The 57671-nt window shown below is 69.8% G+C and carries 53 protein-coding genes (1 of these 53 cut by a window edge); 31 read left to right on the top strand and 22 right to left on the bottom strand.

The genetic code is table 11. From position 1 onward, the window contains the following. The 4 genes from T333_RS25900 to T333_RS25885 all read left to right on the top strand — a co-directional run. Positions 1–317, top strand: the final stretch of a protein-coding gene (locus T333_RS25900) for an Mrp/NBP35 family ATP-binding protein (RefSeq protein WP_357257085.1). 817 nt of this gene lie to the left of the window's left edge; the window shows 317 of its 1134 coding nt (coding positions 818–1134); its start codon lies off the left edge, out of view; it ends in the stop codon at positions 315–317. 133 nt (positions 318–450) lie between these two features. Continuing rightward, positions 451–1260, top strand: a complete 810-nt coding sequence (locus T333_RS25895) for a class I SAM-dependent methyltransferase (protein WP_496426114.1) — start codon at positions 451–453, stop codon at positions 1258–1260. A 42-nt stretch (positions 1261–1302) separates the two neighbouring features. Further along, a complete protein-coding gene (locus tag T333_RS25890) occupies positions 1303–2184 on the top strand; it encodes an SDR family oxidoreductase (protein WP_496426113.1) in 882 nt (293 codons plus the stop codon). A gap of 312 nt (positions 2185–2496) precedes the next feature. Then, positions 2497–2871, top strand: a complete 375-nt coding sequence (locus T333_RS25885) for a helix-turn-helix transcriptional regulator (RefSeq protein ID WP_496426112.1) — start codon at positions 2497–2499, stop codon at positions 2869–2871. Position 2872: 1 nt separating this feature from the next. On the opposite strand, the gene lexA is transcribed toward T333_RS25885, so the two are convergent. Further along, positions 2873–3604, bottom strand: a complete 732-nt coding sequence (lexA, locus tag T333_RS25880) for a transcriptional repressor LexA (protein WP_354999545.1) — start codon at positions 3602–3604, stop codon at positions 2873–2875. Positions 3605–3812: 208 nt separating this feature from the next. On the opposite strand from lexA, the gene T333_RS25875 reads away from it, so the two are divergent. From T333_RS25875 to nrdR, 3 genes are all read left to right on the top strand, one after another. Beyond that, positions 3813–4259: a hypothetical protein gene (locus T333_RS25875; protein WP_357257075.1), complete on the top strand. Its 447-nt coding sequence runs from the start codon at positions 3813–3815 to the stop codon at positions 4257–4259. A 253-nt stretch (positions 4260–4512) separates the two neighbouring features. After that, positions 4513–5760: a hypothetical protein gene (locus T333_RS25870; protein WP_496426111.1), complete on the top strand. Its 1248-nt coding sequence runs from the start codon at positions 4513–4515 to the stop codon at positions 5758–5760. Positions 5761–5880: 120 nt separating this feature from the next. Further along, a complete protein-coding gene (nrdR, locus tag T333_RS25865) occupies positions 5881–6351 on the top strand; it encodes a transcriptional regulator NrdR (RefSeq protein ID WP_067779472.1) in 471 nt (156 codons plus the stop codon). An 82-nt stretch (positions 6352–6433) separates the two neighbouring features. Here the strand turns inward: nrdR and hrpA are convergent, their stop codons facing one another. After that, complete coding sequence (gene hrpA, locus T333_RS25860) at positions 6434–10507, bottom strand: ATP-dependent RNA helicase HrpA (protein WP_496426110.1); 4074 nt, start codon at positions 10505–10507, stop codon at positions 6434–6436. Between the two features lie 139 nt (positions 10508–10646). On the opposite strand from hrpA, the gene T333_RS25855 reads away from it, so the two are divergent. Together T333_RS25855 and T333_RS25850 are read left to right on the top strand one after the other, a co-directional pair. Then, entirely contained in the window at positions 10647–10811 is a 165-nt protein-coding gene (locus tag T333_RS25855; protein ID WP_354999549.1) for a hypothetical protein, read from the top strand. A gap of 282 nt (positions 10812–11093) precedes the next feature. Continuing rightward, positions 11094–12317, top strand: a complete 1224-nt coding sequence (locus tag T333_RS25850; protein WP_357257066.1) for an aminotransferase family protein — start codon at positions 11094–11096, stop codon at positions 12315–12317. 9 nt (positions 12318–12326) lie between these two features. Here the strand turns inward: T333_RS25850 and T333_RS25845 are convergent, their stop codons facing one another. Beyond that, complete coding sequence (locus T333_RS25845) at positions 12327–12815, bottom strand: GNAT family N-acetyltransferase (protein ID WP_357257062.1); 489 nt, start codon at positions 12813–12815, stop codon at positions 12327–12329. Between the two features lie 104 nt (positions 12816–12919). Between T333_RS25845 and T333_RS25840 the strand changes: the two genes are divergently transcribed. Next, positions 12920–14557, top strand: coding sequence for an acyl-CoA synthetase (locus T333_RS25840; RefSeq protein WP_496426109.1), 1638 nt, complete (start codon positions 12920–12922; stop codon positions 14555–14557). A gap of 29 nt (positions 14558–14586) precedes the next feature. On the opposite strand, the gene T333_RS25835 is transcribed toward T333_RS25840, so the two are convergent. Next, on the bottom strand, positions 14587–15297 hold the full coding sequence (locus T333_RS25835; protein WP_354999553.1) for an SDR family NAD(P)-dependent oxidoreductase: 711 nt from the start codon (positions 15295–15297) through the stop codon (positions 14587–14589). 219 nt (positions 15298–15516) lie between these two features. Here T333_RS25835 and T333_RS25830 point away from each other — a divergent pair, with 219 nt between their 5' ends. From T333_RS25830 to T333_RS25815, 4 genes are all read left to right on the top strand, one after another. Beyond that, positions 15517–16569 carry an AraC family transcriptional regulator gene (locus T333_RS25830; protein ID WP_496426108.1) on the top strand — a complete coding sequence of 351 codons (1053 nt, stop codon included), beginning with the start codon at positions 15517–15519 and terminating at the stop codon, positions 16567–16569. Positions 16570–16646: 77 nt separating this feature from the next. Next, entirely contained in the window at positions 16647–17705 is a 1059-nt protein-coding gene (locus tag T333_RS25825; protein WP_496426107.1) for an AAA family ATPase, read from the top strand. A 2-nt stretch (positions 17706–17707) separates the two neighbouring features. Then, entirely contained in the window at positions 17708–19537 is a 1830-nt protein-coding gene (locus T333_RS25820) for a vWA domain-containing protein (protein ID WP_496426106.1), read from the top strand. 127 nt (positions 19538–19664) lie between these two features. Then, positions 19665–20345 carry a DUF5134 domain-containing protein gene (locus T333_RS25815; RefSeq protein ID WP_496426105.1) on the top strand — a complete coding sequence of 227 codons (681 nt, stop codon included), beginning with the start codon at positions 19665–19667 and terminating at the stop codon, positions 20343–20345. A gap of 9 nt (positions 20346–20354) precedes the next feature. Here T333_RS25815 and T333_RS25810 read toward each other — a convergent pair whose 3' ends face one another. The 3 genes from T333_RS25810 to T333_RS25800 form a co-directional block, all read right to left on the bottom strand. After that, a complete protein-coding gene (locus T333_RS25810; protein WP_496426136.1) occupies positions 20355–21029 on the bottom strand; it encodes a PhzF family phenazine biosynthesis protein in 675 nt (224 codons plus the stop codon). Between the two features lie 165 nt (positions 21030–21194). Beyond that, on the bottom strand, positions 21195–21734 hold the full coding sequence (ahpD, locus tag T333_RS25805; protein ID WP_253808802.1) for an alkylhydroperoxidase, AhpD family: 540 nt from the start codon (positions 21732–21734) through the stop codon (positions 21195–21197). A gap of 108 nt (positions 21735–21842) precedes the next feature. Next, positions 21843–22430 (bottom strand): peroxiredoxin, encoded by a 588-nt coding sequence (locus tag T333_RS25800; protein WP_354999558.1) that lies wholly within the window; start codon positions 22428–22430, stop codon positions 21843–21845. Between the two features lie 108 nt (positions 22431–22538). Between T333_RS25800 and T333_RS25795 the strand changes: the two genes are divergently transcribed. The 7 genes from T333_RS25795 (at position 22539) to T333_RS25765 (ending at position 28197) form a co-directional block, all read left to right on the top strand. Then, positions 22539–23447 carry a hydrogen peroxide-inducible genes activator gene (locus T333_RS25795; protein WP_354999559.1) on the top strand — a complete coding sequence of 303 codons (909 nt, stop codon included), beginning with the start codon at positions 22539–22541 and terminating at the stop codon, positions 23445–23447. Positions 23448–23520: 73 nt separating this feature from the next. Next, complete coding sequence (locus T333_RS25790; RefSeq protein ID WP_496426104.1) at positions 23521–24300, top strand: MBL fold metallo-hydrolase; 780 nt, start codon at positions 23521–23523, stop codon at positions 24298–24300. Between the two features lie 114 nt (positions 24301–24414). After that, positions 24415–24948 (top strand): gamma-glutamylcyclotransferase family protein, encoded by a 534-nt coding sequence (locus T333_RS25785; RefSeq protein WP_496426103.1) that lies wholly within the window; start codon positions 24415–24417, stop codon positions 24946–24948. Positions 24949–24972: 24 nt separating this feature from the next. Beyond that, positions 24973–25563 (top strand): LmrA/YxaF family transcription factor, encoded by a 591-nt coding sequence (locus T333_RS25780; RefSeq protein WP_357256395.1) that lies wholly within the window; start codon positions 24973–24975, stop codon positions 25561–25563. A 79-nt stretch (positions 25564–25642) separates the two neighbouring features. Continuing rightward, positions 25643–26380: an SDR family NAD(P)-dependent oxidoreductase gene (locus T333_RS25775; RefSeq protein WP_357256396.1), complete on the top strand. Its 738-nt coding sequence runs from the start codon at positions 25643–25645 to the stop codon at positions 26378–26380. Continuing rightward, positions 26380–26583 (top strand): tautomerase family protein, encoded by a 204-nt coding sequence (locus tag T333_RS25770; protein WP_496426102.1) that lies wholly within the window; start codon positions 26380–26382, stop codon positions 26581–26583. Before T333_RS25775 ends, T333_RS25770 begins: the two co-directional genes overlap by 1 nt. 219 nt (positions 26584–26802) lie before the next feature. Continuing rightward, entirely contained in the window at positions 26803–28197 is a 1395-nt protein-coding gene (locus T333_RS25765; RefSeq protein WP_496426101.1) for a cation:proton antiporter, read from the top strand. Between the two features lie 299 nt (positions 28198–28496). Here the strand turns inward: T333_RS25765 and speD are convergent, their stop codons facing one another. The 4 genes from speD to T333_RS25745 form a co-directional block, all read right to left on the bottom strand. Beyond that, entirely contained in the window at positions 28497–29705 is a 1209-nt protein-coding gene (speD, locus tag T333_RS25760; protein ID WP_496426135.1) for an adenosylmethionine decarboxylase, read from the bottom strand. Positions 29706–29713: 8 nt separating this feature from the next. Continuing rightward, positions 29714–30829, bottom strand: a complete 1116-nt coding sequence (locus T333_RS25755; protein WP_496426100.1) for a type III PLP-dependent enzyme — start codon at positions 30827–30829, stop codon at positions 29714–29716. Positions 30830–30926: 97 nt separating this feature from the next. Continuing rightward, positions 30927–33425, bottom strand: a complete 2499-nt coding sequence (locus T333_RS25750) for a DEAD/DEAH box helicase (protein WP_357256401.1) — start codon at positions 33423–33425, stop codon at positions 30927–30929. Positions 33426–33491: 66 nt separating this feature from the next. Further along, positions 33492–34424 (bottom strand): PAC2 family protein, encoded by a 933-nt coding sequence (locus T333_RS25745; RefSeq protein WP_067779533.1) that lies wholly within the window; start codon positions 34422–34424, stop codon positions 33492–33494. Between the two features lie 299 nt (positions 34425–34723). On the opposite strand from T333_RS25745, the gene T333_RS25740 reads away from it, so the two are divergent. Together T333_RS25740 and T333_RS25735 are read left to right on the top strand one after the other, a co-directional pair. Further along, positions 34724–35431 (top strand): sensor domain-containing protein, encoded by a 708-nt coding sequence (locus T333_RS25740; RefSeq protein WP_496426099.1) that lies wholly within the window; start codon positions 34724–34726, stop codon positions 35429–35431. A 164-nt stretch (positions 35432–35595) separates the two neighbouring features. Then, a complete protein-coding gene (locus T333_RS25735; protein WP_496426098.1) occupies positions 35596–36963 on the top strand; it encodes a DUF4192 domain-containing protein in 1368 nt (455 codons plus the stop codon). 68 nt (positions 36964–37031) lie between these two features. Here T333_RS25735 and galE read toward each other — a convergent pair whose 3' ends face one another. After that, positions 37032–38012, bottom strand: coding sequence for a UDP-glucose 4-epimerase GalE (galE, locus tag T333_RS25730; protein ID WP_496426097.1), 981 nt, complete (start codon positions 38010–38012; stop codon positions 37032–37034). Between the two features lie 3 nt (positions 38013–38015). After that, positions 38016–38705, bottom strand: a complete 690-nt coding sequence (locus tag T333_RS25725; RefSeq protein WP_354999571.1) for an iron-dependent transcriptional repressor DtxR — start codon at positions 38703–38705, stop codon at positions 38016–38018. A 185-nt stretch (positions 38706–38890) separates the two neighbouring features. On the opposite strand from T333_RS25725, the gene T333_RS25720 reads away from it, so the two are divergent. From T333_RS25720 to T333_RS25710, 3 genes are all read left to right on the top strand, one after another. Continuing rightward, a complete protein-coding gene (locus T333_RS25720; protein WP_496426096.1) occupies positions 38891–40156 on the top strand; it encodes an acetoin utilization protein AcuC in 1266 nt (421 codons plus the stop codon). Beyond that, positions 40149–42836, top strand: coding sequence for a bifunctional acetate--CoA ligase family protein/GNAT family N-acetyltransferase (locus tag T333_RS25715; RefSeq protein ID WP_496426095.1), 2688 nt, complete (start codon positions 40149–40151; stop codon positions 42834–42836). The genes T333_RS25720 and T333_RS25715 overlap by 8 nt, the downstream gene beginning before the upstream one ends. Before the next feature lie 86 nt (positions 42837–42922). After that, positions 42923–43231: a DUF4333 domain-containing protein gene (locus T333_RS25710; RefSeq protein ID WP_354999574.1), complete on the top strand. Its 309-nt coding sequence runs from the start codon at positions 42923–42925 to the stop codon at positions 43229–43231. Between the two features lie 135 nt (positions 43232–43366). Here T333_RS25710 and T333_RS25705 read toward each other — a convergent pair whose 3' ends face one another. The 3 genes from T333_RS25705 to T333_RS25695 form a co-directional block, all read right to left on the bottom strand. Next, a complete protein-coding gene (locus T333_RS25705; protein WP_354999575.1) occupies positions 43367–44335 on the bottom strand; it encodes a sigma-70 family RNA polymerase sigma factor in 969 nt (322 codons plus the stop codon). Between the two features lie 196 nt (positions 44336–44531). Then, a complete protein-coding gene (locus T333_RS25700) occupies positions 44532–46049 on the bottom strand; it encodes a DUF7782 domain-containing protein (RefSeq protein ID WP_496426094.1) in 1518 nt (505 codons plus the stop codon). A 61-nt stretch (positions 46050–46110) separates the two neighbouring features. Then, entirely contained in the window at positions 46111–46851 is a 741-nt protein-coding gene (locus tag T333_RS25695; RefSeq protein ID WP_496426093.1) for a VOC family protein, read from the bottom strand. 242 nt (positions 46852–47093) lie between these two features. On the opposite strand from T333_RS25695, the gene T333_RS25690 reads away from it, so the two are divergent. Then, positions 47094–48389 (top strand): MFS transporter, encoded by a 1296-nt coding sequence (locus tag T333_RS25690; protein WP_496426092.1) that lies wholly within the window; start codon positions 47094–47096, stop codon positions 48387–48389. A gap of 6 nt (positions 48390–48395) precedes the next feature. Here the strand turns inward: T333_RS25690 and T333_RS25685 are convergent, their stop codons facing one another. Then, positions 48396–48809: a DUF3099 domain-containing protein gene (locus tag T333_RS25685; RefSeq protein ID WP_357256409.1), complete on the bottom strand. Its 414-nt coding sequence runs from the start codon at positions 48807–48809 to the stop codon at positions 48396–48398. A 107-nt stretch (positions 48810–48916) separates the two neighbouring features. On the opposite strand from T333_RS25685, the gene T333_RS25680 reads away from it, so the two are divergent. Further along, positions 48917–49153 carry a DUF3039 domain-containing protein gene (locus tag T333_RS25680; protein ID WP_354999580.1) on the top strand — a complete coding sequence of 79 codons (237 nt, stop codon included), beginning with the start codon at positions 48917–48919 and terminating at the stop codon, positions 49151–49153. Positions 49154–49177: 24 nt separating this feature from the next. Here the strand turns inward: T333_RS25680 and T333_RS25675 are convergent, their stop codons facing one another. After that, positions 49178–50143 carry a YihY/virulence factor BrkB family protein gene (locus tag T333_RS25675; RefSeq protein WP_496426134.1) on the bottom strand — a complete coding sequence of 322 codons (966 nt, stop codon included), beginning with the start codon at positions 50141–50143 and terminating at the stop codon, positions 49178–49180. A gap of 295 nt (positions 50144–50438) precedes the next feature. Here T333_RS25675 and T333_RS25670 point away from each other — a divergent pair, with 295 nt between their 5' ends. Continuing rightward, positions 50439–52205: a DEAD/DEAH box helicase gene (locus T333_RS25670; protein WP_496426091.1), complete on the top strand. Its 1767-nt coding sequence runs from the start codon at positions 50439–50441 to the stop codon at positions 52203–52205. 100 nt (positions 52206–52305) lie between these two features. On the opposite strand, the gene T333_RS25665 is transcribed toward T333_RS25670, so the two are convergent. Further along, a complete protein-coding gene (locus tag T333_RS25665) occupies positions 52306–52908 on the bottom strand; it encodes a TetR/AcrR family transcriptional regulator (RefSeq protein ID WP_357256412.1) in 603 nt (200 codons plus the stop codon). Between the two features lie 105 nt (positions 52909–53013). On the opposite strand from T333_RS25665, the gene T333_RS25660 reads away from it, so the two are divergent. Continuing rightward, positions 53014–53754 carry an SDR family NAD(P)-dependent oxidoreductase gene (locus tag T333_RS25660; RefSeq protein ID WP_357256413.1) on the top strand — a complete coding sequence of 247 codons (741 nt, stop codon included), beginning with the start codon at positions 53014–53016 and terminating at the stop codon, positions 53752–53754. A 70-nt stretch (positions 53755–53824) separates the two neighbouring features. Here the strand turns inward: T333_RS25660 and T333_RS25655 are convergent, their stop codons facing one another. Both T333_RS25655 and T333_RS25650 read right to left on the bottom strand, forming a co-directional pair. Further along, positions 53825–54373: a hypothetical protein gene (locus T333_RS25655; RefSeq protein WP_496426090.1), complete on the bottom strand. Its 549-nt coding sequence runs from the start codon at positions 54371–54373 to the stop codon at positions 53825–53827. Then, on the bottom strand, positions 54373–56223 hold the full coding sequence (locus T333_RS25650; RefSeq protein WP_496426133.1) for a DEAD/DEAH box helicase: 1851 nt from the start codon (positions 56221–56223) through the stop codon (positions 54373–54375). The genes T333_RS25655 and T333_RS25650 overlap by 1 nt, the downstream gene beginning before the upstream one ends. 166 nt (positions 56224–56389) lie before the next feature. Here T333_RS25650 and T333_RS25645 point away from each other — a divergent pair, with 166 nt between their 5' ends. Continuing rightward, positions 56390–57076 (top strand): TetR/AcrR family transcriptional regulator, encoded by a 687-nt coding sequence (locus T333_RS25645; protein ID WP_496426132.1) that lies wholly within the window; start codon positions 56390–56392, stop codon positions 57074–57076. 193 nt (positions 57077–57269) lie between these two features. Here T333_RS25645 and T333_RS25640 read toward each other — a convergent pair whose 3' ends face one another. Beyond that, a complete protein-coding gene (locus T333_RS25640) occupies positions 57270–57464 on the bottom strand; it encodes a DUF7455 domain-containing protein (RefSeq protein ID WP_029903635.1) in 195 nt (64 codons plus the stop codon). Between the last annotated feature and the right edge of the window lie 207 nt (positions 57465–57671).

Raw genomic sequence — 57671 nt, 5'->3', positions numbered from 1 at the left:
CGGGGCAGCGGGTGGTCGGTGTCGTGGAGAACATGTCCTGGTACGACGATCCCGCGGGTGGTCGTCAGGCACTGTTCGGTGCGGGCGGTGGCCGCGCGGTCAGCGATCGGTTGACCGCCCTGCTCGGCTCCGCGTGTCCGCTGCTGGGGCGGATCCCGTTCCATCCCGACGTGGGCGCGGCGGGGGATCTGGGTGCACCGATCGTTGTCGCGGAGCCCAACTCCACGGCCGCGAGCGCGCTCCGCGCTGTGGCACAGCGGCTTGCCGTACGCCCCCGCGGCTTGGCGGGGCGCTCGCTGGCGGTCGACGTGAAATGACCTCGTAGTCGGAAGTCGTTGCGGCGACGGCTGCGCTGAATTAGGTTGTCCTTAGTTGTTGTTGAACATCGATTTCACTAATGCGGCCGGGGTGCGCGGGTGACTCCGACCGACCGAGTGGGAGGACGAACCCATGGGCGCCGATGTCGAACTCGACGGGATCCCGCTGACCATGCTCTGGACCCTGCACAACCGGGCCAGCGAGTCCAAACGGCCCGACGCGATCCTGCGCGACCCCGACTGCGAGCGGATCTACGACGCGATCGCCTTCGACTACGAGCGGACCTTCGGCAAGCCGGACGGCACGCACGCGGTGCGGTCGAAGAAGTTCGACGCGGTGCTGCGGCCCTGGCTCGCGGCGCATCCCGGCGGCACGGTGGTGGAACTCGCGGCCGGACTCGAGACCGAATTCCAGCGCTGCGACGACGGGCAGGTGCGGTGGCTGTGCGTGGACGTGCCGGACGCGATCGCGGTGCGCGAACGATTCCTGCCGCCGAGCGAGCGGTGCAGGCATCTGCCCGTGAGCGCGCTGGACACCGCCTGGCTGGATCAGGTGGACTCGTCGCGCGGCGTATTCGTCACGGCGCAAGGGCTTTTCATGTACTTCGAGCCGGAGCAGGTGCGACAGCTGTGCTCCGCGATCCTGGACCGGTTCCCTGGCGTGGAGTTGATGTTCGACACCATCCCGCCCTGGTTCTCCCACAAGACGGTGCGCGGCTTCCACAAGACCCCCCACTACGAGGCGCCGCCGATGCCGTGGGGCGTCCGGCGCAGCGACATCGCGGACCTGGTGCGCTCGTGGAGTCCGAAGGTCACCGAGGTGACGGTCTCGTCTTACAGCCCGTCGCACGGACCGCTGCCCGCCACGCTGCCGCTGTTCGAGCGACTGCCGGTCTTGCGCGACATCCCGCCCGCGATCGCGCACGTGCGCACCGCTGCCTGAACGCGTTCCGAAGCGCGCCCGAGGGGTTTAGGCTTTAGAGCCATGACCGCCTTCACCGGCAAGGTCGTACTCATCACCGGCGGCGCCCGCGGCATCGGTGCGGAAGTCGCCCGGCGGCTGCACGCGCGCGGCGCGCACCTGATACTCGTCGACGTCGATCCGCCCCCGCTGCGGGAACTCGCGGCGGAACTGGGTGGCGAGGAGCGTGTCGTGGCGGTCTCCGCCGACGTGCGCGACTTCGCCGCGATGGAGGCCGCGGTCGCGCGGGGAATCGAGCGGTTCGGCGGCATCGACATCGTGATGGCAAACGCGGGCATCGCCAGCTACGGATCGGTTCTTGCCGTGGATCCCGCCGCTTTCCGGCGGGTGATCGAGGTCAACCTCGTCGGTTGCTTCCACACCGTCCGGGCCGCCTTGCCATCGGTCGTCGAGCGGCGTGGATACGTGCTGATCGTGTCCTCCCTCGCGGCCTATCTCGCGATGCCGGGGATGGCGCCCTACGACGCCGCCAAGGCCGGGGTCGAGCACTTCGCGAACGCGTTGCGGCTCGAGGTCGCCCACCTCGGCGTCGATGTCGGGTCCGCGCACATGTCGTGGATCGATACCCCGCTCGTGCGGGAGAGCTTCGCCGATCTGCCCGCGGTCGCGCGCGGGCTCGCCGCGCTGCCGAGCCCGATCCGCAAGACGACCTCGGTGCGGGAGTGCGGCGCCAGGTTCGAGCGGGGTATCGCGCGGCGCGCCAGGCGGATCAACGTTCCCGTGTGGGTCGGCCTGCTGCGCTGGCTGCGGCCGCTGCTGCAGATGCGGCTCGTCGAGCGCTCGAGCGGCAAGACCACCCCGGACTGGCTGCCCGAGGTCGACGCCGAGGTGGCCGAACTCGGTCGTTCGTTCAGTGCCCGGACCCAGGCGCTCGGAGGGGATTAGGCGTACTCCGCATTCGCTCCGGTCATGCGCGTCTTGCGTACCTCCGCATTCGCTCGGGCCATGCGCGGTCTGGTGACGAACCGCCGTCCGACGGGGCTGTCCGAGGTCGCCTCGGCCTGTCGAGGAGGCCACCGCTGCCGCGCGGCGCCCGCAGCGGCGCGTTGCGGGGGATAGACGTTCTCCCAGAAGGGAATTCGCTCATTCCGCCGCCGAAGTGACCGGGAATTGGTAGTTTTCGCGGAACCGCGCGGGTGCGTTAGGCAAGGTCGATGGGGGTTCGCGGAGATGTCCGGCTCGGAACTATCGGGAAGCGTGTCCGTCGGACACCGTGATCGACTGCCGGGCAAGAGGATTCGCGCGGACGTCGCGGGCGCGGTGCGCGACGAGCTGGTCCGGGACCCGGCCGCCATCCCGGACCTGCCGCAGGTCGCGGCGGCGCTGTTCCTCAGTTGCCGCACGCTCTCCCGGCGGCTCAACGCGGAGGGGACGTCGTTTCGCGCGCTGGTGGACGAGGTGCGCCGGGCGCGGTCCGAACAGTTGCTCGGCCACACGCGTCTGACCACCGAACAGGTCGCCAGCAGACTCGGCTACGCCGAATCGGCCTCGTTCATCCGCGCCTTCCGGCGCTGGAACGGATGCCCGCCGCAGGAATTCCGTTCCCGCGGCAGACATTCCGTTCGACCCTGACCTAGATCTTGCGGATGACCGTCACGACCTTGCCGAGGATGCGGGCGTCGTTACCCGGGATCGGCTCGAACAGCGGGTTGTGCGGCATCAGCCAGACGTCCTTGCCGCTGCGCTTGAAGGTCTTCACCGTGGCCTCGCCCTCGATCATCGCGGCCACGATGTCGCCGTTGTCGGCGACGTTCTGCTGGCGAACGACCACCCAGTCGCCGTCGCAGATGGCGGCGTCGACCATCGACTGGCCGACGACCTTCAGCAGGAACAGCGAACCGTCGCCGACCAATTCGCGCGGCAGCGGGAACACGTCCTCCACGGCCTGCTCGGCGAGAATCGGCCCACCGGCGGCGATCCGGCCCAGCACCGGGACGAAGGTCGGAGTCGGACGGCTCGGATCGATCGCGGCGGCCTCGGCGTCCTCGATCGCGGCGCCGGGCAGGCTGGTCACCGCGCGCACCGCCTCGTCGAGTCCGCGGACGTCGACCGCGCGGGGGCGGTTGGGGTCGCGGCGTAAATAGCCCTTACGTTCCAGGGCCCGAAGTTGGTGGGCGACCGACGAGGTGGAGGTCAGTCCGACCGCGTCGCCGATCTCGCGGATGCTCGGCGGGTAGCCGCGCTCGCTCACCGAGGTCCGGATGACCTCCAGCACCTTGCGCTGACGCACGGTGAGATCTGCCCCGGTCGGCGACGGGTCGCCGCCGACTCCGCTCTCGTCGCCCGTGTCGTCTGTGTGGCTCACCGCAACCGCCCTTCCTGTCGTTGATGTCGCTTTTCGAATTTAGTCCGGTCACGCCCAGGTTTCAAACATCTGTTCGACGCATGTCGGGCGTTTCGTGCTGACTTCGGCGCCGCCGCGTGGTAGAAATCGAACATCAGTTCTTCGAACATGTGATCGAAAGCGACTCCCTTCGAGCCATCCCGCCTGTATCCACACGGAGGTTTGTCCGATGAACACAGCGATCCGCGAAATCCGCGCCACCGAATCCGCTCCGGCCTCCGAGGGTCCGATCGATGACCTGGGCTTCGACTCCGTGCCGCGGGTGCGGCGCGCGCGCCGCGGCGGACTGCGCGCGCTGGACGGGCCGGGTCGCGCGGTGGCGGATCGCCGCCCGCGCGCGAGCAGGCCGGGCGGGGCTGTGGAACTGTATCGGCGTGGTTCCGTGCGCACGCTCGCGGCCCGGCGGCCTCGCGGCGCGCATCCGGCGCCGAGTGTCGAGCAGGCGCAACTCGGATTCGCGGTGCTCGCCGTCGCGGCCCTGCTCAGCGCGCTGGTAGTCGTGGCTTTCCTCGCGTTGGCCCATTGGCGAGCGGGCACTTTCGAAGAACCCGCGCCGTCGCCTTCGATTCCCGCGGAAATCGGACAGCAGTCGCACTACGGCAACTTCACGCGCTGATTCGGCGAATCCGCTGCCATCGAGTTCGTCGCGCACGGGCGGTCGCCGGTGTCGCGTCGGCGCCGACGGTGCCGTCGGGATCGTCCGGCGGGGGATGGGCTCCGAATCCATTTCCCTTGCGGCGTATGGGACATCCAGGGAGTCGGCCAAGGGCGTGGCCGAAAATCTCGATCCAGAACTAGAACGCGTTGCTACTGTGCTGAAAACGTGACCCAGGCAACACCTGCCTCGAACGATTTCGGGACCACTTGCAATGACGCAGCGACACACCGCGGGCCGGGCGCTTCGGGCTTTCGCCGGGCTGTTCTTCTGTCTTCTGTTGGGATTCGGCGCGATTCCCGCCGCCCACGCGAACACTGCCTACCACGGCTATCTGGATCTTCCGTCGGTCAACGGCGACGGTGAGTACGGCGGCGGACTGAATCCCGCACTGCCGCTGGACGAACCGACGTTGCGCGCGGCGCTGGACCAGGCGCGCGCCGACGGCATCGCGCCGGAACGCTATGCGACACTGCTGCATCAGTACTGGCTCGTGGTGGCGACCGGCAACGCCGCTATCGATCTGGCCGGGTGGGATCCCAGCCGGGGTGTGCGGGCCAACGAGCGCATGTTCAATCAGGTGTATGTCAACTACCTGCGGCTGACCACGTCGCACCCGGAGTTCTACTGGGCGGGTCTCGCCGGGATCGCGGGTGGCTCGTTCGCTTCCGGTTTCTTCGACATGAGCGATGTCGGCATCGTCCTCGATGTGCCCGGCATTCATCAACTCGGCAACGCGGTCGCCGATCTGCTGCGCGGGACCCCCGAGGAACTGGTCGGCGAACTGCCCGCCGACATCCGGCTGCTCGCCACCGAAGGCGCGCGGCTGTCCGCCGAGGACGTCGCGTGGTACCAGACCCGGCTGATGATCATGCAGAAGCACATCTTCACCGACCTGGTTCCGATGCACGAAGCCTTCGTCGCGCTCGGCATGCCGGGGATCGACGAGATGTTCGCCGCCGGGATCATCGACGCGGACATCCGCGCCGCCTGGCACTCGATCACGATGGGCACCCGCGACGGCTACATCGACGCGCTGATTCGCATGACCGACCGGGAACAGAACCGTGTCATCGCCGACCAGTGGGACGTCACCTCCGCGGGCCGTGACGGCATCGGTCGCGTGCTCACCTACGTCAGCACGATCGCGGGCAAACCCGCGGTGCCCGGCGTGCGGGCGCCCGGGGTCTTCGCACCGGCCACCGTGCGCGCCGATCTCGGCGGCCGGTCGATGGCGCTGCGCACCGCGCTGCCAGCCTTCAACTGGGCCGACCGGGAGGACCGCTGGACCTACATCATGGGCGACCTGGTGCCGCGCCACATCGACATGGAGTCCGACGCCGTGCTCGCCGCGACCGTGCTCGGCGAGTCGTTCTGGCACAAACTCGCCCGCGGGCGGCTCGTGCCGCGTCTGCCCGAACTGCTCGCCGATCTGACCGCCCGGTGGCAACTAGTCGAGTGATGCGGCCCGCCGGACGGAACTCCCGGTAACGACCCGGGTATTCTCGAAGAGCTATGGAGGTATACCGCGTGTCAACCGGGGTATACCTTGTGCCGGGTACATCGACGAAGGATCTCTCGGATGCATTGCCCGTACTGCCGACACCCTGACTCGCGGGTGGTCGACTCGCGCGAGGCCGAGGAAGGCGCGGCCATCCGCCGTCGACGTTCCTGCCCGAACTGTGGGCGGCGTTTCACCACGGTCGAGACCGCCATCCTGTCCGTGGTCAAGCGCAGCGGCGTCACCGAACCGTTCAGCCGGGAGAAGGTCATCCGTGGCGTGCGGCGCGCCTGCCAAGGCCGCGAGGTCGACGACGACGCACTGAACCTGCTGGCCCAGCAGGTCGAGGACGCCGTACGCGCGACCGGTTCGCCCGAGGTGCCCAGCCACGAGGTCGGTCTCGCGATCCTCGGCCCGCTGCGCGATCTCGACGAGGTCGCCTATCTACGCTTCGCCTCGGTCTACCGGTCCTTCACCTCCGCCGAGGACTTCGAACGCGAGATACGGGAGATGCGCGAGGCGCGCGCCGCGGCGGGCGTCGCCGCAGACTGATCCGCTCCGACTCCGAGCCCGCCGGAACGCAATCCGGCGGGCTCGCGGTCGCTTGGTCCGGCAATCGTCCGCGCGGGTCCGGCTAACGGCGGATCGCCGCGATCGCCTTCTCGATCCTCTTCGCCGACACCGGATACGGCGTGCCGAGCTTCTGGGCGAACAGGCTGACCCGGAATTCCTCGATCATCCACCAGATCTCGGTGACATCGGGCGCCTGCTTGCGTCCGTCGGGCAGTGCGGCGACCAAGCGGTCGTACGCGGCGAGGACACGGTCGATCTCGGCCATGCCCTGCCGGTCGCGCACGGCGGAACCGGGCAGCGATTCCAACCGCACCAGCGCGGCGCGCAGGTAGCGGGGTAGGTCCCGCAGGCGCGCGCTGCCCCATTCGGAGACGAAGCCGGGGAAGACCAGATCGTCGAGCTGGTGGCGGACGTCGTCGGCTATGTCGCGCTCGGCGACGCCACCCAGCGCCGAGGTCACCCCGTGCGCCTCGGCCAGCACCGGCACCACCGCGCGGACGATGCGGGCCACCTCGGTCGCGAGCTTGGGGCGGATCGCGCCGACGAGGGCCTCGAATCGGTCCGGGCTGCGCACCGGGCCGCCCGCGCCCGCGATCAGTTCGTCGGCGGCCGCCGCGCGGCAGTCCTCGACGAGCGCCTCCAGCGAGCCGTACGGATTCTGGCTCAGCGCAAGACGATCCGTGGGCGAGAGTCCGGCGGTGACGGTGCGCACCGAGGTCGGTATCGCGTGCAGGACCAGGGCGCGGGTGCCGGCCCGCATCGCGGTGGCCTGTTCGGCGGGCGAGCTGAGGACTCGCACCGCCACGCCCTCGCCTTCGGGCACCAGTGCCGGGTATCCGGTTACGGTCTGCCCGGCGACCTTCCGCCGCACCGTCGGCTCGACGGTGCCGAGGGACTCCGAGGTCCACACGGTGGCCGCGGCGCGCTCGGCGCCCGCGGTCGCACGCGCCACGGAGGCCGAGACCTGTTCGGCGAGTCGCGTCTTCAGCGCGGCCAGGCTCTTGCCCTTGGCCAGCACCCCGCCGCGGGTGTCGACCGCGGCGAAGGTCATGCGCAGGTGGTCGGGCAGCGCGGCGGGATCGAGGTCGTTCGGCGTGATCGTCACCGAGCCGAGCCGGGACAGCTCCCTGGCCAGACCGGTGCGCAGCGGTTCGGCGCGCGGGGTGAGCGCGGCGAGTGCGGCGGCGGCGAAGTCCGGCGCGGGTACCACGCTGCGCCGCAACGACTTCGGCAGCGTCTTGATCAGCGCCGCGGCCAGTTCCTCGCGCATGCCAGGCACCAGCCAGTCGAAGCCGACGGCGCGCACGTGCGCCAACTGCTCGACCGGGATGCGCACGGTGACACCGTCGTCCTCCTGGCCCGGCTCGAACTGGTAGGTCAGCGGAAAGCTCAGCTCGCCCTGGCGCCACGCGTCCGGGAAGTCCGTCGGATCCAGCGCCGCCGCGTTCTCGTTGACCACCGTCGACTTCGAGAAGTCCAGCAGCGCCGGGTCTTCCCGCTTCGCGGTCCGCCACCAGCTGTCGAAATGCCGCGCGGAGACGACGTCGGCGGGGACGCGCTGGTCGTAGAACCCGAACAGCACCTCGTCGTCGACCAGGATGTCGCGGCGGCGGGCCCGGTGCTCGAGGTCGGCCACGTCGTCCAGCAGCTCCCGATTGCGGTGGAAGAACTCGTGTTTGGTCTGCCACTCGCCCTGCACCAGCGCGTGCCGCAGGAACAGCTCGCGGGACACCTCGGGGTCGATGCGGCCGTAGTCCACCGGTCGGCTCGTCACCAGCGGCACCCCGTACAGCGTGACCCGCTCGTAGGCCCGCGCGGAACCGCGCTTGGACGACCAGTGCGGCTCGGAGTAGGTGCGCTTGACCAGATCGCCCGCCAGCCGCTCGGCCCACTCGGGTTCCACCCTGGCCGCCATGCGGCCGAACAGCCGCGACGTCTCGACGAGCTCGGCGGCCATCACCCAGCGCGGCGGCTTCTTCGCCAGCGACGAGCCGGGGAAGATCATGAACTTGGCGCCCCGCGCGCCGAGGAATTCCCGGCTCTCCGCCTCGCGCACGCCGATGTGCGAGAGCATGCCCGCCAGCAGCGATTGATGGATCGCGGTGGAATCCCAAGGGAGGCCGTCGTTCTCGGCTGCGACAACCGGAACGTCCGCTGCCTTGACCGTCCCTCGGCCGCCGCGCCGCCTGCCGGGCCGGTTCGATGCGGCGGCGTCGTCACCGTGATCGGCGGATTCCGTTGTCGCGCGGGCGGATCGAGAGCCGCGGCCGTCGGCCGACCAGCCCAGCCCCTTGGTGATCGTGCGTAGCTGCCCGTGTAGGTCCTGCCACTCCCTGATCCGCAGGTAGTGCAGGAACTCCTCCCGGCACATCCGCCGGAACTGATTGGACGACAGCGATTTTCGCTGCTCGGTGAGGTAGTCCCAGAGCCGCAGGTAGGCGAGGAAGTCGGAGCCCTCGACGACGAAACGCGCGTGCTTGGTGTCGGCGGCCTGCTGGAACTCGGCGGGCCGCTCGCGGACGTCCTGGATCGACAGCGCCGCGACGATGATCAGCACCTCGGCCAGGCAGCCGTTGCCGTTGGCCTGCACCAGCATCCGCGCCATGCGCGGATCGACCGGCAGCTGCGCCATCTCGCGACCGACGGGGGTCAGCGCCAACGCGGCATCCGGGCCCGCCGCGCCGCGGGCCAGCGCGCCCAGTTCCTCCAGCAGCGCGATGCCGTCGCGGATCGCGCGTTTGTCCGGCGCCTCCACGAACGGGAAGTTCTCGATGTCGCCGAGCCCGAGCGCGGTCATCTGGAGGATGACGGCGGCCAGGTTGGTGCGCAAAATCTCCGGTTCGGTGAACGCGGGCCGGGATTCGAAATCGTCCTCGGAGTACAGCCGGATGGCGATGCCGTCCGCGACGCGGCCGCAGCGCCCGGACCGCTGCCGCGCCGAGGCCTGCGAGACCGGTTCGATCGGCAGCCGCTGCACCTTGGTGCGCATCGAATAGCGGGAAATACGCGCGGTGCCGGGGTCGATCACATAGCGGATGCCGGGCACGGTCAGCGAGGTCTCCGCGACGTTGGTGGCCAGCACCACGCGACGGCCGGTGTGCGGCGCGAAGACGCGGTGCTGCTCGGCGGTGGACAGCCGCGCGTACAGCGGAAGGATCTCGGTGCGCGGCAGCTTCAGGTCGCGCAGCGCGTCGGCGGTGTCGCGGATCTCGCGTTCGCCGGAGAGGAAGACCAGCACGTCGCCGTCGCCCTCGGCGAACAGCTCGCGCACCGCGTCGCCGATCGCGTCGACGGGGTCGCGGTCCACCACGCGGGTGTCCTCGTCGTCCTCGTCGGCGGAGGGTAGTTCGAGGCTCAGCGGCCGGTACCGGAGCTCGACGGGGTAGGAGCGGCCCGACACCTCGACAATCGGTGCGGGCGTGCCCTTCTCGTCGGCGAAATGCTTGGCGAACAGCTCCGGATCGATGGTCGCCGAGGTGATGATCACCTTCAGGTCGGGGCGGCGCGGCAGCAACTGCTTCAGGTAGCCGAGCAGGAAATCGATGTTGAGGCTGCGCTCGTGCGCCTCGTCGATGATGATCGTGTCGTAGCGGCGCAGCAAGCGGTCGCGCTGGATCTCGGCGAGCAGGATGCCGTCGGTCATCAGCTTGACCAGGGTGCGCTCGGAGGCCTGATCGGTGAACCGCACCGTGTAGCCGATGACGTCGCCCAGCTCGGTGTCCAGCTCCTCGGCGATGCGTTCGGCCACGGTGCGCGCGGCCAGCCTGCGCGGCTGGGTGTGCCCGATCGCGCCGCGGATGCCGCGTCCCAGCTCCAGGCAGATCTTCGGGATCTGCGTCGTCTTGCCGGAGCCGGTCTCGCCCGCGACGATCACCACCTGGTTGGCGGCGATCGCCTCGGCGATGTCGGCGCGACGGGCGGTGACGGGCAGCTGCTCGGGGTAGCGGATCCGCGGCACCGCGGCTCGGCGCGCTTCGACGCGCAGCTCGGCGGCGGTGATGTCGGCGGCGATCTCCTCGAGGTCCGTGCCGCGCGCCCGGTCCAGCCGACGTCGCAGCCGGTACTCGTCGCGGAGGGAGAGATTCGCCAGGCGGGTGCGGAGCTCGCGGGTTCCGGTATCAGCTGTCCTGGTCATTGCGTCGTCCAGCCTACCGGGCCGGGCCTCACCGCCCGCCGCTGCCGGGCTGCCGCGGGCGCCCACACCGATAGCCGAACGTGTGCCGAGGGTGCCGAATCGGCGGGTCGCGCGTGCCGAGGTATGCGAGGATCGGCCCATGGACGCGGGCTCGGACGCGGCGTCGGCGGTGCGCGGACGCGGTGTTGCCTTCGGTGTACTCGGTGTGGTGGCCGCACCAGGTGGGCGCGCCGAGCGATGGCGTCGGCCCGGCCCCGGCGGCTGGGCTCCGGTGGCGGCGGTCGCGGTGGCGTGGTGCGGGTGAGCCGCGTCGCGGTCGGTCCGATCTCGGCTTCGCTGAGGTAAGGGTGGTGACATGAGCGAACGTAATGAGCGAATCGTGTGCCAGCGCGCCTCGCGCGTGCCGGAGTCGAGCGTCAGCGAGGCGAAGGCATGAGCGAACGAAGTGAGCGAATCATGTGCCAGCGCGCCTCGCGCGTGCCGCAGCCGAGCGCCAGCGAGGCGAAGGCATGAGCGAACGAAGTGAGCGAATCATGTCCCAGCGCGCCTCGCGCATGCCGCAGCCGAGCGCCAGCGAGGCGAAGGCATGAGCGCGTTGTGGCATGGATTCGCCGATATGGGCGCCGTCGAACGGGACGGCGCGTTCGTGATCGCGCGCGGCGAGGGCGCCTACGTCTACGACCAGTCGGGCGCTCGATATCTCGACGCCACCGCCGGACTGTGGTTCGCCAACATCGGGCACGGCCGCGGCGAGATCGCCGACGCGGTCGCCGCCCAGCTGCGCGAGATCGCGCACTACTCGAATTTCGGCGACATCGCCGAAGCGCCCACCCGGGAACTCGCCGAGCGGCTCGCGGCGATCGCGCCGGTGCCGGGCAGCAAGATCTTCTTCACCTCGGGCGGATCGGACGCGATCGACACCGCCGCCAAACTGGCCAGGCGCTACTGGCACCAGGTGGGCAGGCCGGAGAAGACGATCGTGGTCGGCAGGGAGCGCGCGTATCACGGAATGCACGTCGCCGGAACGGCGTTGGCGGGACTGCCGCTCAACCGCGAGGGATACGGCGAGCTCATGCCCGACGCGCGCACCGTCGCGTGGGACGACGCCAAGGCGCTGCTCGCGCTGATCGAGGAGGTGGGCGCCGAACACATCGCCGCCTTCTTCTGCGAGCCGATCATCGGCGCGGGCGGGGTGTATCTGCCGCCGGAGGGGTACCTGAACGAGGTGCGGCGCATCTGCGACGACTACGAGATCCTGTTCGTCGCCGACGAGGTCGTCACCGGATTCGGGCGCATCGGCGGAAGCTGGTTCGCCTCGAGCCGCTTCGACCTGCGGCCCGACATCATGACCACCGCCAAGGGGCTCACCAGCGGCTATCTGCCGATGGGCGCGGTGTTCGTCGCGCCGGAACCGGCCGAGCCGTTCTTCGGCGGCGGCGTGTGGTGGCGGCACGGGTACACCTACGGCGGGCACGCCGCCGCGGCGGTCGCGGCGCTGGTCAACCTCGACATCATCGAACGCGAGAACCTGCTCGCCGAGGCGGCCCGGCTGGAACGGACCTTGCACGAGAAGCTCGCGCCGTTGGCCGCGCATCCGCGGGTGGCGGAGGTGCGCAGCGGGCTCGGTGCGGTGGCGGCGGTGCAGCTGGCGGATCCGGCCGAAGCGCCCGCGTTCGTCAAAGAGCTACGCGCCCAGGGTGTTTCGAGTCGTGCTGCGGGACAGGGGGCGATGCAGGTCTCGCCGCCGTTCGTGACGACCGACGCTCAGGTCGACGAGCTGACCGCCGCGTTCACCCGGGCGCTGGGCTGATCCCCCGGCTCACAGTGCCAGCGTCATGAACACGCTGTGCGGATCTTCGGTGTAGTCGGCGAAGGGCGGACCGATCTCGAAACCGTGGCGCGCGTAGAGGCGTTGGGCGGGAAGATAATACGGTGCCGCGCCGGTCTCCAGGCTGAGTCGGCGGTAGCCGCGGGCGCGTGCCTCGTCGACGATGTGCGCGAGCAGGGTGGCGGCGACGCCGCGACCGGTGTGCTCGGCCGAGGTGCGCATGGACTTGATCTCACCGTGGGTCGCGTCGAGCTGTTTCAGCGCTCCACAGCCCAGGAGTTCCGCCTCCTCGCGCACGCTCCAGAAGGTGATGTCGGGATGGCGCAGCTCGGACAGGTCGAGCGCGTGCATGCTGTCGTCGGGGGAGTTGGCTCGCATCTCGGCCAAGTGGGTGGCTAGCAGGGCGATGATGTCGGAGCCGGTGAGGTCGTCGACGGCGATGCGCGCGGCGGTGCGCTGTTCCTCGGCGTGGCTCGACATACCGACCATTATGGTCGCGAAGCGAACCCTCGACGGAACTGTGTGAGACACCTTACTGTGAGGACACTCGTCCTCGTTCCGCGCGCTTCAGCTCAGGTGGATCCATGAACCGTGTCAACAGCGTCGGCTCCGTCGTGGTCGGCGCGGCCCGCCGCGTCGCCGACGAGACCTACTACGCGAGCCTCGCGGTGCGCGCGGGCCTGGCCACCCCGCAACGGCCGGATCGGCTGGCGCGCATCGGTTTCGCGGTGCTGCGGTCGGGGATGCTCGGGGGACTGGTGACGGTGGCCGCACTGCGCTACCGGCACCGGGCCGCGATCATCGATGAACTGGGCACGGTGAGCTTTCGCGAGCTCGACGAACGCACCACCGCGCTGGCCAACGCCTGGCGGGCGCGCGGTCTACGCGACGGCGAAGGCGTGGCCGTGCTCGCGCGCAACCACCGCGGCTTCCACTACGCGGTGTTCGCCGCGGCCAAGTGCGGCGCCAAGATCATCCTGCTGAACACCGATTTCGCCGGGCCGCAGCTGCGCGAGGTCCTGGCGCGCGAAGGCGCCGATCTGCTGGTCTACGACGACGAATACGCGGGCATCCTGGGCGATCTGCGCACACCGCGCGGCCGCTACCGCGCCTGGACCGACGCGCCCGCGGTCGACACGCTGGAGAACCTGATCGCGGGCGGCTCCAGAAAACCACCGCGCCGACCGAGCACCGCCGCCCGGATCATCCTGCTGACCAGCGGCACCACCGGAACCCCCAAAGGGGCGCCGCGCCGGGAGCCGACCTCGCTGGCGCCGCTGGGCGCCATCCTCGGCCGGGTGCCGTTCCGCGCCCGAGAGATCACCGAATGCCCGGCGCCGCTGTTCCACACCCTCGGCTTCGCGCACGCCATCATGGCCGTCGGTTTCGGCTCGACTTTGGTGATCCGGCGGCGCTTCGATCCGCAGGCGGTACTCGACAGCCTGCACCGCAATCGCGCCACCGCGTTGATCACCGTGCCCGTGATGCTGCAGAGGCTGGTCGATCTCGGGGCGGAAGCCCGTGCGGGACTCGACTTCTCGCGGCTGCGGATCGTCTTCGTCGCGGGCTCGCAGTTGGGCGCCGAGCTGTGTGTGCGGGTCACCGAGGCGTTCGGTCCCGTGGTCTACAACGTCTACGGCTCTACCGAGGTGGCGTACGCGACCATCGCCACGCCCGCCGACCTGGCGGTCGAGCCCGGCTGCGTCGGCACCCCGGTGCCCAGCACCACCGTCAAGATCTTCGACGAGAACGACGCCGAGCTGCCGCAAGGCCGCACCGGACGCATCTTCGTCGGCAACAACTACCAGTTCGAGGGTTACACCGGCGGGGGAGACAAAGACCGCATCGGCTCCCTGATGTCCACCGGCGACGTCGGCCATTTCGACAGCGCGGGACGGCTTTTCATCGACGGCAGGGACGACGACATGATCGTCTCCGGCGGCGAGAACGTCTTCCCCGGCGAAGTCGAGGAACTGCTCGCCGCCCACCCCGCGGTCGAGGAAGTGAGCGCTTTCGGCGTCGAGGACGACCGACACGGCCAGCGCCTGCGCGCGGTCATCGTCGTCCGCCCCGGCCACACCCTCACCGAAGACGAGGTGCGCGACCACGTCAAAACCCACTTGGCCCGCTTCAAGGTCCCCCGCGACGTCCTCTTCGTCGACCAACTCCCGAGAAACCCCACCGGCAAAGTCCTCAAACGCGTCCTGCGGGAGATGGGTTAGAACGAGTCCGGCTGGGACACGGGAATGGGTCAGTCCATGCCGAACAGGCGGCGCATGGTGTGGCGGAGGCGGGCGCGGTCGGGGAGTGCGGTGCGGAGCCAGCCGTCGGGTGGGACCACGACGAGTCCGCTTCTGCGGTGTTCGACGCAGTCGACGATGGCGTCGGCGACCAGTTCGGGGGCCGGGGCATAGCCGGGGGCGATGGTGCTGACCAGCACGCCTTGTTCGGCGAGGCCGCGGTGCAGCGCGGTGCCGAGGCCGACGACGGCGTGTTTGGTCGCGCTGTAGACGGCCGCGCCGAGTGCCGCGGTGACGCCGACCGCCGAGCCGATGTTGACGATGTGGCCGTGTCCCTGCTCCACGAAACGTCTTCCGGCCAAACGGGATCCGTTGATCACCGCGCGCAGGTTGACGTCGATCTGGTGATCCGATTCGATCTCGGACTCGCTCAGGAACGATCCGCTCGGCGCGGTGTCGGCGGCGTTCACCACCACGTCCAGCCCGCCGAGTTTGCGTTCGGCGCGGGCGAGGAACTCGGCGAACCGCGCACTGTCGGCGGTGTCCAGCGCGAGGCCCACGGCGGTGCCGCCGTGCATTCGCGCGAACTGCTCGGCCACCGCGCGGGCCCGTCCCGTGTCGCAGTCCCCGAGCGCCACGTCCGCGCCGGCCGCGAGAAAGGCCAGCGCGATCTCGCGGCCGACGCCGTGCGCGCCTCCGGTGATCGCTACCCGTTTGCCCACAAGTGTCTTCTTCGACATGTGATTTCGCCCGCTTTCGCCTCGGGCCTCGACGGTAGGGCGCGGCGCGGTGTCGATGCCATGCGATGTCGGGTCAGGACATTTCGGATATCGGCCAGTTGTGCCGCCCGACCGTGAGGTGTTCGCCGCGCCCACCGTCCGGACGGACAGGACGTCCGGCTGTCCTTGCGATGTCCGGCCAAAACCATGCGGAATCCGGCCATGCCGGACGACGATGAAGCGGTGTCCTCGTGGGAGTGGCGGCGCTCGGTGACCTTGTCGGCTGTGCTGGTCGAAGTGGCGCGCGACCACGGTCTGCCGCTCGCGGAATGCTTGCGCGACACCGGGATCGAGCCCGCGCAGCTCACGACGCCGGGCATGGAAGTCACCGCCGCGCAGGAGCTGGCTCTCATCGGCAATATCGTCACCCGGTTCGACGACCGACCCGGCCTCGGCCTGGAAGCCGGAATGCGCACGCACGTCACGACTTACGGCGCGCTCGGGCTGGCGCTGCTCAGCAGTCCGACGGCGCGCTCGGCGGTGGACCTGCTGATGCGCTACATCCGGATGACCACGACTTTCGCCCGCACCCGGCACGTCTACCAGGACGACACGCTGCTGCTCTACGCCGACGACCGCGCCGTGCCGTCGCGACTGCGCGGCTTCCTGCTGGAGCGGGACGTCGCTGTGCTGCTGACGAACTGGACGGCGGTGTACCACGCGCCAGCGCCGATTCTGGGCGGCCAGGTCGCCTGGGGACTGCGTCCCCGGCTGCAACCGATCCTGGACCAGTACAGCCTCACGGCAACCGATGGCGTCGGCCCGCACCTGGTCGTCTTCGACACCGCGGGCTTCGACGACCCACTGCCGCAAGCCAGCCCGCTCACCGCGGCGCTGTTCGAGGAGCAGTGCGCGGACCTGCTGCGGCGGCGGGGGCTTGCCAAGGGCATCGCCGGATCGGTACGGGAGGTCCTGCTGCACCGGCTGGGCGGGCGCGTCTCGCAGGAGGACGTGGCGGCCGCGTTGCACATGAGTCTGCGCACCATGCGCCGCCGCCTAGCGGACGAGGGCACGTCGTATCGCAGGCTGTGCAGCGAGACCTATGGCAACCTGGCCGAGGAACTGCTCGCCACCGGCCTGACCGTCGAGGACGTCGCCTACCGCATGGGGTACTCGGGCGCGCCGAGCTTCTCCAACGCGTTCAAACAGTGGCGCGGCGTCTCCCCTGGCCGGTTCGCCCGCGCGGCCGCCGAACGGCACGGCCGCCCGATCTGACGCGAAAAACCGGTGGCCGAGCCGGCGTCGGCGCGCGTACCTTCGACCCTCGTAATTCTCGACGGGGGAGGAAAGTTATGGAGGCGACGGTCACGGTGACTCCGGACCAGCTGCCGGAGTTGCTGCTGCATGTCGCCTTGGTGCGGCCGGTGTTTCTCTGGGGCGCACCGGGTATCGGCAAGAGCTCGCTGGTGCGCTCGTTCGCCGAATCGCTCGGGCTGGAGTGCGTCACGCTGCTCGGCACCCAGCTCGCGCCGGAGGACCTGATCGGGGTGCCGCAGATCGTCGGCGACCGCAGCCGCTTCGCGCCGCCCGAGCTCATCGCCCGGCCGACGCCGTACTGCCTGTTCCTCGACGAACTGAACGCGGCGGCGCCCGAGGTGCAGAAGTCGTTCTACTCGCTGATCCTGGACCGCCGCATCGGCGGCTACGAGCTGCCCGCCGGTTCGGTGGTGATCGGCGCGGGCAACCGCGCCACCGACAACGCGCTGGCCCGTCCGATGGCCTCGGCGCTGGTCAACCGCATGGTGCACCTGCACCTGCGGGCCGACGTGGACGACTGGCTGAAGTGGGCCGCGCACAACGACATTCACCCGTGGGTGGTGCGCTACGTGACCCAGCGCCCCGATCACCTGTGGTCGGCGGCGCCGAAGACCGAGGCGCCCTTCTCCACCCCGCGCGGCTGGCACATGCTTTCCGACGCGCTGCACTCCTGCGGCGACGATCTCGACGACACGTTGCTCGAGGTGCTCGCGGCGGGCACGCTGACCCCCGCGCACGCCTCGGGGTTCCGCGCCTTCGTCAGGACCATCCGGCACGCGTACGATCTGGACGCCGTGCTCGAGGGCGAGGCCGACTGGCCGCGCGATCCCGGCGACCGCGATCTGCTGCACTTCCTGTCCGAGACCTTCCGCGCGCGGTTGATCAAGGACCTGCCCGGCTCCCGCAAGCACGTCTCCGCCGCGACGCACCGATTCGTGTTGCGGGCCAAGACGATGCTCGTCGAGCTGGCGGAGATCTCGGTCGAATGCGCGCAGTTGGTGATCGCCTCGGACGCCGACGGTCTGCCGGTACTGCCCTCCTGGTTCCTGGTCGAGGTGACCCGCGACCTGCCGCGCCTGGCCGCGCGGCGATAGTCGTGGGCGCCGCGCGCGGGAAGCGCCGCGCGACTGTCGACCCCTGGCGCGAGGCCGTGCTGGACGGCTGGGGCATGGTCATGGCGCACCGCGCCTTCCGATATCTGCCGGGTCGGCTCTACGAGCTCGACCCGCGCCAGACTTCGCCGGAGGTGTGGGCGCGCATAGCAGGCGGGGGCATCGGCTACCACCCGAAGCGCCGCGCCGAATCCGCCGAGTGGGCCTGGGTTTTCGCGCACTGTCTGCTGCACGCCGGATTCGGGCACATGGATCCGCGCGGCGTGGATCCCGCGAATATCGTCACCGACAGCCATCTGGCGAAAAGCTGGTCCAGCGACGCGGCCGAACCGCACCCAGCCTATCGTGCCGCCTGCTGCGCGGTCGTCGACCAGTATCTGACCACGATGAAGATCGGGCGTCGGCCGACCGAACTTCCCGCCACGCCGAGCATTTCCGACGAGCACGCCACCGCGGCGCGCTGGCGCGGCACCGCCGTCCCCGTCGAGTACCGGCGCGACGACCCGCCGGACTTCCTGATCAGCGGCGCCGCCGCGGCCGAGCGCGCCGACGACCCCGCGCGCTTCGCCGCGGGCATCGCCGCCGCCGCCCGCGACGCGTTGACCGTCGCGGGCGGCGATTCGACACCGGACGGGCGTCGGCCGCAGCAGGCCTGGGACGCGGCGCTCAGCTGGTTCGTCTCCTCGTACCCGCTGCTCGGCGCGCTGGCGGCTGGGATGACGCTCGTCGCCGACGCCGATCTGGCGCGCGGCTGGGATATCGCCATCGCGGCGGTCAACGCGGAGGTGGCGGAGATCTACGTCAACCCGCTGGCCGGGCTGACCCAGGAGGAGTGGCGCTTCGTGCTCGCGCACGAAATGCTGCACGCCGCACTGCGACACGGCGAACGCACCGCCTGGCGCGACCCGTACCTGTTCAACATCGCGTGCGACTACGTGGTGAACGGCTGGCTGGTGGAGCTGGGAGTCGGGGTCATGCCCGAGGGCCTGCTCTACGACCCCGCGCTGAAAGGCTGCTCGGCGGAAGAGGTGTACGACCGCATCGCGACGGATCTGCGGCGATTGCGCAAGCTCGCCACGTTGCGCGGGCGCGGCCGCGGCGACGTGCTCGGCGAACCGCTGCCGCACTCCGGCGGCGCGGGACGCTACGTCGACCTGGACGACTACTACCGCAACGCGCTGACCACCGGCCTGGCCTATCACCTCAACAGTGGGCGCGGTTACCTCCCCGCCGCGCTGGAAGAGGCGATCCGCGCCATGGACCAGCCGCCGCTGCCGTGGGACGCGCAGCTGGCGCACTGGTTCGACGAGCACGTCCCCTCGGTCGACAAGCGCCGCAGCTATGCCCGCGCCTCCCGCAGGCAGGCGTCGACGCCCGACATCCCCCGCCCCGCCTGGGTGCGGCCGGAGGAGAGCGCGCGGCTGCCGACCTTCGGCGTCGTCCTCGACACCTCGGGCTCGATGGACGCGGCGCTGCTCGGAAAAGGTCTGGGCGCCATCGCTTCCTACGCGCTGGCCAGAGACGTGCCGCGCGCCAGGGTGGTGTACTGCGACGCCGCGGCCTACGACGCCGGATACCTGCCGGTCGAGGAGATCGCGCGCGGCGTGCGCGTGCGCGGCCGCGGCGGCACGGTCTTGCAGCCCGGAGTTCGGCTGCTCGAACGCGCCGACGACTTTCCCGCCGACGGACCGATTCTGATCATCACCGACGGCGCCTGCGATGTGCTGCGGGTGCGCCGTGAGCACGCCTACCTCGTGCCCGCGGGCGCGTCGCTGCCGTTTCGGCCGAATGGTCCGGTCTTCCGGATGCGGTGAGCCGGGGTGTCCGAGGACGGCGTCGGTAGCTCACGCTCGGAGTAGCGAGAAAGGGCACCCTAACCCCGTCCGGAATGCGAGCATGGAAGGGCTGTCTCACGATCGCCGCGGCGAAAGGTGGTGGGGTGTGGCCGAGTTCGTGCAGGAATACGCCGCGTTGCGGTGGTCGGTGGTGGCGGCGTTCCTGGTGGCGTCCGCGATCGTGACGTTGCGGTTGGCGGGACCCGTTCGCGGGAACGCGGGCTCGGTCGATCAGGGGATAGGTGGTGCGAGAATCCTCGAATCGCCCGCGGGTTCGAACCGGGTTGCTTCCCAGCGCATCTCATCTCACCCGCAGGCCGCACACCAAGAGTCGGATGCCGCCCATCTGGTCATGTGCCTGATCATGCTGGCGATGCTGCTCTTCCCGACCGGAGCCAGCCCGCACGCCGTGCGTGGCGTGCTGATCGCCATGACGGTCGCGTTCGGCGCGCTGCTCGTCGGCCGGATCGTGGAATGGCGCGCGACGCGCGAGAACGCCTCGGCGGGACAGATCTTCGCGATCGGGTATCACGCGTTCGCCGCCGCGGCCATGCTCTACGCGATGTCCGGGCATTCGGCCGCCGGCCATGCGGGACCGCCGCCCGTCGCGGCCTCTGCGCTCGCCGCGCTTTTCCTCGCCGACGCGCTCGCGGTGCTGTTCCTGCGCGGCGGCGGATGGCACCGGATCGCGCACTCGGTCGGCGCGATCCGGTCGGCGGCCGTCGTGCCGCACGTGGTGATGGATCTCGGTATGGCGTACATGCTCGTCGCCGCGGCGCTCGGATGAGACCGGGAATCAGATTTCTACGACGGTTTCGGCGACGACGCGACCGCCGAGACGCACCCAGCCGTCGGAGTCCCACTCGGTGAACAACTGCGAGCCCTGGCCCTGCGTGATGATCAGGCTGCGGCGCAGCCGAGCGGTGAGCGCGACCGCTGCCGCGCCGGTGGCCTCGTCCTCTTCGATGCCCATGGTGGGAGCGAACATTCGCGAACGCAGCGTGGCACGGTGCTCCTCGGTCCAGCACCACAGGTAGTGCGGTCCACCGGGGTACTCCTCGGGCCGCGCCGCGGCCAGCTCATCGAGGCTGTCGAGCTGATGGAAGGTGAAGTCCGGCGCCCACTCGCCGCGCGCCTTGATCCAGGTCAGGCCGTCGGCCACCTCGACGGGCACCGGTCCGGCAGGCATGTCGAGCACTCGCACAGGGATGCCCTGTTCGGCGAGCCACCACGCGGTGCCGACCGACGGATGTCCGGCGAACGGGAGTTCGACGGCCGGGGTGTAGATCCGCATGCGGGCGATCTCGGCGACCGGGTCCTCGACGACGACCGTCTCGCTGTAGCCCGCCCGCGCCGCGAGAGCCTGCGGATCGGTCTCGCCGACGTCCTTCGCACGGGCGATGCCCAGTGGATTGCCGAGGCGTCCGGTCGCATCCGTGAATACGCGCACCACCTCGACCCGCGTGCCCATGGCTTCCGGTTCATCCTGTGTGCCCATGCACGCGAGCCTACCGGCTCGTACCATCGGCTACCGCAGAGCAAACGTGGCGCCGATCACTCCCCGCGAGGCCGGTCTAGGTGGAAAATGCCGGAAGCCCCGTCCGAGAAAAGACGGGGCTACCGGGTCGTCGCGGCGTCAGACTGACGCGGCGGCGAGCGTCTCGGTGGACTGCACGGCCTGGCCGACACCGGCCACGATGGCGGCGGCGCGCAGCGACTCGAAGATCACCTCGCGGGAGACACCGGCCTCGCGCAGGGTGTGCTCGTGCGCCTCCAGGCAGTGGGCGCAGCCGTTGATCGAGGAGACGGCGAAGGACCACAGCTCGAAATCGGCCTTGTCGACGCCGGGAGTGCCGATGATCTGCATGCGCAGACCGGCCCGCAGGTCGTCGTAGCGGCCGCCGAGGAACGCCTTGCCCCGGTAGAACACGTTGTTCATGCCCATGATCGAGGCGGCGCCTAGCGCGGCGTTGTACGCCTCCGCCGACAGGATGTCGGCGGCTTCCTCGGCGATCTCACGCAGCGTGGTCGCCGACCGGGTCGCGGCCGCCGACGCGAGCAGGGTGCCCCACAGCTGCTGTTCGTTCAGCACGGTGGTGCGCGCGATCGATGACAAGTTGAGCTTGAGGTCCTTGGCGTACTCGGGAAGGGAGTTCTTCAGGTTCTCAATGCTCATTCGACGTTTCCTCTGTGTGTGTCAGGCCCGGCGAGCGCGGGGATGTTCTCGAAGACGCTCCCCGCCGGAGCGGGGAGCGGGATCTGTTCGGGGAGTGGGTGTTCCGGATCAGACGCTGGCGGCGAGGAGCTCACCGGCGTTGATGGTCGGGTCGCCCTTCTTCCAGTTGCAGGCGCACAGCTCGTCGGACTGCAGGGCGTCGAGCACGCGCAGCACCTCGTCGACGTTGCGGCCCACGGAACCGGCGGTGACCGAGACGAACTGGATCTCGTTGTTCGGGTCGACGATGAAGGTCGCGCGGTCGGCGACACCGTCGGCGTTGAGCACGCCGGTGGCGGTGGCCAGCTCGCGCTTCAGGTCCGACAGGATCGGGAACGGCAGGGTCTTCAGGTCCTCGTGCTGCGCGCGCCACTGGAAGTGGACGAACTCGTTGTCCACCGAGGCGCCGAGCACCTGCGCGTCGCGGTCGGCGAACTCCTCGTTCAGCTTGCCGAACGCGGCGATCTCGGTCGGGCAGACGAAGGTGAAGTCCTTCGGCCAGAAGAAGACGATCCGCCACTTGCCCGCGTGATCGTCGCTGGTGACCTGGGTGAAGTAGTCGTCAGGCTGCTGAGCGTCGACCTTCGACAGATCACCGCCGATGACCGCGGTGAGGTTGTATGCCGGGAACTGGTCGCCGATGGTCAGCAGGGCCATGCTTTGTCTCCTCGTCCTTCGTGGGGTTTTGGGCGTGCGAAGTTCTCTGTGATCTTGCACAAAGGGCAGTGAAAGGTAAAGGTGATCAGTCGCACTACACTGATAGGCGTGACTGATCAGACTTATCAGCCGACACTTTCGCAGCTGCGTGCGTTCGTGGCGATCGCGGAATACCGGCATTTCGGCACCGCGGCCGCCCGGCTCAGTGTGAGCCAGCCCACGTTATCGCAAGCATTGGCCGCGCTCGAAAACGGACTGGGACTCCAGCTGATCGAGCGCAGCACGCGCCGCGTCCTCGTCACCGCGGCCGGAATGCGGTTGCTGCCACAGGCGATGGCGACGCTGGAGGCCGCCGACCGCTTCGTCGCCTCGGCCACCGGCGACGGGCTCGGCGGCACGCTGCGGATGGGGATCATTCCGACGGTGGCGCCCTACGTGCTGCCCGCTCTGCTGCCCGAGCTGCGCAAGCGACTGCCCGCGCTGGTGCCGCAGGTCGTCGAGGACCAGACCGCGCGTCTGCTGGAGGGATTGCGCACCGGCGTGCTCGACGTCGCGCTGCTCGCACTGCCCACCGAGAACCCGGGGTTGGTGGAGATTCCGCTCTACACCGAGGAATTCGTGCTGGTGACCCCGCGCGGCCACGCGCTGGCCGGGCGCAAGGACATCGCGCCCGCGGTGCTCGGCACGCTGCCGCTGCTGCTGCTCGACGAGGGGCACTGTCTGCGCGACCAGACGCTCGACCTGTGCCGTTCGGTCGACGTCCACCCCGGCGCGGTCGGCGACACCCGCGCCGCCTCGCTCGCCACCGTCGTCCAATGCGTCGCGGGCGGCCTCGGCGTCACGTTGATCCCGGAAATGGCCGTGCCCGCCGAAACCGCCAGGGGCACACTGGAGACCGCGCGCTTCGCCGATCCGGCGCCCGGCCGCACCATCGGTCTCGCGTTCCGCGCCTCGAGCGCCCGCAGCGACGACTACGAATACCTCGCCGCCATCATCCGCGCGCATCGGCCGATGTGAGGCATCGAGCGGTCCCCCGTAACGAGCTCTTCGTGGCATTGACCGCGGGTTCGGCGGCTGGGACGCTCGGCTGGTGCGGATTCACCACCTGAACTGCGGGTCGATGACGTTGGGCATGGTCGACCACTGCCTGTTGATCGAGACCGATACCGGGCTCGTCCTGGTCGATACCGGCTACGGCCTGGAGTGCGTGCGAGATCCGGGACGGATGATGGGGCCAGCGCGATTCTCGCTGGGCGCCAAGCTGCTCGAACGGGAGACGGCGATTCGGCAGATCCAAGCGCTCGGCTACGACCCGGCCGACGTCCGCGACATCGTGCTCACCCATCTGGATCTGGACCACGCGGGAGGGTTGGTCGATTTCCCGGACGCGACCGTGCACGTGCACGGCCCGGAACTGCGCGCGGCGAATTCGTCGAAGGGGTTGTTCGACCGGCTGCGCTACCAACCGGCGCAGTGGGCGCACCGGCCGAAGTGGCTGACCAACGAGATCGACGGCGGCGCGGACTGGTTCGGTTTCCGCGCGGTCCGCGACCTGCCCGGCCTGCCCGCGGAGATTCTCGTCGTCCCGCTGTACGGCCACACCGAGGGACACGTGGGCGTGGCGGTCGACACCGGCGACGGCTGGCTGCTGCACGCGGGCGACGCCTTCTACGTCGGCAGCGAGATCGACCCGGTGCGCCCGCGAACCCCGCTGATCTGGCAGTTGATGGAGTTGCGTTCGCTCGGCTCGAACGACTTCCGGCAGAACCGCGAACGTCTCCTCGAACTCAATCGGGCGCACGGTGCGGAGATCGCCGTGTTCTCGTCCCACGACCCCGACGCGTTCGCCCGGCTGGCGGGGCGGGATTGACGCCGTTCCGGTTCGCCTGGTGGAACGGTCGGTGGCGGTGGGGATCAGGCGCGGCGTCGAATGGGGCAAACTCGAATCGGGCACAGTGGTGACAACGCCGGAGAGGAGTGAGGTGTGGAGGTGATCGGCAACCGCCCCGGTGGACGCCTCGCGCGGGTGTCCACAACCGAGCATGCGCTCTTCGTCTACGGCACCCTGCAATTCCCCGAGGTGCTGCTCCCGTTGCTCGGACGCTGCCCCGATCTAGCGCCCGTCGAACTGACCGGATGGCGGGCGGCCGCGCTGCCCGGCCGGGTGTATCCAGGGCTGGTCTCCTCGGTGCGAGCGACGGTGCGTGGCGTCGTGCTCTCGGGTTTGAGCGCGGGGGAGTGGGCGGTGCTGGATGCCTTCGAGGACGACGAATACGACTTGCGCCCGGTGGATTTCGGCGACGATCCTGGCGCGCGCTGGGGGCGTCGGCCGGAGAATCCCGATCTCGCGGGAACCGCGCGCTCTGCACCAGGCGTGGTGTGGACCTACGTGTGGACCGCCGATGTCACCCCGCACGACTGGCGCGCCGAGGAATTCGCCGCCGAACATCTGACCGTATTCGCCACCCGGTGCGCGGGCTGGCGCCGGACTATCGAACCCACCGATTGCAATTCCTAGACGACCGGTCGTATATTTCTTCGCATGGCACGACCGCGACGCAGTGACGACACCCGCCAGCTCCTGGTGGAGGAGGGCGCCGCCGGTTTTCTGGCGAACGGCTACCACGGCACCGGCATCAAGCAGGTGCTCGACGCGGTCGGCGTGCCGAAAGGCTCGTTCTACAACTACTTCGACAGCAAGGAGAGCTTCGGGCAGGCGGTCATCGACTACCACTCCCGCTGCATCCAGCGAAACCTCGCCGAGGCGCTCGGGCCCGCCCCCGATCCGGTGACCGGGTTGCGGACATTCTTCGCCAAGCAGATGGACGAGTTCGTCGAAACCGATTTCACCGGTGGGTGTTTGATCGCCAACCTGGGCGGCGAGCTGGAGGGCAGCGAGACGCTGCGCGAGTCGCTGTCCGGTGCGTTCCGCGGCTGGCGCGACGGCGTCGCCAAGGCGTTGCTCGAGGCGCAGGAGCGCGATCTGGTGCGCGGCGACATCCCGGCCGAGGAACTCGCCGACCTGCTCATCGAGTCCTGGGAGGGGGCGGTGATCCGGATGAAGATCGACCGCTCGCTGGAACCGCTGCACAAGTGCCTGCGGCGTCTCCTGGACGACTACTTCCGCCCCTGAATTCGCTTGCCCAGCAGGGCAGCTGACTACTTTGTCTATTCCAATACGACCGGTCGTATCATATGAGAAGGGAATCAACATGACAGCCAAAACGGTCATCGTGACCGGATCCTCCAGCGGGATCGGTCGCGATGTCGCACGGGCGCTGGTGGCCCGCGGCGACAACGTGGTGATCAACGGGCGCGACCCGGACAAGCTCGCCGCGGTCGCCGCCGAGCTGGGCGCGCCCGAACGGGTGGCCGAGGTGATCGGCGACATCGGCTCGGCCGCAACGGGTTCCGCGCTCGTGCGGACCGCGGTCGAGCGGTTCGGCCGGGTGGACGTGCTGGTGAACAACGCGGGCATCTTCGGAGCCAAGCCGTTCGTCGACGTCACCGAGGCGGAACTGGACAGCTACCTGAACGGCAACCTCAAGGGCACCTACTTCACCACCCAGGCGGTGGTGCGCAGGCTGCGCGAGCAGGGTGGCGGCGGCAGCATCGTGAACATCGGCACCGTCCTGATCAACCACGCGCTCGCCGGGCTGCCCGCCTCCGCCGCGCTGGTCAGCAAGGGTGGCGTACACGCGCTCACCACCAGCCTCGCGGCCGAACTCGCGGTCGACGGCATCCGGGTCAACCTGGTCGCGCCGGGCATCGTCCGCACCCCGCTCTTCGGTGACGGCGACGAAAAAGCCTCGGGCCGTTTGGCTTTGCTCAACCGTATCGGCGAGGTCGCCGAGACCACCGCAGCCGTCCTCTATCTGGCGGACGCGGAATTCACCACAGGCCATATATTCCCCGTCGACGGCGGGTTCATTTCCGGGAGGGCAGCGTAATGCCGTACGTCAACATCAAGGTCACCGACGAAGGCGTGACCGCCGAGCAGAAGACCCAGCTCATCAAGGGCGTCACCGACCTGCTTCGGGAGGTGCTCGGCAAGGATCCGGCGAGCACGTTCGTGGTGATCGACGAAGTGCCGCTGACCGATTGGGGTGTCGGCGGGATGAACGTGGCGGATTGGCGCGCGCGCAATTCCTGAGCGGGACGCCCGGCGGACGCGATCGGCCCGGAACGCGGTTCCGGCCTCGCGCCGCCGGGTGTCGGCGTTTCCGGGTGGTTCGCCGCAGGGCGGCGCGGCGGGAAAGCGGTCGCACGGCAAGGGATTCGGGTACCGTATTCGGCACGGCGTTGCGTTACGGAGAGTGCCCGCGATCTCACAGTGTCAGTGCACGATCCAGCTCGACGGAGGGGAGCTGCGATGCCATCGCTTTTGGAAATCACCACTCATTTCTTCTTACAGGTCGCCGTCATCCTGGTGACCTATCGCCTGCTCTGGCCGGTGTTCCGCCGGTTGGGTCAGGTACAGGTCGTGGCCATCATGGTCGCCGGATTCGTTTTGGGGCCTTCGATTCTGGGCCTCATCTGGCCCGAAGCCCAGGAATGGCTGTTCCCGACCACGCTCGCGGTGGGAGGCGCGAGCATCACGCACCCGAACCTGACCGCGATCTACGTCGTGGGCCAGCTCGGTCTGGTGCTGTACATGTTCCTGGTCGGCGCATCGTTCAAGGTGGACATCCTGTCCTCGCACCTGCGCAAGGCGGGCGCGACCTCGACCGCGGGCGTGGCCGTGCCGCTGGTGCTCGGCGGCGCGCTCGGCTGGTGGATGGTCGGCAGCGGTGGATATTTCACCGACAAGGTGGAGCAGTGGCAGGGCGGGCTTTTCGTGGCCGCGGCCGTCGCCATCACGGCGTTCCCGATGCTGGCCTGGATCATCTACGACTCCGGGCTGCTGAACACACGGCTCGGCACCATGTCGCTGGCGTGCGCCGCGGTGGACGACGCGTGCGCCTGGATCCTGCTGGCCACCGTGGTCGCCACCACCAAGGACAGTATGAACGGCGCGTTCCTCGCTGTCGGCGGCGGACTGGCCTACCTGCTGTTCATGATGTTCGTCGCGCGGCGCTGGCTGGCCAGGCTCGAGACCTGGCAGCCCAAGCGCGGCGACACCGAGCGCGCGGGCGGATTGCCCATCGCACAGTTGTCCGTTGTGCTGCTGGTGGTGCTGCTCGCCAGCTGGTTCACCGACTGGTGCGGGATCTACTCGGTGTTCGGCGCGTTCGTCGCGGGCGCGGTGATGCCGCGCGGCCAACTGCTCGACACCATCCGTGCGCGCTTCGAGCCGCTGGTGGCCTACTTGCTGCTGCCCGCGTTCTTCATCTACTCCGGCCTGAACACCGAACTCAGCCTGATCTTCGAACCGGAGGTCCTGCTGGTGACGGCGATCGTGCTGATCGTCTCGTTCGTCGGCAAGTTCGGCGCCGTCGGACTCGCGGCGCGCTGGCAGGGCATGAGCAAGCGGGAGGCCGCGTCGATGGGCGCGCTGGCCAACGCCCGCGGCCTGATGGAGCTGATCCTGTTGAACATCGGTCTCGGGGCCGGGCTCATCACCGGTGAGCTGTACACGATCCTGGCGCTGATGACGATCATCACCACGTTCATGGCGACGCCGGTGCAGCGGATCTTCGAACGCAGCGCGTGGAAGGCCGGTCTGGTCTTCGGCCCGGACGGCGAACAGCCCAAGCCGGAGACGCCGGGGAAGGAGCCGGGCGGCGAGCCGGAGCGTTCCGGCGAACCGGCGCCCGTCGCCACGTGAGCGGGCGCTAGGCCGACCAGCGCGGTCGCTGAGTTGATTCGCGCGGCCGTTGGGTCGATCGGTGCGGGCGCTGGGTCGATTCGTGCGGGCGCTGGGTCGATTCGTGCGGGCGCTGGGTCGATTCGCGCGGCTGCTGGGTCGACCGGCGCGGGGCGCTGGGGCGATCGGCGCGGGCGCGCATGAACCGCGCCGGTCAGGCCTCGGCTCGCCGCGGGGCGCCGGAAAAGACGAATCGCACCGGCGCCGAGGATGTCGAAACTCCTTGGCGCCGATGCGATTCGGCGTTCGTCGGTGGGGACCTATTCGGCCGCGCGCAGCGCGTGCGGTTCGATGGCGCCGCGCACCAGCGCGCGACCGTCGATGGTCTCCGCGCGGTAGGGCAAGGTGGCCAGGCGGTCGACCATGCCGGGCACCGGGTCCTCGATCGCGTCGACGAGACCGAACAGGAACGACCACTCGTGCTCGTCGCTGCCGTAGTGCACGACCGTGCCGAACTGCTCGTGGAAACGCTGCCAGGACCGCTTCAGGGTCTCGTTGCGCCACATCGTCGCGCAACCCGCCTGCGCGCTGAGCACGCCGCTCGGCGCGAGCAGGGCTCGACATCGGGACAGGAACTCCGACTCGTAGAGCCGGTTGTGCTGCGCGTCCTCGACCCGCTCGTCGGGCAGATCGATCACGATGACGTCGTAGCGGGTGCCCGCCTGCTGCGCGTTGGCCAGGAAGTCCCAGCCGTCGGCGTAGTGCACCTTGATCGGGCCCTCGCCCGCGACCGCCGCGGCGAGCTCCTCGGTCGTGTAGCCGTAGGGCAGGTGTTCGGCGCACAGCTCGACCTCGAGCTGGTCGATGTCGACGTGGTCGACCAGGGTCGCGCCCGCGGCCACCGACATCTGGCTCGCGACGCCCTCGCCGGAGCCGATGATCAGCACGCTGTCCAGCTTCTCGGCCAGCACGAAGGCGGGCACCATCATCGCCTCGTGGTAGGTCAGCTGGGAGAACTCGGTGGACTGGCGGTCGTCGTCGGAGAACAGGCTGATGCCCTGTTCGGTGCGCGCGATGACCATGTGCTGGAACGGGGTATTGGTGTCGATGATCACATCGTGCAGATCCCAGATCCGGGTCAGGCCCGCGCCCACCGGCTCCTCGATCTTCTGCGCGCCGTGCCCCCGCTGGATGACCTTCATGCGAACGTCTTTGGGAGACAGCTTGTCCCGCAACATCTCGACGGCCTTCGTCGCGCCCGCGCCGATGCTGCCGCAGGTGAAGACGTCGACGAAGATGTCGCCGGACTCCGGATAAGTGTGAATCGAGGCGTGGGACTCCGACAACAGCGCGAGGACGGTCACCCCCTGCGGATCGAACTTCTTGTGAACGACATCGCAGATGGTGACGCCCGCCGCGATCAGAGACTCACGCAACGCCGATTCGAGTCGTTCGAGATCGTCGCAGAGATCTGCGTCGACACCACCGAACTCGGCCAGCACATGCCAGCCGGTGAATTCCGCCGTCATAGGCAAACTCACTCTCGCTCAGCGCCCGAGACATGAACGGTCAAGGGCGGAAAACCATTGAAGGACACCGACGAATAGCTCGCGGTATAGGCGCCGGTGTCGAGGATCGTGATGCGATCACCGGCTCGCAACGTGGTCGGCAGAAGGACCCGTGTGCGTTGATACAGTACATCGTCGCCGTCGCAGGTCGGACCGGCGACCACCGCCTCGTCGACGGGGTCTCCGTCGCGTTCGGTGACGAACCGGTAGGCGATGTACTCGTTCTCGGTCTCGGCCATTCCGTTGTAGCGGCCGATGTCGAGATACACCCAGCGCCGTCCGTCCGGCGCGATACGGACGCCGACGACCTCGGCGTGAATGGTGCCCGCGTTGCCGACCAGCGCGCGACCGGGTTCGACGACCAGTCCGGCGGTTTCGGGCAGGAATTCGGCGGCGGCGGCGTTCACGACCGCGGCGATCTCGCCGAGCGCGGGGGCGGCCTCGGCGTAGGAGATCGGCAGCCCACCGCCGATGTTCACCGAGGTGATGTGAATGTCTTTGGCGGCCAACGCTTCCGCGATCTCACCGGCCTGCTGGATGCCGATCCGCCATGCCGCGGGATCCAGCTGCTGGGAGCCGACGTGGAAGTAGGGTCCGGCCACGACCAGCCCCAGATCGCGGGCGCGCACCAGCAGGCGCAGCGCCTCGGCGGGCGAGCAGCCGAACTTGGTGCCGAACGGCGTCTGCGAGGCGGGAGTGGCGGCGAGGAAGCGGCATTCGACTTCCGAACCCGGTGCGTGCTCCACGATGCGCAGCAGATCGTCCTCGGTGTCGAAGGCGTAGCGGCGCACGCCCTTGGCGTAGGCGCGGGCGATGTCGGCGGCCTTCTTGATCGGGTTGCCGTAGCAGAGTTTGTCCGGCGCCACCCCGAGGTCCAGGCACAGCTCGATCTCGCCGATGCTCGCCACGTCGAATTCCGCGCCCTCGGCATCGAGCAGAGTGATCAACTCCGGCACCGGGCTCGCCTTCACCGCGAAGCGAATGCGTGCCTTGTCGTCCCCGTGGACGGTGACGGCGGCATCGAGCGCGCGGAAATTTTCGCGAACTCGCTCGGAGTGGATGACAAGGTACGGAGATTCGGGCATAGTTGATCTTTCGCGTGGGCAGCAGCGGAGAGAGTATCAGCGGCCCCTACCCAGATACGAATCCGTCGAAACCCGTATTCGAGCAGGGGCTGCCCGCCTACCCTTCGGACACCGTGACCTCGTCGAACACCACCTCGCCCGCGGCGTCGGACGCGGCGAGATCGACCACCGCCTCGATCGACCAGCCGTGGTCGCCCGCGGGGTCGTCGAGAACTTGCCGCACATGCCAGAAGCCGGGTCGCTGCTCGATCTGGAACAGCTGGGGACCGCGCGCGTCGGGGCCGGTGCCGATGCGCTCGTACTCCTCGAAGTAGGGGGCCAGCTCGTCCGCCCAGTCCGGGCCGGTGCCGAGCTCGGCCAGATCGTCCCAGCGCCGCAACGCGGCCAGCTCGACGCGGCGGAACATGGCGTTGCGCACCATCACGCGGAAGGCGCGCTCGTTGGCGGAGATGGGGCGGATGGTCTCCGCGCCGAAGGCCAGTTGCTCGGCGTCGGTTTCCGCACCGGGGCTGGTCAGCTGCTCCCATTCGTCGAGCAGGCTCGAATCCACTTGCCGGACAAGCTCGCCCAGCCACTCGGTGAGGTCCTCGAAATCCTCGGTGCGCGCCGCGTCGGGCACGGTGCGGCGCAGCGCGCGGTAGGCGTCGGCCAGGTAGCGCAGCACCACGCCTTCCGAGCGGGCCAGCTCGTAGTGCGAGATGAGTTCGGCGAAGGTCATCGAGCGCTCGATCATGTCGCGCACCACCGACTTGGGGGAGGGCGCGAACTCCGAGACCCACGGATGTCCCGCGCGGTAGGTCTCGTAGGCGGGCTCGATCAACTCGGCCAGCGGCTTGGGCCAGGTGACTTCCTCGAGCAGCTCCATGCGCTCGTCGTACTCGATGCCGTCGGCCTTCATCTCGGCGACGGCCTCGCCGCGTGCCTTGTGCTGCTGGGCCATCAGCAGCTGGCGGGGGTCTTCCAGGGTCGACTCGATGAGCGAGACCACGTCGAGGGTGTAGCCGGGGGAGTCGCGGTCCAGCAGGTCGAGCGCGGCCAGCGCGAAGGGCGAGAGCGGCTGGTCGAGGGCGAAATCGCGTTGCAGGTCGACGGTGAGGCGGGCGTAGCGGCCGGTGGCGTCGGGTTCGGGCAGCTGCTGCACCACCCCGGCGTCGCGCAGCGCGCGATAAAGGCGGATCGCGCGCAGGATGTGCCTGCGTTGCGCGGGGCGCGGCTCGTGGTTGTCCTCGAGCAGATGGCGCATGGCATGAAAACAGTTGCCCGGGCGGGCGATCACGTTGAGCAGCATCGCGTTGGTGACGTTGAACCGCGACACCATCGGCTCCGGCTGGGCCGCCACCAAGCGGTCGAAGGTCTCCTCGCTCCAGGAGACGAAACCCTCCGGCGGCTTGCGGCGCTGCACCTTGCGCTGCTTCTTGGGATCGTCGCCCGCCTTGGCGAGCAGCCTGGCGTTCTCCACTTCGTGCTCGGGCGCCTGCACCACCACGGTGCCCATGGTGTCGAAGCCGGCGCGTCCGGCCCGTCCCGCGATCTGATGGAACTCACGGGCCTTGAGCCTGCGGGTGCGCACGCCGTCGAACTTGGTCAGTCCGGTCAGCAGCACGGTGCGGATCGGGACGTTGATGCCGACGCCGAGCGTGTCGGTGCCACACACCACCTTCAGCAGACCGTCCTGGGCCAGCCGCTCCACCAGCCGACGGTATTTCGGCAGCATGCCCGCGTGGTGCACGCCGATGCCGTGCCGGATCAACCGCGACAGGGTCTTGCCGAAGCCCGCGGCGAAGCGGAAGTCGCCGATCGCCGCGGCGATGGCGTCCTTCTCCGCGCGGGTGGCGAAGTTCACGCTGGTCAGCGCCTGCGCTCGCTCCAGCGCCGCGGCCTGGGTGAAGTGCACCACGTAGACCGGCGCCTGGTGGGTGGTGACCAGCTCCTCCAAGGTCTCGGTGATGGGCGTCCGCACATACGAAAAGCTCAGCGGCACCGGGCGTTCGGTGCCCGCGACGATCGCGGTGCCGCGACCGGTGCGGCGCTCCAGGTCGCGGGCGAAGAAGTCGACCTCGCCCAGGGTCGCCGACATCAGCAGGAACTGCGCGCGCGGCAGCTCGAGCAGCGGCACCTGCCAGGCCCAGCCGCGGTCCGGGTCGGCGTAGAAGTGGAACTCGTCCATGACCACCTGGCCGACCTCGGCGTCCGCGCCCTCGCGCAGCGCGAGATTGGCCAGGATCTCGGCGGTGGCGCAGATGATCGGCGCGTCGGCGTTCACCGACGCGTCGCCGGTGACCATGCCCACCTTGTCGGCGCCGAACACCTCGCACAGCGCGAAGAACTTTTCGCTGACCAGGGCTTTGATCGGGGCGGTGTAGTAGGTGCGCTGCCCGCGGGTCAGTGCGAACAGATGCGCGCCGACCGCCACCAGCGACTTGCCGGAACCGGTGGGCGTGGCCAGGATGACGTGCGATCCGGACGCCAGCTCCAGCAGCGCCTCGTCCTGCGCGGGATACAGCGGCGTGCCCTGCTCGGCGGCCCACATGCCGAACGACTCGTAGAGCGCGTCGGCGTCGGTTCCTGGAATGTCGAGCAGTTCGGTCAGATCCACTCCGACCAGCTTAGGGCAGGCCTCGCCGCGGCCGTCACCGCGATCGGCGCGCCGCGGCGCAGGCGTCTAGGTGTTGTCGCCGTCGTAGCCGCCCTGCTCGGCGAGGAAACGCTCGAACTCGGCGCCCAGTTCGTCACCGCTGGGCAGCTCGCCGTCACCGGCCAGCAGGCTGGACTGGCGCTCCTGGGAGGTGACGAAGCTGTCGTACTGGCGCTCCAGCGCGTGCACCACCGTCTCGACCTCGGAGTTGCCCGAGATGTGCTCGTTGACCTGCTCACGGACGCGCGCCGCGGCCTCGCCCAGCGCGGCGAGCGGCAGCTCCAGGCCCGCGTTCTCGGCGACGTTCTCCAGCAGCGTCTGGGCGGCCTCCGGGTAGGCGGTCTGGGCGAGATAGTGCGGCACGTGCACCGAGAAGCCGACGGACTCGTGCCCGTGCTGGGCCATCCGGAACTCCAGCAGCGACGACGCGCTACCCGGTACCTGCAACTCTCCCGGCCAGCGCTGGTGATCGGAGATCAGGTCGCGATCCGAGGAATGCGCGGTGACACCCAGCGGGCGGGTGTGCGGAATCGCCATCGGAATCGCGCTCAGGCCGATGCTGCGGCGCACGCCGAGCTGTTCGGCGAGCAGCCGTACCGCGGTGGTGAACTTCTCCCACCGCAGATCCGGCTCCAGACCGGAGAGCAGCAGGAACGGGGTGCCCGCGGTGTCGCGCAGCGCCCACAGGTTCAGCTCGGGTTCGGCGTAATCGGCGAAATGATCGGTTTTGAACGTCATCAGCGGACGGCGGGAGCGGTAATCCAGCAGTTCGTCGACGTCGAACGAGGCGACCAGTTCGCTTTCCAGGCTTTCGCGCAGGTGCGTCGTGGCCAGGCGGACGGCGTGCCCGGCGTCGGTAAAGCCTTCCAGCCCGTGCACGAGGACCGGACCCGCGCCGTCGGCGGACGACAACTGCGGAGCGGGGAACTCCAGCTCGTACATTCGCGACTCGTAGTCCATCGCGTCACTCCTTCCTGCGCGGTCCACCGCGGCGGCCGATCGAGGGCAGCACCGCGGGGAACCCATGTCCATTGTCCCCCATGGCGATGTCGCGCACCGCGCACGGTGCGGACACCGACCCATAGAACGAGCCAACAGCGCCCGAACGCCCGGCATTCCCCACCGGGTAGATACCTGTATTCCCTCGTCGCGACGGGTGACACCGGTTACGGCGAAATCGGGTCGGGTGCGCGCAGGTCGTGTGTGCGGGTCGGCGTGGCGCGGGAAGCGCCGAACCCGCTTTTGGCACAGTGGGCGGTGTGACTGTGCCGGATTCGACGGGACGCACGCGCGCGCTCGGCGCCTGCGCGGCGGCCGTGTGCGCGCTGCTGCTCACCGGGTGCGGATCCACCGTGACCGGGCAGCCCGTCGCGGCGCGGCCATCGACCGTGCGGCATATCGCCGCCGGACTGAGCACGCTACTGCCCGAGCCCGCGCAGTTCCCGGCGCGCTATCCCGCGGTGGTGCTACCCCCGGAGGCGGCGGCCCAGGCGGCGGGAGACCTGAACGGCGTGATCCGCGGCGCGACCGTGCGGCCGGAGGGCTGCGCCCCCGACGAACAGCAGTTCGGCCCCGACCACACCGCCATCGCGGTCGGCAGCGACGAGACGTCGCGCGCCACGCTCACCGTCGAGCTCACCCGGACCAGACAGCCGCTGTCTACGCTGCGCGAACAGGTGCTTCGCTGCGGCGAGATGCGGGTGGCCAGGGCCGGGGCGACCACAACAGTGTCGACCGAGCTGGATCCGCCGCCGCCCCTCGACGCCGACGACACGCTGGCGCTGCGCCGCACCGTCGCCCCCGACGTCGGGGGGCCCGGCCTGACGCAGACCATGCGGACGCTGGTCGGGCAGGTGGGCGATGTGCGAATCGCGGTGACCTACATGACATTCAGCGACGCGCCGCCGGACACCGCGGCGCTGGACGAGTTGTTCACGACGGCGGTGCGGAAGGTGCGCGAGGCGTAGGCGGCCCGGTCGAACGGGGCCGTGTACTCGCCCGGTCCGACAATCAGTGCCACCGGGTGGGGCTGTCGCGGTGCTTCGTACACAGGCTGCGGGTTGTCCACAGGGGAGCTGTTCGCGCAGGTCGGGCGATCGGCGGACGGAGGGGCGATGCGCACTATGGCGACATGACGACTTCAGCGAATCCGCCACTCGGCGCGGGCGCCCGGCGCGGCGGCGAGGGCAGCGAATCCGTCGATCCGCCCGGCCGCTACCCGGGCGACCCGATGCGTTCCGAGCTTCCGCCGGGGCGGGTGCACTGGCGGCCGCCGCACCAGCGATTGTGTCTACGGCCATCCGCCGCCGGTTCGCGAATCCGCCGGACGGGGAACGACGACGACTCGGGGCCGAGCGCGGTGTTCGCGCAGCCGTCACCGCTGTACCGCGCCGGGTATTCGGCGCGACCACTCCGGGTGGACGATCCCGGAGAACTCATCGCCGCGCTGCCCGCCATGGTGGGGTTCTACCCGCATCGCTCGCTGGTCGTCGCGGTGCTCGGGCCCGCGGAACCGGGCGCGAGTCACGGAATCGCGGCGGTGCTGCGATTCGATCTCGAGCCGGTCGGCGCGCGCCGCGGTCTCGTCGGGTCGTTCGCGGACCTCATCGGGCAGATCTGCGCCGCCGAGCGGGCGACGGAGACGCTCGCGGTGGTCGTCGACGACCGGCTCGGCGGACCGCTCGGGAAGGCGGGGCGCGGGCGGCGTGGTTCGCCGCCGGGGGCGTTGATCGCCGCGCTGGCCGGTCGGCTCGGCGCCGACGGCATCCGGGTCGGCGGCGCGTGGGCGGTGACGGCGATCGAGGAGGGGCGACCGTGGTGGAGTCTGCGGGGCAGGTCCGACCGCGGCACGGTACCCGACCCGAGCGCGTCCACGGTGGCGCTGGCGCACGTGCTGGACGGACGGCCGATCCTGAGCTCCCGCTCGGAACTCACCGAGCGGGTGGCCGCGGACTCGGCGCTGTGCGCGGAGGTCGGCGTCCAACTGGACAGCGCCGTCGCGGCGGCCAGAGACCGGTTCGCCAGGGCGGTGCGGCACGACGACGTCACCGGCTATCGCAGGCGTGCTTTGGAACACGTGCTGTGGCAGGTGGCCAATATCGAATCCGGCGCCGTGCTCGCCGCGCCGGAGATCGCGGAAGTCGTTGCCGCGCTGCGTGATCGGGTGGTGCGCGACGCGATGTTCGCGCTGGCCGCCTCCGATCACGCGGCGGCCGCGGAACGGCTGTGGCTGACCCTCGTCCGCGGTCTGCCGCCCGGGCGGGACCGCGCCGAGATCGCGGCTCTGCTCGGCTACAGCGCCTATTTCCGTGGCGACGGACCGTTCGCGGGCATCGCCCTCGAGGCGGCGTTGGCGGCCGATTCGGGCAACGCGATGGCGATCCTGCTGGAAACCTCGCTGCGCGCGGGCATGCGCCCCGAACAGTTGCGCAGGCTCGCCAGCAGCGGCCGTGACGCCGCGGCTTGGCTGGGCGTCGACCTCGGACCTGTTGTCCGATGAGGCGGCGCGCCTGTGTCTCGATGAGGCGCGCCGATGCCTTGCCGCGGCGTCTTCGATACGCCGAGTGGCTACTTCGCGCTGTGCGCGCGTTCACCCAGCGAGCGCAGGAACTCCCAGGCGTCGGCCACGATCTCGTCGAGATCGTTGTGCTCGGGCCGCCAACCGAGTTCGCCGATCGCCCGTTCGCTGGAGGCGATCAGTGTGGCGGGGTCGCCGGGACGGCGCGGCGCGTCCTGCGCGGCGATGGGCAGGCCCGTGACGCGCTCGCACGCCGAAATCACCTCGCGCACCGAGAAACCCGCGCCGCTACCGAGGTTGTAGACACGGTGCGCGCCTGCCTCGGCCGAGCGCAGGGCCAGCAGGTGGGCCTCGGCGAGATCACGGATGTGGATGTAATCGCGCACCGCGGTGCCGTCGGGAGTCGGCCAGTCGGTGCCGAAGACGGAGATCGCCTTGCGGTGCCCGAGCGCGACCTGCAGCACGAGCGGAATGAGATGCGTTTCGACCACGCGGTTCTCGCCGAGCCCGCCGTAGGCGCCCGCGACGTTGAAGTACCGCAGGCTGGTCGCGGCCAAGCCGTGCGCGATCGAGTAGGAGGTGATCGCGTGATCGATGGCGAGCTTCGACGCGCCATAGGGGTTGGTCGGCCGGGTCGGCGCGTCCTCGGTGATCGGTACCTGCTCGGGTTCGCCGTACACCGCGGCGGTCGAAGAGAACACCAGGCGCGGCGTGCCCGTCAGCCGCATGGCCTCGAGCAGCTCCAGCGTCTTCACGACGTTGCCTTGCCAGTACTTCTCCGGCTGCTGCACCGATTCCCCGACCAGCGACTGCGCCGCGAAATGCAGGACGCCGTCGAAGGTTTCGCCGCGCAGCAGCGCGGGCGCGGCCTCGGCGACATCGCCCTCGACGAACCGCGCACCGGACGGGACGCCGTCGGCGTTACCGGTGGACAGATCGTCGACGACGACCACCTCGTGGCCGTCCTCCAGCAGCACCTGCGCGCAAACGCCCCCGACGTAGCCCGCGCCACCCGTGACCAGAAGTTTCACGGATCAGACCAGCTTCACCTGGACGGCGTGGGCCATTTCGTCCGACAGCTCGAAGCCGCTGTCGTGGCCGGGCACGCTGATGACCACGGAACCGGGCTTGGTCTCGACGGTCACTCGCGCGTCGGGTACCACACCGGCCTCGCGCAGCTGGCCGATGACCTCGGGGTCGGTCTGGATGTGCTCGGCCAGGCGGCGCACCACGACGGCGTGCAGCTGGCCGTGCGGCAGATCCGAGAGCCGGACCAGGGTCTCCTCGACCGTGACCGGCGCGGTGATGCCCAGCTCGTCGAGGCCGGGAATCGGGTTGCCGTACGGCGAGGTGGTGGGGTGGTTGAGCACCTCGACCAGGCGCCGCTCGACGTCCTCGCTCATCACGTGCTCCCAGCGGCACGCCTCGGCGTGCACGTTCTGCCAGTCCAGGCCGATGATGTCGACCAGGAGACGTTCGGCGAGCCGGTGCTTGCGCATCACCGCGACGGCCATGCTGCGGCCCTTCTCGGTGAGCTCGAGATGGCGATCGCCCGCGACCAGCAGCAGCCCGTCGCGCTCCATGCGCGCGACCGTCTGGCTCACGGTCGGGCCGCTCTGCTCGAGGCGCTCGGCGATCCGCGCGCGCAGGGGCACCACGCCCTCCTCCTCGAGGTCGTAGATGGTACGGAGGTACATCTCCGTGGTGTCGACCAGATCCTTCACCTGTTACCCCTTCGTCGGCACGAATTCTACCCACGCACGGCGACAGCACCGTGTGCCATGTCGGTTCGCGTCCCACCGCCGGAACCGTGTCGGCGCACGGCCTGTCGCCGTGTTCGCACTTGCGTCATTTCTACTGCATACAAACGCCCGACGGGGCTGGTAGCTTCCCGCGTACCGTTGCGAGCATGGCCACTGCACCCTCGGCGTCGTCCCGCGAACCAGGGGCGCACCGGAGTTCGGGCACCGTCGTGTGGAGCGAACGCTTCCTCGACTACAGCTGGACACCGGAGCACCCCATGAAACCGGCGCGACTGAAGTTCACCATGGCGCTGGCCGAAAGTCTGGGATTGCTCGACGGTGTCGAGCCGTTGAAGCCGGAGCCCGCGGGCCGCGACGAACTGTTGCGCGTGCACACCGCGGACTACATCGAGGCGGTCGAGCACGCGGTGGCGCCCGCGGGGGAGCCGCTCGCCCCGCCCTACGGTCTGGGATCGCCGGACAACCCGGTGTTCCCGCGCATGCACCAGGCGGCCTCGATCATCGTCGGCGGCACGCTGGCCGCGGCGCGCGAGATCGCCGAGGGCCGGACCCGGCGAGCCGTCAGCATCGGCGGTGGCATGCATCACGCGATGCCCTCGTCCGCCTCGGGCTTCTGCGTCTACAACGATGCGGCCGTGGCGATCTCCTGGCTGCTCGACCACGGTTTCGACCGCATCGCCTATCTCGACGTCGACGTGCACCACGGCGACGGCGTGCAGCGCGCGTTCTACGCGGACCCGAGGGTGCTCACCGTCTCCATCCATCAGCACCCGGCGACGCTGTGGCCCAACACCGGCTGGGCCGAGGAGATCGGCACGGGCGCGGCCGAAGGCACCGCGATCAACCTGCCGATGTTGCCCGGAACCCGGGATGCCCAGTGGCTGCGCGGTTTTCACGCGGTGGTGCCCGGTGCGGTCGCCGCGTTCCGCCCGCAGATCGTGGTGAGCCAGTGCGGTGTGGACACCCACCGCGAGGATCCGCTCGCCGATCTGGAGCTCACGGTGGACGGACAGCGCGCGGCGTTCCGCGCCATGCGCGATCTCGCCGATCAGTACGCCGAGGGACGCTGGCTCGCCGTCGGCGGCGGTGGTTACGGTTTGGTCCGGGTGGTCCCGCGAGCCTGGACGCACCTGTTGGCCACCGCTCTCGACCGGGACATCGCGCCGGAAACGCCGGTGCCGCAGGACTGGACCGATCTGGTGCGCACGATGGCGCCGAACACCGAGCCGCCGCGCACCATGGGCGAAGGGGGCGACATCACATTCCGTCGGTGGGACGGGCCGGGGGGAACGGGGGAGACTGGGGACGCGCGCGCCGATCGTGCGCAGCGGGCCGTCGACACGGCCGTATTGGCCACGCGCCGAGCATGCTTCGGGTTGCTCGGCTTGGATCCGGAGGACCCCCGTGACTGAGCAGATTCCCGTCCCGGACTCTCCGTCCACACCGGCGACGCCGCCCCCGCCGCCGCAGCATTGGTTCGCCGACGTGCTCGCTTCCGACGGCGGGGTGGTGCGGCTGCGTCCGGTCACTCCCGAGGACGGCGACCGGTTGCAGGAGTTCCACGCCGCGCTCTCCGAGCGCACCAGGTACCTGCGGTATTTCGGTCCCTATCCACGCATCTCGCCGAAGGATCTGTACCGGACGACCCATCTCGACTATCACGACCGGGTCGGTCTGGTGGTCGAACTCGGCGAGCAGATCATCGCGGTGGGCCGCTACGAACTGCTGGACCGCACCGGTCCTCGCGCCGCCGAGGTCGCCTTCGTGGTGGCCGACGGGCACCAGGGCCGCGGACTCGGCTCCATCCTGCTCGAGCACCTGGCGGGCGCCGCGGCGGAGAACAAGATCGAGACCTTCGTCGCGGAGGTGCTCGCCGAGAACACCGTGATGGTCACCGTCTTCCGCGAGGCCGGGTATCAGGTCGAGCGCAGCAGGGACGGTTCGGTCCTGCACCTGGAGTTCGCCATCGACCCCACCGAAGCGCTGGTGTCGGTGCGGGATTCGCGGGAACGCGCCTCGGAGGCGCGCAGCGTCGGGAATCTGCTCGCGCCGGGTTCGGTCGCGGTGATCGGCGCCACGCCCGCCGCGGGCCGGGTCGGCGGCGTGGTGCTGGCCAACCTGCTGTCGGGCGTGTTCCAGGGGCCGGTGTATCCGGTCAATCCCACCAGGAAGTTCGTGCGCGGCGTGCGCGCCTACGCCACCGTGCGCGAGATTCCCGACGAGGTGGACTTGGCGGTGGTCGCGGTGCCCGCCGCCGCGATCGACTCGGTTCTCGACGACTGTATGGCCAAGGGCGTCAAGGGTTTGGTGGTCTTGACGGCCGGGTTCGGCGAGACCGGCCCGGAGGGGCTCGCCGCCGAGCGCGACCTGGTCGCGGCCGCCCGGGTGCACGGTATGCGGGTGGTCGGTCCGAGCGCGTTGGGCATCGCCAACACCGATCCGGCGGTGTCGCTGAACGCGACGCTGGCGCCGGTGCTGCCCGCGCGCGGGCGAATCGGTTTCTTCTGCCAGTCCGGGCCGTTGGGCGCGGCCATCCTCGGCGAGGCGGCCGCGCGGAACCTGGGTTTGTCGACGTTCGTCTCGGCGGGCAACCGCGCCGACGTGTCCGGCAACGACCTGCTCCAGTACTGGGACACCGCGCCCGACACCGATGTGATCCTGCTGTACCTGGAGAGCTTCGGTAACCCGCGCAAGTTCTCCCGGATCGCGCGACGGGTGGCGCGCACCAAGCCGATCGTCGCGGTGAGCAGTGGGCGACAGGCCGGGCACAGCCAGCCCCCGCGCGATATGGATCGCTCGATCGTGCGTGACCTGTTCGCACAGGCGGGCATCGTGCAGGTGGACTCGATCTCGGAGTTGTTCGACTGCGCCGCGCTGCTCGGCTATCAACCGCTGCCCCGTGGGTCGCGCCTCGCGGTGATCAGCAACAGCACCGCGCTGAGCTGGCTGGCCGTCGACGCGGCCCGCGGTGAAGGCCTCGACGCGGCCGAACCGGTGAATCTGGGGCCGCAGGCGACGCCGGGCGCGTACCTCGACGCGGTCGTCGCCGCCCTGCGGTCCGACGAGACCGATTCCGTCATCGTGGTTTTCGCGCCGCCGGTACCGCTGCCGATGGCAGGGTTCGCCGACGCCATCCGGGCCGCCGCGGCCGCGGTGCCGGAGGCGGACAAACCGATTCTCACCACGTTCATCGCCGAGCAGGGCATTCCGAATCTGCTCGCGGTGCGCGGTCAGGGCGGGATGGCGGTGCACGGATCGATTCCGTCGTATCCGGATCCCGAACGGGCGGCGCGGGCGCTGGCCCGCGTCCGCCGCTACGCGGAGTGGCGGGACAAACCCGTGTCGGTGGTGGTGCGCCCGGACGGCATCGATACCGAGCGAGCCAGGGGACTGGTGGCGAAGTGGATGGGCGATTCCGGCGGTCGCTGGCTGACCGATCTGGAGGCCGCCGAACTGCTCACCTGCTACGGCATCCAGGTCGTCGAGTTCCGTGAGGTGCGCGACGCCGAGGAGGCGGTGGCCGCGGCCGAGGAGCTGGGCTATCCGGTGGCGGCGAAGGCCACCGGCGAGATGTGGCGGCGCAGGCCCGATTTGATCGGTGTGCGGCTCGACCTGTGGCGGCCGGAGGCGGTGCGTCAGGCCTACACCGACCTGGTGGAGATCTGCGGCGATCCGGTGCTGCACATCCAGAAGATGGCGACCAAGGGCGTCGGCTGCATCCTGCGCGTGCAGGACGACCCGTCCTTCGGGTCGGTGATCGAGTTCGGCCTGTCCGGCACGATCATCGAAATGCTCGGCGACCGCGCCTATCGCGCGCTCCCGCTGACCCGCGACGAGGCGGCGGCGCTGATCGACGCTCCGCGCGCGGCCCCGCTGCTCTCCGGCACGCCGGCGAGCCCGCGCGTGGACAAGGCCGCGCTCGCCGAACTGGCCCAACGCATTTCGGCGCTGTTCGACGACCTCCCCGAAATGCGCGAGCTGTCCTTCGATCCCGTGCTCGCCTCGCCGACCTCGGCGGAAATCCTTTACGCGCGTGGCCGAGTCGGTCCCGAGCCGAGCCGGTTCGACGTCGGCCCGCGGCGGCTGGCATGAGGTACTGCTGTCGAGCGGCGTTAACGCCGCTCGGGCGGCACCCGATCTGGTGAAGATCCGAGAGATTCGACCAGAGAGGTGTCGACATGAAAACCACTGCACTCGCCGGGCTTTTCGCCCTTGCGTTCCTGGCAGCGGGATGTTCGGTGGAGGTCGGTTCCTCCACGCCCCAGGTGAAGGAAAGCGAGCTGGAGAAGTCGGTTCAGCAGACCTTGACCGAGGAGGTCGGGAAGAAACCCGACAGCATCGACTGCCCCGATGACCTGGAGGGCAAGGTCGGCACCACCATGCGCTGCACCTTGACCGCGGGCGGCGAAACGCTCGGTCTCACCGTCACGGTGACCTCGGTCGAAGACGACACGGTCAACTACGACGTCGCCGTCGATCCGGCCTGACAACGAGTTCGCCGACCGGTTCGCGCGGAACCCGGAGGGGACGGGTCGCGCGGGCACCGGTCGGCGTCTGTGCGGTGACCGCTAGGCCACCAAGTCGGAGACCGGGCGCCTCGGAAAACACCCGGCGTCGATGGGTCAGCTGGCGTAGGCCCGCAGCCGGTCGGCCCGCTCGCCTTTGCGCAGCTTCGCCATGACCTCACGCTCGATCTGACGCACCCGCTCGCGGGACAGTCCGAAGAGCTTGCCGATCTGGTCGAGGGTGCGCGGCTGGCCGTCGTCCAAGCCGAAGCGCAGGCGGATGACCTGCTGTTCGCGCTCGTCCAAGGTCGCGAGAACGCTGCGCACGTCGTGGTGCAGCAGGCCCGCGATCACCGCGGACTCGGCCGAGGTGGCCTCGGAGTCCTCGATGAAATCGCCGAGCGGCGCCTCTTCGTCGTTGCCGACCGGCATGTCCAGGCTCACCGGGTCGCGGCTGTGATCGAGCAGATCGGAGATCTTGTCGACCGGGATGCCCGACTCGTTGGCCAGCTCTTCGTCGGTGGCTTCGCGGCCGAGCTGCTGGTGCAGTTCACGCTTGATCCTGGCCAGCTTGTTCACCTGCTCGACGAGGTGGACGGGCAGCCGGATGGTGCGGCTCTGATCGGCCATGCCGCGAGTGATGGCCTGGCGGATCCACCACGTCGCGTAGGTGGAGAACTTGAATCCCTTGGCGTAGTCGAACTTCTCCATCGCCCGGATCAGGCCCAGATTGCCCTCTTGGATGAGGTCCAGCAGCGGCATGCCGCGGCCGGTGTAGCGCTTGGCGAGCGAGACCACGAGGCGAAGGTTGGCTTCGAGCAGGTGCGCCCGTGCGGCTTGGCCGTCGCGCACGATGATGGCGAGATCCTTCTTCCGGCTGGCGGAAAGCCGCTTGCCCGTTTCCAGCAGATGCTGGGCGTAGAGGCCCGCCTCGATGCGCTTGGCCAGCTCGACCTCGTCTGCGGCCGAGAGCAGCGCGGTGCGGCCGATTCCGTTCAGGTACACACGTACCAAGTCGGCGGCAGGGCTCTGGGCGTCGAGGTCCGATTCGCTGGTGCGCACTCGAGTGGTGGCGGGGCTGGTCATGACTTGCCTCCTGTCGGTGGTGTCTCACTCCGATCAACGGACCCGACAGAGAGAAAGTTCCCCGCTCCCGCGCCGATAAACCGCATCTGAACTGCGGTTTCGGTCACTTACGTCTGAGAAGTTCCTGAGAACCCCCGCGGGCGGGAACGACTCCCTGTCCGATGCCTCCGCCGACGCATACCCGGTTGCCCCGTGCTTACACGGGAGCGATGAGCCCGTGCCGGACCAATCCGGCGACGACAGTCAGCGCGTCGGCCGCGAACTCCGGCGTCACCTCGTCGGCTCCGTGGGCGAGCGCCAGCAGTTCGACCAGCTCGTACAACGGAAGTCCGTCCGGCCGCATTCCCGCGACCAGCGCGATCGTCGTCTCATCCACCTCGTGCTGCCAGCGCGGACCGTCGCCGCGGTGCAGCCGCGCGACGCGCTCGGCCCAGCCGTCGGGGCCGGGCAGCGACACCCGTTCCAGCGCCGTCGTGGGCTCGACCGCGAAACGCGCGGTCCAGGCGTGGTTTTCGTCACTCGCCACGGCGCGCAGCCAGGCCGACCGCTCGAAATACGCGCTCGCTTCGGCGCCGAGCGGGTCGTCGAAGCCGTGCGCGAGGTCCTCGGCGAGCAACTCGGTGGGCCCGTCGATGGCGCGAAGGTAGACGAAGCCGAAGCCGATGCCCTCGACGTCGGCCGCGGCGAACGCGTCCAGCCACTGCTCGGCGCGGGCTTGCGCCGCCGGATCGCGCGGATCGAGGCCCGCGTCACGCAGCCAGGTGCCGACGTACAGCGCCGGATCGGCGACATCGCGCTGCACCACCCAGGCGTCGACGCCGTCGGCGGGCAGCCAGGAGGAGACGCGCTGGCGCCAGTCCTCGCCGTCCACGTGCACCCAGGCCGCCAGCATGGCCGCGGTGCCGCCCGGCGCGAGCAGATCGGGCGCGCGCGAGACGACCAGTTGGCTGGCGCCGTCCAAGGCCAGGCCCGAATCGCGGTATGTGTGCTCGATGCGCGCGGGGCCGACGACGAACGGCGGGTTCGCCACCACCTGATCGAACCGTCGCCCGGCCACCGGCTCGAACCAGGAACCCTCCAGCAGTTCGATGTCGAGGCCGTTGAGGGCGGCCGTCGCCTCGGCCAGCCACAGCGCGCGCGGGTTCACGTCGGTCGCGGTGACGGTGCGCGCGTAGGAGGCGGCGTGCACCGCCTGCACGCCGCAGCCGGTGCCGAGATCGAGAACCGATCCGACGGGCCGGGTCGGCGTGGCACGCAGCAGCGACAGCGAGGCGTGGCCGACGCCGAGCACGTGATTCTCGGTGAGGGTGCGCCTGCGCATCGAGTCGTCCAGATCGGACAGGATCCAGCGGTTGCCCTCGCCGGCGTCGAGCGGGCGCAGGTCCAGTGCCGCGCGGACCTCGTCGCCGTCGCGCTCCAGCAGACCGGCCGCGACGGCCCGGTCGATGTCCACCGGCGCCAGCGCGGCCGCCACCTCGCGCTCGGGCAGGGCGTCGCCGAGCAGCAACAGCCGGATCAGCGTGCCGAGTTCACCCGCCGCCCGCGCGGCCCGCCGCACCGGCACCGGCTCGGACCGACCCAGCGCCGCGTGCGTGTCCGGCCCCAGCGCCGACACGAGGGTGTCGGCGTCGTAGCCGACGCGGGTCAGCGCGGTCCGCAGCTCCGGGCACAAGGCGGTGAGCAGGGATCCGGTGGTCGTCTGGTTCGTAGGCACACACGTACTCTGCCACCGCTACCCGTGAGCATCCGTAGCCCGTTGCCACCGGGGTCGCGGCTCACGCCCCGTTCGGGTCGCGTCCGGTGACGCAGTACACGGCGTCGCCCGGATCGGTCATCACGATCCAGTGCTCGTAGCGCTGCACCACGGTCGCGCCGAGCGACTCGTGCCACGCCGCGGTGGCCTCGATATCGGACGAGGACAGGTCGATGTGGGCGCTGGTCGGCCGGTTCTCGCCGAGGCGCTGCAACAGAAACTGGACCGGCATCGGCTCCACCGGGCGCAGCCGGGAGAACTCGTCGAGTCGGCCAGGCGTGTGCTTCCATCCGGTGAGGTCGGCCCAGAAGCGCGTCTCTACGTCGTGATCGGCCGCGCCGATGTCCAGGCAGACCTGGTCGAGGCGGCTCAGCGTGCCGTCGGGCGCGCGGAAGGCGGGCGCGGGGCGGCCCTTGGCGCGTCCGCTCGGCGTGAAGCAGAAGATCTGCCCGGATGGCGAGCGAAGCACCGCGTAGTCGGGGTGATTGGCGACCAATTCGGCGTTCAGGTCCAGCGCGGTGCGTACGGCGGCGGGGATGTGGTCGACGTCGAAGTCGAAGTGCACGCCGCCGAGGCCGTTCACCGACTGCATCTTGACCCCGGCCGCGGCGAACAGCGCGGGATCCGGCAGCAGCGTGAGGAATTGGTTGTCGTCGCCGCGGCGCGGGGAGAGTTGGGTGCCGGTGATGGTCGACCAGAAGGTCGCGCAGGCGTCGAAACGTTGTGCGGGACGGTCGATGAACGCCCAGACCCAGCGAATCATGTTCTCTCCTGTGCCGTGCGGGAGGTACCCGCGACCGCAGACGTGGTGGCCCGGCGAGTGCGCCGAGCAAGGTGTTGCGGGACACGACAAGTGACGAGTGCGGCGCAGGCCACACGGCCGCCGTGCCCCGGGGACACAGTAGGGGGCGGCCGGGAGACTGTCGAACCGGTTTGGCCGAATCTCGGTGTTCTATGGCATTCGTGCCACTCGTTCGGTGCGCGGTTTTCCGGCAAGCTCGGCCGGTGACCGAACTGCGCACCTCGCCAGCCCAGCCCGGCGAACCGTTCGACCCGGTGGCGCGACGGCTGCATCCCGCCTGGATCGTGGCCGGGGTCGGCTTCGTCGCGCTGCTCGGCGCGGCCGCGTTCCGTTCCGTGCCGAGCGTGCTGATGGACCCGCTGCACGCGGAATTCGGGTGGTCGCACGGGACCATCGGGCTCGCGGTGTCGCTGAATCTGCTGCTGTACGGCCTCATCTCGCCGTTCGCCGCCGCGCTGATGGACAAGTTGGGCATCCGCAGGGTGGTGGCCTCCGCGCTGGTGCTCGTCGCGGCGGGCAGCGGACTGACCGTCTTCATGACCCAGGCCTGGCAACTCGTCGCGACCTGGGGACTACTGGTCGGCGTCGGTGTCGGCTCGATGTCGATGCCGTTCGTGGCGACGATCACCGGGCGCTGGTTCGTGCGCCACCGCGGCCTGGTCACCGGCATCCTGACGGCCGCGGGCGCGACCGGGCAGCTGGTCTTCCTCCCGTTGGTCTCGGCGCTGGCGCACGAGCACGGGTGGCGGCTGCCCGCGCTGGTGGTGGCGGGGGCGGCGCTGGCGGTGGTGCCGCTGGTCCTGCTGTTCATCCGCGACTTCCCCAGCGACGTGGGCGTTTCCGCGTACGGCGCGGAACCGGGCTCGGCGGCGGGGACGCGCACCACCGCGCGAGGCGGCGCGACGCGGGCGCTCACCGTGCTCGCGCGGATCGCGCGGACGCGCGGATTCTGGTTGCTGGCGGGCGGTTTCGCGGTGTGCGGCGCCTCGACCAACGGTCTGGTCGGCACCCATTTCGTCAGCGCGGCGCACGACCACGGGATGCCGCCGACCACCGCGGCCGGACTGCTCGCGCTGGTCGGCGTGTTCGACGTCGCGGGCACCATCGCCTCGGGGTGGCTCACCGACCGGGTCGACCCGCGCTATCTGCTCCTGGCCTACTACAGCCTGCGCGGGCTCTCGCTGCTGATCCTGCCCTCGCTGTTCGCGCCGCACACCGAGCCGAGCATGTGGGTCTTCGTGATCTTCTACGGACTGGACTGGATCGCGACCGTCCCGCCGACGGTCGCGCTGTGCCGCGAGCTGTTCGGCGAGGACGGGCCGGTGGCCTTCGGCTGGGTTTTCGCCTCGCACCAGATCGGCTCGGCGATCGCGGCCACCGGCGCGGGCGTGATTCGCGACGTGCAGGGCAGCTACGACACGGCCTGGTACGTGGCTGGCGCGCTGTGCGGACTCGCGGCGTCGATGTCGATCGTCATCCGCAGGCGGGTCGGCGCATGAGCGAACTCACCCGTCGATGGCGTTGTGCGGACGGGATTCGATGGCCTTGTGGGGGCGGTCCCACCGGCTGGGTTCGTCCTTGCGCCGCGGCGGGCGGTCGTTGGCGATGAGCACCGCGATCCACGGCAGCGGGATCGACGCGCCGATGATCAGCAGCGAGAGCAGGGCGCTGCCCCACGCGCTGTAGGCGACCGCGGCCAGCACCAGCGCGGGAATGCGGAACGCCATCAGGATCGTGTACCTGCGCACCCGCGCGCGGTGCTGATCCTCGAGCGAAGGGGCGGCCTCGGTGATGAGCACCGGGTGCTTGTCGTCGTTTCCGGGGAAGTACCCGCGCGACGGGGAAGGTGTGGATGAGACGTCCGGGCGAACACCGCGGCCGATGTCGTCGGCGTCGGAGGAGTCGCCGTTCTGCTGCATACCCCGAGTCTTCCACTCCCGTGTTCCCGGCGCACACACCAGGTCGATTCGCCACCGGCTTCGGGCGCAGGCGACCCGCGGGACCGTCATACGGCATCATGGAATCCGTGAGTACCGACACCCTGGTTCGCCCGGATACGACCACCGACGAGACGACGGGCGACGACATCCCGAAGTTCTTCCACTACGTGAAGAAGGACAAGATCGCCGAGAGCGCCGTCATGGGCACCGTGGTCGTCGCCCTGTGCGGCGAGGTGTTCCCGGTGACCCGCTCGCCGAAGCCCGGCTCGCCGGTCTGCCCGGAGTGCAAGAAGGTCTACGAGAGCCTGCGCAAGGGCGACTGAGTCCCGCGACCTTCGGCCGCGCGGTTACCCCGAGCTACGCAGCGGGGTGATCGCGCGTGCCGAGTCCGCGCGATCCGGCGCGTCGGCGTCGGTCTCCTCGTCCGACGTCTCGCCGCGCACCTGGTTGGAGATCCATTCCCGCATCTGCTCGATGCGGGTGGCGCGAGCGGGCCAGAACTCCTGGACCGCGGCGTTGAACTCGGCGCCGAGAATCACCGCGAAGCCCAGGAAGAACGTGAAGAGCAGGAACGCGATCGGCGTCGCCAGCGCGCCGTAACTCACGCCGGTCGCGGTGATCCAGGACAGGTACCGGCGCAGTCCCTCGCTGGCCGCCATGAAGAACACGCCCGCGACGAGCGCCCCGCCGAACAGCCGATGCCAGGGCAGCGTGCGGTGCAGCGCCAGCTTGTAGAGCGTGGTCAGGCCGACGATGAGCAACAGGCCGACGCCGGGGTAGTAGAAGCTGTCGATCAGCCGTAAGCCTGGCTCCCGCCACCCGTCCGGCAGCACCCGGCCGATCAGGCTGGGACCGAGCGCGACGAGCGGCAGAATGAACACCGCCGCCACCAGGAACAGCACGTAGAGCAGCAGCGCGAAGATGCGCTGCCACACCGGATGCCGCGCGTCCTGCTGGTCGTGCGCCTCCACGATCGCGTCGACGAAGGTCGCCATCGCCGAGGATCCGGCCCACAGCGAGAGCACGAAGCCGAACGACACCACCGCACCGCGCCCGCGGCCGAGCACGTCGCCGACGGTCGGTTCGATCAGGTCGGTGACGACGGCCTCGCTGAACAGCTCCCGGCTGAACGTGATGATCTTGGATTCCACGATCTCGACGGTGTCGGGCCCGAACCAGCCGCCGACGTAACCGAGGCTGCCGAGCACCCCGAGCAGCAGCGGGGCCAACGACAGGGTCTGCCAGAACGCGGCGGACGCGGACTTGGCGAAGATCGAATCGTCCCACGCTTTCCCCGAGACCCGGACCACCAGCCTGCGAGCCTGCCGTCCGGCATGCCGGACCCGCCGGACGACGACGTCCGGACCCCGCGGCGGCGTGCCCGCGCCGCCGCTGTGGATCGGCTCGGGCCCGTGCGCGGGTAGGGGACTGGCTTCGTTCATGGTGCCTACAGCATCGCGCACCGGACGCTCGCGCACCGGCTCGTCCCCGCATCGTGTCGGCGGGCAACAGGTGAACACGGGGCGGCGCGGAGGGAATGTGTGACGCGGATCGCGACCGCCGCGTCGGTTTGGCGACACGCCGTCCCCGGCCGCTACTGTCTTCTGCGTGACTGGGTCGGATGGCGCTGCGGCGGGAGATGGAGCGACGCCGGGCGATTCGGGAAAGTCGGCAGCCGGGGGCGGTTCGCTACGCGCGTGGCAGCGGCGCGCGCTCACGAAATACCTGGCCACGAAGCCGCGCGACTTCCTCGCCGTGGCGACGCCGGGCGCGGGTAAGACGACCTTCGCGCTGCGGGTGGCGGCCGAGCTGCTCGCCGATCGGACGGTGGACCAGATCACGGTGGTCGCGCCGACCGAACACCTCAAGCACCAGTGGGCGGCCTCGGCCGCGCGCAGCGGCATCCAGCTGGATTCTCGTTTCTCCAACGCCACCGGCGGCACCTCCGGCGACTACCACGGCGTGGTCGTCACCTACGCGCAGGTCGCTTCGCATCCGTCCCGGCACCGGGTGCGGACCGAGAACCGCAGGACGCTGGTGATCCTCGACGAGATCCACCACGCGGGCGACGCCAAGACCTGGGGTGACGCGACCGCGGAGGCGTTCGGCGACGCGACCCGCAGGCTGGCGCTGACCGGTACACCGTTCCGCTCCGACGACAGCCAGATCCCGTTCGTCGTCTACGAGCCCGACGAATCCGGCTTCCCCAAGTCGCGCGCGGACCACACCTACGGCTACGCCGAGGCGCTGGCCGACGGCGTCGTCCGGCCGGTGGTCTTCCTGGCCTACTCCGGCGACGCGCACTGGCGCGACAGCGCGGGCGAGGAGCACTCCGCCCGCCTCGGTGAGCCGCTCAACGCCGAACAGACCGCGCGGGCCTGGCGGACCGCGCTGGACCCGGCGGGCGACTGGATCTCCGCGGTGCTGCGCGCCGCCGACATCCGGCTGCGCCAGAAGCGCGCCTCGGGCATGCCCGACGCGGGCGGCCTGGTGATCGCCACCGACCAGGACCGGGCCCGCGACTACGCCGAACTGCTCGAACACATTTCCGGCGAGCGGCCGGCGCTGGTGCTCTCCGACGATCCCGCGTCTTCGAACCGGATCGCCGAGTTCAGCAACAACACCCAGCCGTGGATGGTCGCGGTGCGCATGGTGTCCGAGGGCGTCGACGTGCCGCGCCTGTCCGTCGGCGTCTACGCGACCAGCGCCTCGACGCCGCTTTACTTCGCCCAGGCCATCGGCCGATTCGTGCGCGCGCGCCGCCCCGGCGAGACGGCGAGCGTGTTCCTGCCCTCGGTGCCCGTGCTGCTGGATCTGGCCGCGCAGCTGGAATTGCAGCGCGACCACGTCATCGGCAAGCCGCACCGGGAGAAGAACGGCCTCGACGACGAGCTGTTGACCGACGCGGCCAAGCAGAAGGACGAGCCGGGCGAGGAAGAGAAGAAGTTCGTGGCGCTCGCCGCGGACGCCGAACTCGACCAGGTGATCTACGACGGCTCCTCGTTCGGCACCGCCACCTTCGCGGGCAGCGACGAGGAGGCCGACTACCTGGGCATTCCCGGTCTGCTCGACGCCGATCAGATGCGCGCGCTGCTGCGCGAGCGCCAAGCGCGTCAGCTGGCCGACCGTGGTGAGCCGAAGATCGTGGAACCCGCGCCGCAGGTCGCGACCGCCGCCGAGCGGGTCGCCACCGCGGACCGGCTCGGGGAACTGCGCAAGGAACTCAACAGTCTGGTGGCCATGCACCATCACCGCACCGGCAAGCCGCACGGGGTGATCCACGGCGAGCTGCGGCGCGAGTGCGGCGGTCCGCCGACCGCGCTGGCCACGGCCGACCAGCTGCACGAGCGGATCGCCGCGCTGCGTCGTCGATAGCGCGGGTATCCGGCCGCGTGCTGCCCCGCGTCGCGGGACGGCCGAGTCGCGCGCTGGCCGAAGTCGCGTGCCAAGTGGTCGCGTCGGCGGAGGTCAGCGCTCAGGGAGAACTCGCGGGCCACGCCGCCATCGCACAGTCGATGGATCGGGTGAGGTCCTCCAGCGCCGCGCCGTCGCGGGCCTGGATGGACAGCCCGTAGAGCACTGTCGTGTAGAAGGCCGCCAGCGACGCCGTGTCGGTCTGCGCGGGCAGATCGCCCTCGGTGACCCCGCGCCACAGGCGCGCGTGGATGTGATCAGTGGTCTCCCTGCGCTTTTCGACGAGGAAATCGCGCACCCCGGTATTGCGGGTCGTGTACGTAGCGCCCGCGAGCACCACCATGCAGCCGTGTGGCTTGTCCTCGACGGTGTAGGCGGCGGCGTTGTCGCGCAGCATGGCCTCGATGGCTGCCCGTGCGGTGGGCTCTTCGCGCAGTGCGCGCTCGGTGTAGCCGCCGTCGGTGCGGCCGTAGAGCTCGATGGCCTCGCGAAAGAGCGCCTCTTTGCCACCGAACGCGGCGTAGAGGCTGGGCGAGTTGATGCCCATCGCGGCGGTGAGGTCGCTCATCGACGCGCCCTCGTAGCCGTGCTCCCAGAACACCTCCATGGCCCGGCGCAGCGCGACCGAGCGGTCGAAGGCGCGGGGACGACCTCGTTCGGCCACGGCTGCTCCTTTCTGTGTCGATCGTTAAATATACCCCTTGACGGGCCGGTCGCCGTGGGCTTAGCTATTTATGTACTGATCGACACAAAAATTGAGGGAGTACTGATGTCCGACCTGACCGGCAAGGTGGCACTGGTGACCGGCGGCAGCAGGGGGATCGGGGCGGCCATCGCCCGGCAGCTGGCCGTCGCGGGCGCGGACGTCGCGCTGACCTACCGGAGCGCCGAGACCGCCGCGAAAACCGTTGTCGCCGAGATCGAAGCGCTTGGCAGGCGCGCGATCGCGCTGCGCGCCGACAGCGCCGACGCGGGCGAGGTGGCGTACTCGGTGCACCGCGCCGCCGCCGAACTGGGTGGGCTCGACATCCTGGTGAACAACGCGGGCATCTTCCCGAGCAAGCCGTTCGAGGAGTTCACCGTCGAGGAGATCGACCGGGCGCTGCACGTGCACGCCCGCGCCGCGTTCGTCGGCGCTCAAGCGGCGGTCGCGCACATGAGCGAGGGCGGTCGGATCATCGGCATCGGCACCAATCTCACCGAGCACGCCCCGTTCGGTGGTCTCGCGCTCTACAACCTGAGCAAGTCGGCGCTCAACGGATTCACCAAGGCACTGGCGCGCGAACTCGGCCCGCGGTCGATCACGGTGAATCTGGTGCAGCCCGGCTCGACCGACACCGACATGAATCCGGCCGACGGCGCACACGCCGCGACCCAGGTCGGCCTCACCGCGCTCGGGCGCTTCGGCACCGCCGACGATGTCGCCGCCACTGTGGCGTTCCTGGCGGGCCCGGCCGCCCGCAGCATCACCGGCGCGATCCTCACCGTGGACAGCGGCACCAACGCCTGACGCTAACCCGGTGAAATACCGGCCCGGTGAGACGCCGAGGGTCCGCCGGCCCGCGGTCTGACGGCCGGGCTCAGGCCGGTTCGAAGAAGCGATCGGGGTCCAGGGTGTTGATCGGCGTCCAGCGCGGCTGTTCGACGACGATCTCCGAATCGCTGTGCGCCGCTTCGAAATACCCCTGGATCTCCAGGGCGAGCCGCGGGTTCTCGTCGATCCGCCGCGCCATGTCGTAGAGCGTCGCCAGCACGTGGACGCAGCGTTCCGTGCGCGCCGAGCACGAGCAGTCGACGGCGGCGAGCACCGGGGCGGGCCGCACCTCTGCCGCGGCGAGCGCGCGGTGCGTCTCGTCGGTCAGCACCGTCGGGTCCGGGATCACCTCGGCGATCGCGGCCACCGCCTGCCGGGACAGCGGCGCGACCTCCAGGTGTGTCACCGACGCCTGCCCGCCGCGGTGGATGTGCGCGCGCACGACGCGGCCTTCGACGGTGGTCTGGACGCCGTGGTTGCGGGCGATGCTGCGGGCGCGGGGCAGCAGCGAATCGGGCCGGGTCTGGCGCAGCGGCTCGGCGAGCCGCACCCAGTCCATGCCCCATGCCGTGTAGCCGAATTCGTTGTCCGCCATCAGTTCTCTCGCTTCCGGCGCAGGATCTCGACGAGCTGGTCGTCGTCGAGGCGGGCCAGCGCGGCGATGCCCGCGGAGTCCGACAGGTCGGTCAGCGCGGACTTACGATCGTGCATGCCCGCGATGTGCTCCTCGACGGTGGTGCCGGAGGTGAGGGTGGTGATGGTGACCGTGCGGGTCTGACCGATCCGGTGCGCACGGTCCGAGGCCTGCGCTTCCACGGCGGGATTCCACCAGCGGTCGAAGTGCACCACGTCGGCGGCGCGGGTCAGGGTGAGGCCGGTGCCTGCCGCCCGCAGGCTCAGTACGAGCACGGGCGGTCCGTCCGCGGACTGGAAGTCGCGCACGATCGCCGCGCGCTGGGCCTGGTTCAGTCCGCCGTGGAAGAACGGCGCGGTGACGCCGAACTGCTCGGCGAGGTGCCGGACCAGCAACTCACCGGTCTGCCGGTACTGGGTGAAAATCAGGGTCGGCGAATCGGTTTCGAGGTTGGTGGCGACGATGTCGGTGCACAGGTCGAGCTTGCCCGAACGGCCGGGCAGCTCGGCGAGATCGCCGGTGATCAGGCCCGGGTGGTTGCACACCTGCTTGAGCGCGGTGAGCGCGGCCAGCACCCGGCTCTGGCGTTGCGCGCCGGAACCGAAGCCGTCGTCGATGGCCCGCTCCAGTAGCTGGTCGTAGAGCTTCTCCTGTTCGGCGGTCAGGTCGCAGAGCAGATCGGTGTGGATCTTCGCGGGCAGCGCGGCGGCGACCTGGAACTTCTTGCGCGCCAGCACGACCGGTTCGATGGTGTCGCGAAGGCGGGCGGCGGCCGCGGCCGAACCCTCCTGGATCGGCCGGACGAAACGGCGGCGGAACTGGCCGCGATGGGCGAACAGGCGCGGCGCGACCAAGTGCAGCAACGCCCACAGCTCCTCGAGGTGGTTCTCCACCGGCGTGCCGGTCAGCGCGACTTTGGCGGGGCTGGTGACGTCCCTGGCGGCCTTGGCGAGCTGCGTGCGCGGGTTCTTCAACGCTTGCGCCTCGTCGAACACCGCTGTCGCCCAGTCTTGTCCGGCGAGGAGGTGGCCGTGCAGCCGCAGCGTCGGGTAGCCGACCACCACGATGTCGCCCGCGGCTACCGCGAGTTCGCCGCCGCGCCAGGTGACCGGGCGCAGTTCCGGTGCGAAACGGGTGATCTCGTGCGCCCAGTTGCCGACCAGCGACGTGGGGCAGACCACGAGCTGAGCGCCCGCCGTGGCGCGTCCGAGCAGAAAACCGATGGCCTGCACCGTTTTTCCGAGGCCCATCTCGTCGGCGAGCACCGCGCCGCCGTACGCCGCGATGGTCTCGGTCAGCCAGCCGACCCCGCGTGCCTGGTAGGGGCGCAGGTCAGCGTGCAGAGCCGTCGCCAGCTCGGCGGCCACCGCCTCGGTGCCGAGCAGGGTGCGCAGGGCGCGGTCGGCGGACACGATCGCGGTGCCCGCGGCGTCCGGTACGGCGTGCGCGGCGGTGGGCAGTGCGCCGACGGGCTCGCCTTCGCGCAGGATTGTCTGCCATACCCGTAGTGCGGAACCCGCGTCGGGCAGCCGCGGTGTCGCCAAGTGGTCGGCGGCCGCCGTCGGGGTCGAGTCGGTCGAGTGCGCCCGATTCGACTGACCGTCCTCGCCGGGCGATCCGTTGCCCAGATCCAGCGCCGCGAGCTCGGCGGGCGAGATCAGCGCGCAGTCGACCTCGGCGATCTCGATGGCCCCGCGCGGCCCGATCGGCAGCGCCAGCTCGAGGGTCTCTCGATCACCGAGTTCGGCGGGCGCGCGTCCGGCGCCACGACCGGTCCATGTCCATAGTGCGAAGAGGTGACGGTCGGGCAGGTAGGTGGCCTGTGTGCTGGGCAGAGCGAACCCCTAGATCCTCGTATGGCGTACGGAGTATGGTGACAACGTACACCGTACCGGGTTTGTTCCGAGGAGTCCCTTGCCCGAGCAGAGCGACGACGATCAGGCCAGGCAACTGCTGCATCTGCTGTGGCGGCAATCGATGCCGCCGCGCACGGGCGGGCGCGGTCCGAAGCAGACGGTGAGCGTCGACGCCGTGGTCGCGGCGGCCGTGGCACTGGCCGACCGCGAGGGGTACGAGAAGGTGTCGATTCGCGCGGTCGCGGCGGAGCTGGGACTGCGGCCGATGAGCCTGTACACCTACGTGCCGAGCAAGGAGGCGCTGACCGTGCTGATGGTCGACGCCGTCGCCGCGGAGGACGTGCCCATCCCCGCGGCGCTGCCGGTGCGCGAGCGGATGGCCGCGATCGCGCGACAGGTCCGCGCCGAGGTGCTGGCGCACCCGTGGCTGCTGGAGGTGTCGCCTTGGCGGGCGGTGCTCGGGCCGGGGCGGATGCGGCGCTACGAGCGTCAGCTGGCGGCCATCGAGGGAATCGGGCTCACCGATCTCGCGATGGATCGGGCCATCGCGGTGCTGACCGAGTTCGCGACCGGGAACGCGCGGATGGCGGTGGCGGCGGCCCGCGGCGCGGCGGAGCTGACCGACGCGCAGTGGTGGGAGCGGTACGGGCCCGAGCTGGCGCGGGTCATGCCGCTCGGCGAGTTCCCGCTCGCCGGACGGGTCGGCGCGGCGGTGGGGGAGCGGTATCAGGCGCCCGCGGATCCGGATGGCGCGTTCGAGTTCGGGCTGGCCCGGTTGCTGGATGGGATCCTCGCCGAACTCGAATGATGTGACCTGGCGCACAGTCGGACACGGTCCGCCGATATCTCGCGCGTGGCCGGAGCGAAGGCGGAAGTACGCCGCTGTGACCTCAACCACAGTGAAGTCCGAACATGCCCGCAGCGGGCGACGTTTCGTCGCCCGCTGCGGGGAAAGCTGTGTTCTGTTGTTCGATGCTGTTGTGTCGGGACGCGAATTCCGGTCAGAGGGCGGGAGCCGACTCCGTGTCGATCACGGCCTCGAGCTCACGCAGCCGATCCATGTGTTCGTTCGCGTGATGCTGGCAGAAGAGCAACTCTCCACCTGCGGGCAGAACGGCACGCACTCGGGCAGCCGCCCCGCAACGGTCGCAACGATCGACCGCGGTCAGTGGGGTGCTTGTCAGGGTTCCTGGCATGACTCCTCCGTCCTGGCTCCCGGCACTACAGTCCGTTCACCTGGTGTGGGGCCCGTGGTCACTCACCACGAGCTCGCTACCGCTACTTCCCAGCAGTGGTATGACTACTCTGTCAGACGTTCGGGACGGGGGCATTGTTCCCGCAAGTGATTCTGTGTGTTTTCTCTAACACGACCTGGGATTTCGCTGATGGCGAACACTCCAGCT

The sequence above is a fragment of the Nocardia sp. CNS-044 genome, from assembly GCF_059570515.1.
Note: the sequence above shows the minus strand (reverse complement) of the source record. Positions and strands in the feature narration are given on the sequence as shown.

Bases quoted from the DNA above. Each gene is read 5' to 3' on its own strand.
- T333_RS25890 (WP_496426113.1), top strand. From the start codon at position 1,303: ATGACCGCCTTCACCGGCAAGGTCGTACTCATCACCGGCGGCGCCCGC.
- T333_RS25855 (WP_354999549.1), top strand. From the start codon at position 10,647: ATGGACGCGGGCTCGGACGCGGCGTCGGCGGTGCGCGGACGCGGTGTT.
- T333_RS25810 (WP_496426136.1), bottom strand. From the start codon at position 21,029: ATGGGCACGCGGGTCGAGGTGGTGCGCGTATTCACGGATGCGACCGGA.
- speD (WP_496426135.1), bottom strand. From the start codon at position 29,705: ATGACGGCGGAATTCACCGGCTGGCATGTGCTGGCCGAGTTCGGTGGT.
- T333_RS25780 (WP_357256395.1), top strand. From the start codon at position 24,973: ATGGCACGACCGCGACGCAGTGACGACACCCGCCAGCTCCTGGTGGAG.
- T333_RS25645 (WP_496426132.1), top strand. From the start codon at position 56,390: ATGCCGCCGCGCACGGGCGGGCGCGGTCCGAAGCAGACGGTGAGCGTC.
- ahpD (WP_253808802.1), bottom strand. From the start codon at position 21,734: ATGAGCATTGAGAACCTGAAGAACTCCCTTCCCGAGTACGCCAAGGAC.
- T333_RS25830 (WP_496426108.1), top strand. From the start codon at position 15,517: ATGCCGGACGACGATGAAGCGGTGTCCTCGTGGGAGTGGCGGCGCTCG.
- T333_RS25685 (WP_357256409.1), bottom strand. From the start codon at position 48,809: ATGCAGCAGAACGGCGACTCCTCCGACGCCGACGACATCGGCCGCGGT.
- T333_RS25895 (WP_496426114.1), top strand. From the start codon at position 451: ATGGGCGCCGATGTCGAACTCGACGGGATCCCGCTGACCATGCTCTGG.
- T333_RS25745 (WP_067779533.1), bottom strand. From the start codon at position 34,424: ATGGACTACGAGTCGCGAATGTACGAGCTGGAGTTCCCCGCTCCGCAG.
- nrdR (WP_067779472.1), top strand. From the start codon at position 5,881: ATGCATTGCCCGTACTGCCGACACCCTGACTCGCGGGTGGTCGACTCG.
- T333_RS25870 (WP_496426111.1), top strand. From the start codon at position 4,513: ATGACGCAGCGACACACCGCGGGCCGGGCGCTTCGGGCTTTCGCCGGG.
- T333_RS25705 (WP_354999575.1), bottom strand. From the start codon at position 44,335: ATGACCAGCCCCGCCACCACTCGAGTGCGCACCAGCGAATCGGACCTC.
- T333_RS25840 (WP_496426109.1), top strand. From the start codon at position 12,920: ATGAACCGTGTCAACAGCGTCGGCTCCGTCGTGGTCGGCGCGGCCCGC.
- T333_RS25755 (WP_496426100.1), bottom strand. From the start codon at position 30,829: ATGCCCGAATCTCCGTACCTTGTCATCCACTCCGAGCGAGTTCGCGAA.
- T333_RS25640 (WP_029903635.1), bottom strand. From the start codon at position 57,464: ATGCCAGGAACCCTGACAAGCACCCCACTGACCGCGGTCGATCGTTGC.
- T333_RS25770 (WP_496426102.1), top strand. From the start codon at position 26,380: ATGCCGTACGTCAACATCAAGGTCACCGACGAAGGCGTGACCGCCGAG.
- T333_RS25800 (WP_354999558.1), bottom strand. From the start codon at position 22,430: ATGGCCCTGCTGACCATCGGCGACCAGTTCCCGGCATACAACCTCACC.
- T333_RS25825 (WP_496426107.1), top strand. From the start codon at position 16,647: ATGGAGGCGACGGTCACGGTGACTCCGGACCAGCTGCCGGAGTTGCTG.
- T333_RS25660 (WP_357256413.1), top strand. From the start codon at position 53,014: ATGTCCGACCTGACCGGCAAGGTGGCACTGGTGACCGGCGGCAGCAGG.
- T333_RS25735 (WP_496426098.1), top strand. From the start codon at position 35,596: ATGACGACTTCAGCGAATCCGCCACTCGGCGCGGGCGCCCGGCGCGGC.
- T333_RS25875 (WP_357257075.1), top strand. From the start codon at position 3,813: ATGAACACAGCGATCCGCGAAATCCGCGCCACCGAATCCGCTCCGGCC.
- T333_RS25710 (WP_354999574.1), top strand. From the start codon at position 42,923: ATGAAAACCACTGCACTCGCCGGGCTTTTCGCCCTTGCGTTCCTGGCA.
- T333_RS25845 (WP_357257062.1), bottom strand. From the start codon at position 12,815: ATGTCGAGCCACGCCGAGGAACAGCGCACCGCCGCGCGCATCGCCGTC.
- T333_RS25765 (WP_496426101.1), top strand. From the start codon at position 26,803: ATGCCATCGCTTTTGGAAATCACCACTCATTTCTTCTTACAGGTCGCC.
- T333_RS25850 (WP_357257066.1), top strand. From the start codon at position 11,094: ATGAGCGCGTTGTGGCATGGATTCGCCGATATGGGCGCCGTCGAACGG.
- T333_RS25655 (WP_496426090.1), bottom strand. From the start codon at position 54,373: ATGGCGGACAACGAATTCGGCTACACGGCATGGGGCATGGACTGGGTG.
- hrpA (WP_496426110.1), bottom strand. From the start codon at position 10,507: ATGACCAGGACAGCTGATACCGGAACCCGCGAGCTCCGCACCCGCCTG.
- T333_RS25775 (WP_357256396.1), top strand. From the start codon at position 25,643: ATGACAGCCAAAACGGTCATCGTGACCGGATCCTCCAGCGGGATCGGT.
- T333_RS25695 (WP_496426093.1), bottom strand. From the start codon at position 46,851: ATGATTCGCTGGGTCTGGGCGTTCATCGACCGTCCCGCACAACGTTTC.
- T333_RS25720 (WP_496426096.1), top strand. From the start codon at position 38,891: ATGGCCACTGCACCCTCGGCGTCGTCCCGCGAACCAGGGGCGCACCGG.